The organism is Zoogloea sp., from assembly GCF_041914405.1.
GTDB lineage: Bacteria > Pseudomonadota > Gammaproteobacteria > Burkholderiales > Rhodocyclaceae > Zoogloea.
The window spans coordinates 1-56,032 of the sequence record NZ_JAYSDK010000035.1; the positions used below are offsets into that span (position 1 = coordinate 1).

At 67.6% G+C, this 56,032-nt stretch carries 44 protein-coding genes (1 of these 44 cut by a window edge); 20 read left to right on the forward strand and 24 right to left on the reverse strand.

What is annotated here, in order from left to right; all coding sequences use genetic code 11:
- Nucleotides 1-279: 279 nt before the first annotated feature.
- On the reverse strand, nt 280-2,097 hold the full coding sequence (gene ftsH / locus ACE3RX_RS18575) for an ATP-dependent zinc metalloprotease FtsH (protein ID WP_374486454.1): 1,818 nt from the start codon (nt 2,095-2,097) through the stop codon (nt 280-282).
- A 205-nt stretch (nt 2,098-2,302) separates the two neighbouring features.
- On the opposite strand from ftsH, the gene prsT reads away from it, so the two are divergent.
- Both prsT and xdp1 read left to right on the forward strand, forming a co-directional pair.
- Entirely contained in the window at nt 2,303-5,143 is a 2,841-nt protein-coding gene (gene prsT / locus ACE3RX_RS18580; protein ID WP_374486455.1) for an XrtA/PEP-CTERM system TPR-repeat protein PrsT, read from the forward strand.
- 137 nt (nt 5,144-5,280) lie between these two features.
- Complete coding sequence (xdp1, locus tag ACE3RX_RS18585; protein WP_374486456.1) at nt 5,281-6,147, forward strand: exosortase-dependent surface protein XDP1; 867 nt, start codon at nt 5,281-5,283, stop codon at nt 6,145-6,147.
- Between the two features lie 105 nt (nt 6,148-6,252).
- Here the strand turns inward: xdp1 and ACE3RX_RS18590 are convergent, their stop codons facing one another.
- From ACE3RX_RS18590 to ACE3RX_RS18600, 3 genes are all read right to left on the reverse strand, one after another.
- Nucleotides 6,253-8,094: a DEAD/DEAH box helicase gene (locus ACE3RX_RS18590; protein WP_374486457.1), complete on the reverse strand. Its 1,842-nt coding sequence runs from the start codon at nt 8,092-8,094 to the stop codon at nt 6,253-6,255.
- A gap of 245 nt (nt 8,095-8,339) precedes the next feature.
- Nucleotides 8,340-8,759, reverse strand: a complete 420-nt coding sequence (locus ACE3RX_RS18595; RefSeq protein WP_374486458.1) for a YbaN family protein — start codon at nt 8,757-8,759, stop codon at nt 8,340-8,342.
- Nucleotides 8,760-8,878: 119 nt separating this feature from the next.
- On the reverse strand, nt 8,879-9,286 hold the full coding sequence (locus ACE3RX_RS18600) for a hypothetical protein (protein ID WP_374486459.1): 408 nt from the start codon (nt 9,284-9,286) through the stop codon (nt 8,879-8,881).
- Between the two features lie 616 nt (nt 9,287-9,902).
- Here ACE3RX_RS18600 and ACE3RX_RS18605 point away from each other — a divergent pair.
- Genes ACE3RX_RS18605 through ACE3RX_RS18615 form a run of 3 tightly spaced genes read left to right on the forward strand, consistent with a single transcriptional unit; the run spans nt 9,903 to nt 14,624 of the window.
- Nucleotides 9,903-11,972 (forward strand): TonB-dependent receptor domain-containing protein, encoded by a 2,070-nt coding sequence (locus ACE3RX_RS18605; RefSeq protein ID WP_374486460.1) that lies wholly within the window; start codon nt 9,903-9,905, stop codon nt 11,970-11,972.
- Between the two features lie 10 nt (nt 11,973-11,982).
- Nucleotides 11,983-13,284 (forward strand): ABC transporter substrate-binding protein, encoded by a 1,302-nt coding sequence (locus ACE3RX_RS18610; RefSeq protein ID WP_374486461.1) that lies wholly within the window; start codon nt 11,983-11,985, stop codon nt 13,282-13,284.
- Complete coding sequence (locus ACE3RX_RS18615; protein ID WP_374486462.1) at nt 13,284-14,624, forward strand: di-heme oxidoredictase family protein; 1,341 nt, start codon at nt 13,284-13,286, stop codon at nt 14,622-14,624. The genes ACE3RX_RS18610 and ACE3RX_RS18615 overlap by 1 nt, the downstream gene beginning before the upstream one ends.
- Before the next feature lie 201 nt (nt 14,625-14,825).
- On the opposite strand, the gene ACE3RX_RS18620 is transcribed toward ACE3RX_RS18615, so the two are convergent.
- A complete protein-coding gene (locus tag ACE3RX_RS18620; RefSeq protein WP_374486463.1) occupies nt 14,826-15,254 on the reverse strand; it encodes a molybdopterin-binding protein in 429 nt (142 codons plus the stop codon).
- A gap of 153 nt (nt 15,255-15,407) precedes the next feature.
- Here ACE3RX_RS18620 and ACE3RX_RS18625 point away from each other — a divergent pair, with 153 nt between their 5' ends.
- The 4 genes from ACE3RX_RS18625 to modC are packed head-to-tail and all read left to right on the forward strand — an operon-like array spanning nt 15,408 to nt 18,799.
- Nucleotides 15,408-16,235, forward strand: coding sequence for a TOBE domain-containing protein (locus ACE3RX_RS18625; RefSeq protein WP_374486464.1), 828 nt, complete (start codon nt 15,408-15,410; stop codon nt 16,233-16,235).
- A 25-nt stretch (nt 16,236-16,260) separates the two neighbouring features.
- The gene (modA, locus tag ACE3RX_RS18630) at nt 16,261-17,016 is read left to right on the forward strand and encodes a molybdate ABC transporter substrate-binding protein (RefSeq protein WP_374486465.1); all 756 of its coding nucleotides are present in this window, start codon (nt 16,261-16,263) and stop codon (nt 17,014-17,016) included.
- Nucleotides 17,017-17,030: 14 nt separating this feature from the next.
- On the forward strand, nt 17,031-17,717 hold the full coding sequence (modB, locus tag ACE3RX_RS18635; protein ID WP_374486466.1) for a molybdate ABC transporter permease subunit: 687 nt from the start codon (nt 17,031-17,033) through the stop codon (nt 17,715-17,717).
- A complete protein-coding gene (gene modC / locus ACE3RX_RS18640) occupies nt 17,714-18,799 on the forward strand; it encodes a molybdenum ABC transporter ATP-binding protein (protein WP_374486467.1) in 1,086 nt (361 codons plus the stop codon). The genes modB and modC overlap by 4 nt, the downstream gene beginning before the upstream one ends.
- Nucleotides 18,800-18,825: 26 nt before the next feature.
- Here modC and ACE3RX_RS18645 read toward each other — a convergent pair whose 3' ends face one another.
- From ACE3RX_RS18645 to ACE3RX_RS18655, 3 genes are all read right to left on the reverse strand, one after another.
- Nucleotides 18,826-20,328 (reverse strand): aldehyde dehydrogenase family protein, encoded by a 1,503-nt coding sequence (locus ACE3RX_RS18645; protein ID WP_374486468.1) that lies wholly within the window; start codon nt 20,326-20,328, stop codon nt 18,826-18,828.
- A 31-nt stretch (nt 20,329-20,359) separates the two neighbouring features.
- The gene (locus ACE3RX_RS18650) at nt 20,360-21,223 is read right to left on the reverse strand and encodes a transporter (RefSeq protein ID WP_374486469.1); all 864 of its coding nucleotides are present in this window, start codon (nt 21,221-21,223) and stop codon (nt 20,360-20,362) included.
- A 130-nt stretch (nt 21,224-21,353) separates the two neighbouring features.
- Nucleotides 21,354-23,492 carry a PQQ-dependent dehydrogenase, methanol/ethanol family gene (locus ACE3RX_RS18655; RefSeq protein WP_374486470.1) on the reverse strand — a complete coding sequence of 713 codons (2,139 nt, stop codon included), beginning with the start codon at nt 23,490-23,492 and terminating at the stop codon, nt 21,354-21,356.
- 266 nt (nt 23,493-23,758) lie between these two features.
- Here ACE3RX_RS18655 and ACE3RX_RS18660 point away from each other — a divergent pair, with 266 nt between their 5' ends.
- Nucleotides 23,759-25,714 carry a sigma-54-dependent Fis family transcriptional regulator gene (locus ACE3RX_RS18660; RefSeq protein ID WP_374486471.1) on the forward strand — a complete coding sequence of 652 codons (1,956 nt, stop codon included), beginning with the start codon at nt 23,759-23,761 and terminating at the stop codon, nt 25,712-25,714.
- Here ACE3RX_RS18660 and ACE3RX_RS18665 read toward each other — a convergent pair.
- Entirely contained in the window at nt 25,711-27,321 is a 1,611-nt protein-coding gene (locus ACE3RX_RS18665; protein ID WP_374486472.1) for a methyl-accepting chemotaxis protein, read from the reverse strand. The two genes, ACE3RX_RS18660 and ACE3RX_RS18665, sit on opposite strands and share 4 nt — an antisense overlap.
- A 213-nt stretch (nt 27,322-27,534) precedes the next feature.
- On the opposite strand from ACE3RX_RS18665, the gene ACE3RX_RS18670 reads away from it, so the two are divergent.
- The gene (locus ACE3RX_RS18670; protein WP_374486473.1) at nt 27,535-28,395 is read left to right on the forward strand and encodes a fused MFS/spermidine synthase; all 861 of its coding nucleotides are present in this window, start codon (nt 27,535-27,537) and stop codon (nt 28,393-28,395) included.
- Between the two features lie 182 nt (nt 28,396-28,577).
- Here ACE3RX_RS18670 and fdhD read toward each other — a convergent pair whose 3' ends face one another.
- Entirely contained in the window at nt 28,578-29,420 is an 843-nt protein-coding gene (gene fdhD, locus ACE3RX_RS18675) for a formate dehydrogenase accessory sulfurtransferase FdhD (RefSeq protein WP_374486474.1), read from the reverse strand.
- Nucleotides 29,421-29,481: 61 nt separating this feature from the next.
- A complete protein-coding gene (locus tag ACE3RX_RS18680) occupies nt 29,482-31,329 on the reverse strand; it encodes a diguanylate cyclase domain-containing protein (protein ID WP_374486475.1) in 1,848 nt (615 codons plus the stop codon).
- 209 nt (nt 31,330-31,538) lie between these two features.
- On the opposite strand from ACE3RX_RS18680, the gene gluQRS reads away from it, so the two are divergent.
- The 3 genes from gluQRS to ACE3RX_RS18695 all read left to right on the forward strand — a co-directional run bounded on the left by gluQRS (nt 31,539) and on the right by ACE3RX_RS18695 (nt 34,110).
- Nucleotides 31,539-32,465, forward strand: a complete 927-nt coding sequence (gluQRS, locus tag ACE3RX_RS18685; protein WP_374486476.1) for a tRNA glutamyl-Q(34) synthetase GluQRS — start codon at nt 31,539-31,541, stop codon at nt 32,463-32,465.
- Between the two features lie 137 nt (nt 32,466-32,602).
- Nucleotides 32,603-33,199, forward strand: coding sequence for a glutathione peroxidase (locus ACE3RX_RS18690; protein ID WP_374486477.1), 597 nt, complete (start codon nt 32,603-32,605; stop codon nt 33,197-33,199).
- A 125-nt stretch (nt 33,200-33,324) separates the two neighbouring features.
- Nucleotides 33,325-34,110 (forward strand): SDR family NAD(P)-dependent oxidoreductase, encoded by a 786-nt coding sequence (locus ACE3RX_RS18695; protein ID WP_374486478.1) that lies wholly within the window; start codon nt 33,325-33,327, stop codon nt 34,108-34,110.
- A gap of 9 nt (nt 34,111-34,119) precedes the next feature.
- On the opposite strand, the gene ACE3RX_RS18700 is transcribed toward ACE3RX_RS18695, so the two are convergent.
- Complete coding sequence (locus tag ACE3RX_RS18700) at nt 34,120-35,991, reverse strand: potassium transporter Kup (protein WP_374486479.1); 1,872 nt, start codon at nt 35,989-35,991, stop codon at nt 34,120-34,122.
- Between the two features lie 295 nt (nt 35,992-36,286).
- Here ACE3RX_RS18700 and ACE3RX_RS18705 point away from each other — a divergent pair, with 295 nt between their 5' ends.
- The gene (locus ACE3RX_RS18705) at nt 36,287-37,633 is read left to right on the forward strand and encodes a citrate transporter (RefSeq protein ID WP_374486480.1); all 1,347 of its coding nucleotides are present in this window, start codon (nt 36,287-36,289) and stop codon (nt 37,631-37,633) included.
- 154 nt (nt 37,634-37,787) lie between these two features.
- On the opposite strand, the gene ACE3RX_RS18710 is transcribed toward ACE3RX_RS18705, so the two are convergent.
- Together ACE3RX_RS18710 and ACE3RX_RS18715 are read right to left on the reverse strand one after the other, a co-directional pair.
- The gene (locus tag ACE3RX_RS18710; RefSeq protein ID WP_374486481.1) at nt 37,788-38,552 is read right to left on the reverse strand and encodes a tetratricopeptide repeat protein; all 765 of its coding nucleotides are present in this window, start codon (nt 38,550-38,552) and stop codon (nt 37,788-37,790) included.
- On the reverse strand, nt 38,530-40,569 hold the full coding sequence (locus ACE3RX_RS18715; protein ID WP_374486482.1) for a bifunctional 2',3'-cyclic-nucleotide 2'-phosphodiesterase/3'-nucleotidase: 2,040 nt from the start codon (nt 40,567-40,569) through the stop codon (nt 38,530-38,532). The genes ACE3RX_RS18710 and ACE3RX_RS18715 overlap by 23 nt, the downstream gene beginning before the upstream one ends.
- Before the next feature lie 236 nt (nt 40,570-40,805).
- Between ACE3RX_RS18715 and ACE3RX_RS18720 the strand changes: the two genes are divergently transcribed.
- The 3 genes from ACE3RX_RS18720 to ACE3RX_RS18730 are packed head-to-tail and all read left to right on the forward strand — an operon-like array spanning nt 40,806 to nt 44,149.
- Nucleotides 40,806-41,678 (forward strand): DUF3365 domain-containing protein, encoded by an 873-nt coding sequence (locus tag ACE3RX_RS18720; protein WP_374486483.1) that lies wholly within the window; start codon nt 40,806-40,808, stop codon nt 41,676-41,678.
- A gap of 13 nt (nt 41,679-41,691) precedes the next feature.
- Entirely contained in the window at nt 41,692-43,713 is a 2,022-nt protein-coding gene (locus tag ACE3RX_RS18725; RefSeq protein ID WP_374486484.1) for a protein kinase, read from the forward strand.
- Nucleotides 43,714-43,738: 25 nt separating this feature from the next.
- Nucleotides 43,739-44,149 carry a PPC domain-containing DNA-binding protein gene (locus ACE3RX_RS18730; protein ID WP_374486485.1) on the forward strand — a complete coding sequence of 137 codons (411 nt, stop codon included), beginning with the start codon at nt 43,739-43,741 and terminating at the stop codon, nt 44,147-44,149.
- Here ACE3RX_RS18730 and ACE3RX_RS18735 read toward each other — a convergent pair.
- Nucleotides 44,135-45,010 carry a LysR family transcriptional regulator gene (locus tag ACE3RX_RS18735; RefSeq protein WP_374486486.1) on the reverse strand — a complete coding sequence of 292 codons (876 nt, stop codon included), beginning with the start codon at nt 45,008-45,010 and terminating at the stop codon, nt 44,135-44,137. The two genes, ACE3RX_RS18730 and ACE3RX_RS18735, sit on opposite strands and share 15 nt — an antisense overlap.
- Before the next feature lie 102 nt (nt 45,011-45,112).
- Here ACE3RX_RS18735 and ACE3RX_RS18740 point away from each other — a divergent pair, with 102 nt between their 5' ends.
- The gene (locus ACE3RX_RS18740; protein WP_374486487.1) at nt 45,113-46,327 is read left to right on the forward strand and encodes a YbfB/YjiJ family MFS transporter; all 1,215 of its coding nucleotides are present in this window, start codon (nt 45,113-45,115) and stop codon (nt 46,325-46,327) included.
- Between the two features lie 89 nt (nt 46,328-46,416).
- On the opposite strand, the gene ACE3RX_RS18745 is transcribed toward ACE3RX_RS18740, so the two are convergent.
- From ACE3RX_RS18745 to ACE3RX_RS18760, 4 genes are all read right to left on the reverse strand, one after another.
- Nucleotides 46,417-47,055, reverse strand: coding sequence for a BON domain-containing protein (locus ACE3RX_RS18745; RefSeq protein ID WP_374486488.1), 639 nt, complete (start codon nt 47,053-47,055; stop codon nt 46,417-46,419).
- Nucleotides 47,052-47,645 carry a phosphoheptose isomerase gene (locus ACE3RX_RS18750; RefSeq protein WP_079432773.1) on the reverse strand — a complete coding sequence of 198 codons (594 nt, stop codon included), beginning with the start codon at nt 47,643-47,645 and terminating at the stop codon, nt 47,052-47,054. Before ACE3RX_RS18750 ends, ACE3RX_RS18745 begins: the two co-directional genes overlap by 4 nt.
- Nucleotides 47,646-47,717: 72 nt before the next feature.
- Entirely contained in the window at nt 47,718-48,095 is a 378-nt protein-coding gene (locus tag ACE3RX_RS18755; RefSeq protein ID WP_374486489.1) for an HIRAN domain-containing protein, read from the reverse strand.
- Nucleotides 48,085-48,453, reverse strand: a complete 369-nt coding sequence (locus tag ACE3RX_RS18760; RefSeq protein ID WP_374486490.1) for a YraN family protein — start codon at nt 48,451-48,453, stop codon at nt 48,085-48,087. Before ACE3RX_RS18760 ends, ACE3RX_RS18755 begins: the two co-directional genes overlap by 11 nt.
- 56 nt (nt 48,454-48,509) lie before the next feature.
- Here ACE3RX_RS18760 and rsmI point away from each other — a divergent pair, with 56 nt between their 5' ends.
- A complete protein-coding gene (gene rsmI / locus ACE3RX_RS18765; RefSeq protein WP_374486491.1) occupies nt 48,510-49,388 on the forward strand; it encodes a 16S rRNA (cytidine(1402)-2'-O)-methyltransferase in 879 nt (292 codons plus the stop codon).
- A 15-nt stretch (nt 49,389-49,403) separates the two neighbouring features.
- Here the strand turns inward: rsmI and ACE3RX_RS18770 are convergent, their stop codons facing one another.
- The 5 genes from ACE3RX_RS18770 to ACE3RX_RS18790 form a co-directional block, all read right to left on the reverse strand.
- The gene (locus ACE3RX_RS18770; protein ID WP_374486492.1) at nt 49,404-50,555 is read right to left on the reverse strand and encodes an ABC transporter substrate-binding protein; all 1,152 of its coding nucleotides are present in this window, start codon (nt 50,553-50,555) and stop codon (nt 49,404-49,406) included.
- Between the two features lie 142 nt (nt 50,556-50,697).
- On the reverse strand, nt 50,698-51,693 hold the full coding sequence (locus ACE3RX_RS18775; RefSeq protein ID WP_374486493.1) for a transporter: 996 nt from the start codon (nt 51,691-51,693) through the stop codon (nt 50,698-50,700).
- A 114-nt stretch (nt 51,694-51,807) separates the two neighbouring features.
- On the reverse strand, nt 51,808-53,145 hold the full coding sequence (locus ACE3RX_RS18780) for a sigma-54-dependent transcriptional regulator (RefSeq protein ID WP_374486494.1): 1,338 nt from the start codon (nt 53,143-53,145) through the stop codon (nt 51,808-51,810).
- Entirely contained in the window at nt 53,142-55,043 is a 1,902-nt protein-coding gene (locus ACE3RX_RS18785) for an ATP-binding protein (protein WP_374486495.1), read from the reverse strand. The genes ACE3RX_RS18780 and ACE3RX_RS18785 overlap by 4 nt, the downstream gene beginning before the upstream one ends.
- 149 nt (nt 55,044-55,192) lie before the next feature.
- Nucleotides 55,193-56,032 carry the 3' portion of an asparaginase gene (locus tag ACE3RX_RS18790; RefSeq protein ID WP_374486496.1) on the reverse strand. Its footprint extends 240 nt past the window's final position, so the window shows 840 of its 1,080 coding nt (coding positions 241-1,080); its start codon lies off the right edge, out of view; the stop codon is at nt 55,193-55,195.

Consider the following 56,032-nt stretch of genomic DNA (forward strand, 5'->3'; position numbering starts at 1 on the left):
GGCCCAGGGAGATGGTGCCGCTGTCCTTGATCTTTTTCAGCGTCGGCGATTCCTGCGCAGCGGCGGGCAAGGCGGTGATGCCGGCGGTCAGGGCCAGGGCGGCGAGGGCGAACTTTGGGGTACAGGACATGAGCGGCTTCCTCCACGGAATGTCGAACGATCACGAATCGGGTTGCCCGCCCGTCGCCCAGCGGCGCAGCAAGGCGGGGCGCGCCTTGGCGCGCATTCCGGGCATTGTAGCCCTCCCTGTTGTGCCGCGGTGTTCCGGTGGCTGCTGGATCAGGCCGTGTCCAGGCGGGCGTGGATGGCCTTCAGGTCGGCTTCGTCGAGGGTTTCGCGGGTCAGCAGGTCGCGGGCGGTCTCTTCGAGGATTGCCCGGCGGGCCGTGAGGATTGCCAGGCTGCGTTCGAAGGCCGCGGCGACGATGCGGCGTACCGCGCAGTCGATCTCGCGTGCGGTTTCCTCGGAATAAGCGCGCTCCTGCGGCGGTGCCGCGTTCTGGCCGAGGAAGTTGGCCTTGTCGCTGTCGTAGGCCACGTTGCCGAGCTCCGCGTCCATGCCGAAGCGCATCACGATGGAGCGGGCAATCGACGTGACCTTCTGCAGGTCGTCGGCGGCACCGGTGGACACTTCCCCGAAGATGATCTGCTCGGCGGCACGGCCGCCCAGCAGCACCGCCATCTTGTTCTCCAGTTCGGCGCGGGTCATCAGGAAGCGGTCTTCGGTCGGGCGCTGGATGGTGTAGCCGAGGGCGCCGACGCCGCGCGGGATGATGCTGATCTTGTGCACCGGGTCGGTGCCGGGCAGGCCCATCGCGACCAGCGCGTGGCCCATCTCGTGGTAAGCGACGACGGTGCGCTCGTGCTCGTTGAGGACGCGGTTCTTCTTTTCGAGGCCGGCGACGATGCGCTCGACGGCTACCGTGAAGTCTTCGACGGTGACTGATTGGCCGTTGCGCCGGGTGGCGACCAGCGCTGCCTCGTTGCACAGGTTGGCCAGGTCGGCGCCGGAGAAGCCCGGCGTCAGCGCTGCGACTTTCTCGGCGTCGGTGTCCGGGGCGAGGGTGATCTTCTTCATGTGCACCGCCAGGATCGCGATGCGGCCCTTCTTGTCGGGGCGGTCGACGAGCACCTGGCGGTCGAAGCGGCCGGCGCGCAGCAGGGCCGGGTCGAGCACTTCGGGGCGGTTGGTGGCGGCCAGCAGGACCAGGCCGGAGGAGGAGTCGAAGCCGTCCAGTTCCACCAGCAGCTGGTTGAGGGTCTGCTCCTTCTCGTCATGGCCGCCCATCGCGAAGGCACCGCGGGCGCGGCCCATGGCATCCAGTTCGTCGATGAAAATGATCGCCGGGGCCTTGGCGCGGGCTTGCTCGAAGAGGTCGCGCACGCGGGCGGCACCGACGCCGACGAACATCTCGACGAACTCGGAGCCGGAAATCGAGAAGAAGGGCACGCCGGCCTCGCCGGCCACCGCCTTGGCGATCAGCGTCTTGCCGGTGCCCGGCGGGCCGACCAGCAGCACGCCCTTCGGCACGCGGCCGCCAAGGCGGCCGTAGCGCTGCGGGTCCTTCAGGAAGCCGACCACTTCCTTCAACTCGTCCTTGGCTTCATCCACGCCGGCCACGTCCTCGAAGCTGACGCCGGTGTTGGCCGCCACATAGACCTTGGCCTTGCTCTTGCCGAGGTTCATGAAGCCACCGCCGAGGCCCTGCTTGCCGGCGAACTTGCGCATCGCGAACATCCAGATGGCGACGAAGATGACGGCGGGCAACACCCAGCCGAGGATGTCGCGGAACAGGGTGTTCTCGACGACGCCGGTGAATTTGACGTCGTACTGGCTGAGGTCCTTGGCCAGCGCCGGATCGACGCGGGTGGTGACGAACTTCTGGCGGCCGTCCTGCAGGGGCTGCTTGAGGGTGCCCTGGATGGTGTTGTCGGCGATGGCGATCTCGGCCACCTCGCCGGCCTTCACCATGCGCTGGAACTCGCTGTAAGGCACCGGCTCGACGGTGCGCATCTGCACCCACAGGTCATGCAGGGTGAAGATCGCGAACAGCGCGAAGATGAAGTACCAGAGGCTGAACTGGGTTTTCTTTTCCATGGGTAAGGGCGGGGCGGCAATGCCTTTCATATGGAGTCGCGGCGGGGCATTTTCAAGCGGACGGCGCGGCCTGGAAGGATTTGCCCGACTGTGTGACAACTTTTCTGGAGACTCCGCGACCGATTGCGAGTTCCGTCACGGGTGGGGGCGGGCGCCGCCGAGACAATGGCGGTCGTGGAAAAACTCCCTGGCCTGCCTGAACTTCATGTCGTCCCTCACCCTGCGTTCCGCCCTGACTGTCCTCCGTGCTCCGGCCCTCGTCCTGTTGATGTGTTGCGGTCCTGTCAGCGCTGAGGCCTTCGCCGCCGTGCAGGCGGCGAATGGCCAGGCTGCCCGCTATTACCAGGATGCGAGTGGACGCTTTGCTCGCAAGGACTTTGCCGGCGCCATCATCCAGGCTCGCAATGCGATTCAGCAGGCGCCGCGCTTGCTGGCGGCCCACCTGCTGCTCGGCAAGGCCTTGCTGAAGGATGGTCAGGCCGCCGCCGCGGAAGCCGAGTTCGAGCGTGCCCTGGAACTCGGTGCGGGCATGGTCGAGATCGCCCAGCCGTATGGCACTGCGCTGATGATGTTCGGCAAGAGCGAGAAGCTGCTCCAGCGCATCCGGCCCGACGGCCTGCCTGCGGGTTCACGGGCCGAAGTTCTGGCCATGCGGGCTACCGCCCATGCCGACCTGGGGGAGATGCCTGAAGCCTTCCGTGCCATCGAGGCAGGACGTCAGGCCGACCCGAAATCCCTGGCGCCGCTGCGCGCCGAAGTCGATCTGGCCTTGCGCGACCGCAACGGAGCAAGGGCCCGCAAGGCCCTCGATACTGCGTTGGCGATGGCTCCGACCGACCCCCAGCTGCTCCATCTGAAGGGCACCCTCCTGCAGTCCGGGGGCGATGTGCGGGGAGCGCTGGATTACTTCGGAAAGGCCCTCGCGGCCGATCCCCGTCAGCTCGATGCGCTGATCGCCCGTGCATCCCTGCTGCTGGATCTGCAGCGGCCGGACGAGGCCATGCGCGACCTCGACCTGGCAGGCGGCATGGTTCAGCGCGAGCCCCGCGTGGCCTACCTTCGCAGCCTGGTCTACGCCGCGCGTGGCGACAGCAAGGCATCTCGCGCCCAGCTCGAGGAGGTGACTGCGCTGGTGGATATCCTGCCGGACGATTTCGTCGCGCGGCAACCGCCGCTCCTGATGCTGGGCGGGCTGGCGTCCTACGCGACGGGACGCGGTGAGCGCGCCCGGATGCTGCTCGAACGCTACGTGCAGCGCATGCCGAACGATCCGGCCGGCCGCAAGCTGCTTGCCAACATCTACCTGGAGGCGGGCGACAGCGCCCGCGTCGCTGATCTGCTTGAGCCGATGCTGCGCTCCGGCGACGTGGATCCCCAGGCCCTGACGACCCTGGCGGCGCTGCGCATGCAGCAGCGGCGTTACCGGGAGGCGGCAGAAGCGCTGGAGGCCGCCGCCCGCGTCTCCGGTGATCATCCGGGCATCATGGCCCAGCGGGGATTTGCGCTGCTCGGCAGCCAGCAGTCGGATCTGGGGCTGCAGGCATTGCGCCGTGCCTTCGACAAGGAGCCGCGCCAGATCAATGTGGCCTCGGCCCTGAGTACCCTCTATCTGCGCCGCGGGGATCATCGCGCGGCACTACAGGTCGCCGAGACTCTGGTGAAGGGGCTGCCCGGGGAAGGGCTGGCCTACAACCTGCTGGGGGCTGTGCAGGCCGCCAGGGGGCGGCCCGCCGAGGCGCGCCAAGCCTATCTCAAGGCGGTGACGCTGGCCCCAGGCCTGGTTCCGGCGCAGCTCAACCTTGCCCGCATGGACGTGGCGGAGGAACGGCTGGACGCTGCCCGCCAGCGCCTGACGGCGCTGCTGGCCCGGCAGCCCCAGCACGTTCAGGCCATGACCGAGTTGGCACGGGTGGAACAGCGGGCCGGTCGTATCGGGGCTGCCCAGACTTTGCTGGAGCAGGCCTGGGCGAAGGCGCCCGGAGACGTCCAGGTCGGGCTCGAGTTGTTGGCGGTGTATCGGCCCCTGAACAAGCCTGCCGCCGCGCTGGCGATCGCCCGTCAATTGACTGCCGCCCGTCCTGACGATCCGGTGGTGACTGGGGCGCTGGGGCGGGCCGCGCTGGCTACCGGCGACCTGGCGACTGCCAAGGCCGCGTTCTCGACGCTGGCCCGTCTGGTAGGCAAGGACGCCGAGCGCCTGGTGGAGGTCGGGCGCCTGCAACTTCAGGCCGGGGCGCCGATCGAGGCGGCGGCGAGCGCCGAAAAGGCTTTGGCGGCCCGAGCGGGCTTCGAACCGGCCCTGGTCCTGCAGGCCGAGGCGGAACTGGCGGCAGGCCACGTACCACGCGCCGAAGGCTTGCAGCAGGCGCTCGCCCGCCGTACTGCCAACGGCGCCGAAGCATTGCGCCTGGCGGGCGACATTGCGCTTGCTAGGCGCCAGCCGGCGGAGGCCCGACGCCTGTACCTGGCCGCGCTCGGCAAGAGCCCGTCGGCACTGCTGGTGCTGCAGGCCGTCAATGCGGCCTTCCGGGCCGGGGAGGGCGACAAGGGCGTCGCCCTGCTCGAAGACTGGTTGCGTGCCCACCCGGACGATGTTCCGGTGCATTCTGCGGCGGCCGAGGCCTATTTGCGCCTGAACCGGCTGGCCGAAGCCCGCAAGGCCTACGAATGGCTGATTGAGAGGGATCCGCAGAATGCGGAGGTGGCCAACAATCTGGCCCAGGTACTGTTGCGCCAGAACGACCGCGGCGCTGTGGCGATGGCTGAACGGGCGGCCCGCGCCGCGCCGCGCGATGCCAATGTGCTCGACACCCTCGGGTGGGTGCGGGTGCGCAACGGGGTGATGGATGGCGGTCTGCAAAACCTGCGGGATGCCAGCCAGCGGGCGCCCGATTCCCGCGACATCCGCTATCACCTAGCCTGGGCCTTGGACCGTATCGGCCGCAAGGATGAAGCCCGGGCCGAACTGGCCGCCGCACTGCGTGCTGGGGGGGATTTCGACAGTGCCCAGGAGGCGCAACAGTTGCGCAGGAGCCTGGGTTTGTGAGAGGCCTGATGCCGCCGGGCTTCCGCTCCAATACCTGATCTTTCAGATTTTTGTCAGCTTTGTGAAATCCATCCTGGGGTATCACCATTCACTCCGTTTATCGTGAGCGGCGAACAGATGACTAGATAAGGTTTGTGATGTCCAAGAGCGTAATCAGGTCTCTCGTCGTGCTCGGACTTGCCATGTCCGGTGTTCTCCAGGCGCATGCCGCGACCAGCTGGAGCTTCACTACCGGGGGAACGGAGTCCAGTGGCGGCAATTTTGGCAACACCCGCAGCTATACGTCCGGGACGGGCAGCAAGGTGGCCGTGTCGGCGTGGTCGGACACGAAGAATGCGTCAACAGGTGGCGCCAAGAACGCCTATATCGAGAGCGCCTACCTTGGATCGTGGGCGGGCGGTCTTGGTGTCACCAACCGCGATGGCGCCAATGGTGCCGGAGACAAGAACGAGGGGACGATTGCGGCCACTCAGGTGCCCGGCCACACGATGGACAACGACAGCCGCTACGACTCGATGCTTTTCGACTTCGGCGGGAAGGCCGCCAAGCTCAACAGCGTGACGGTTGGCTGGTGGACCGGAGACTCCGACATCACGGTGCTGGCCTACACGGGGAAAGGGACGCCCACCTTCATGTCCGCCGATCAGGGGTATGCCGCGTTGCTGAGCAGCGGGTGGAGCGTGGTAAAGAGCTCGGCGGGTAAGACCGGCACGGCGCACTATTCCAATGCCGCCGGTGGCGCTCCCACGGAGTCCACCAACGCGGCCAAGTATGTCCCGCTGGCGGTGAATGATCTGAACATCAGCGCTCGCTACTGGCTGGTCGGTGCGCTCAATACACTCGTGCAGTCGCTGCCGACCGGTACCTCGGTCAACAAGGGCGATGACTACGTCAAGATTGCCGGCGTGAGTGCCACCTTCGATACGCCCGAGCCCTCCAGCATGGTGCTCGCGAGTGGCGCCCTGGCTGGGGTTGTCCTGATGCGTCGGCGCCGGAAGGGCTGACGGGCCCTGGCGATGCCTGGATGAAAACAAGAACGGCACCTTCGAGGTGCCGTTCTTGTTTGGGCGCCTGATCAGCCCCGCGGGGGCGGGGCTGTGTGGCGTGACTTAGCGGTTGCCGTTGCCGTTGCGCGGCGAGAACAGGGCGGCCGGCTTGATGTCGCCCGCCTTGCGACCGGTAAGGGTGACCGCCGGGCGGTGGCTCTCCTCCAGCGCGGCCGGTGTGCCACGATTCGGGTTGCCGCCACCGAAACCGCTCTTGCCACCGCGTCCGCCCTGGCCGTTGCCCTGACGGTGGATGTTGAAGCTGGCTTCCGGGTCACGGTACTGCGGCTTGGCCTTGGACTTATAGTCGACGCGGTTGCCGAAATCGTCGTCCATGTCAGTTGTCTGGCGGGGGGCGCGTTGCTCGCGGTTGCCCGGTTCTCCGCCGCCCTGGGGCTTGCCGCCCCGGTTGCGGCCCTGGCGGTCCTGCGGCTGTCCCTGGCGAGCGGGCCGGCCCTGGCCCTGACCCTGCTGACCTTGTCCTTGCCCTTGGCCCTGCCTTTGAGGGCGGGACTGCTGGCCTTGGCCTTGGCTCTGTCCTTGAGCCTGTTCCTGGCCCTGACCCTTCGGCTTGCCCTGGCGCTGGCCTTGTTTCTGTCCCTGACCCTGCTTCTGGCCTTGGCCCTGAGATTGACCCTGGCCCTGCCCCTGGCGGCGGTCACGGCCGCCGTTGTGGGCGCCGCGGGGTTCGCGGGGCGGGCGCTCGTCGCTCTCGGCGGGCGCCGCGGAGGGCACGAAGTCGGGCACCTCGACCTTGTCGATGAGGCGCTTCATCAGGCGCTCGATGTCCTTCAGCAGCGGCAGCTCTTCCCGGTCCACCAGGGACACCGCGGCGCCGGATGAGCCGGCCCGGCCAGTGCGGCCGATGCGGTGTACGTAGTCTTCCGGCACATTGGGCAGGTCGAAGTTGACGACCTGCGGCAGCTGGTCGATGTCGAGGCCGCGGGCGGCGATGTCGGTGGCGACCAGCACCTGCAGCTTGGCGTCCTTGAAGTCGGCCAGCGCGCGGGTGCGTGCCGACTGGCTCTTGTTGCCATGGATGGCGGCGGACGGGATGCCGTGCTTGCCGAGGTATTCGGCCAGCTTGTTGGCGCCATGCTTGGTGCGGGTGAACACCAGCACCTGGAACCACTGGTGCTTGTTGATCAGGAAGGCCAGCAGTTCGCGCTTCTGCTTCTGCGGGCACAGGTGCACCGATTGCTGGACCAGCTCGGAGGCGGTGTTGCGGCGTGCCACCTCGACGTAGCCGGGGTTGTGCAGCAGGCCGTCGGCGAGGGCCTTGATCTCGTCGGAGAAGGTGGCCGAGAACAGCAGGTTCTGGCGCTTCTTGGGCAACAGCGCGAGGATCTTCTTGATGTCGCGGATGAAGCCCATGTCGAGCATGCGGTCGGCTTCGTCGAGGACGAGGATCTCCACGCCGGACAGGTCGATGGTGCCCTGGTTCTGGTGGTCGAGCAGGCGGCCAGGGGTGGCGACCAGGATGTCCACCTTCTTCTTGAGCTTGGTGATCTGCGGGTTGATCGCGACGCCACCGAACATGACCATCGAGGTCAGCGGCAGATGCTTGCCGTAGGTCTGCACGGATTCCTCGACCTGGGCCGCCAGTTCGCGGGTCGGGGTGAGGATCAGGCAGCGCGGCCGGCCGGCCTTCTGGTTGTGGGCGTGCGCTTCGGAGAGGATGTGCAGGATCGGCAGCGTGAAGCCGGCGGTCTTGCCTGTGCCGGTCTGCGCCGCGGCCATCAGGTCGCCGCCGGCGAGAACCTGCGGAATGGCCTGGGCCTGGATCGGGGTGGGGGCCGTGTAGCCGGTTTCGGCAATGGCCTGTTTGATGGGCTCGCTGAGGGCGAGATCGGCAAAAGTAATCGCAACCGGCGCCGGGGCGGCGGCCTGGACTTCTTGAGTCATTGGATGTCGGGCTCCTGCGACGGCCTGACCGCTCAAGGAAAGCGGCACCAATCGGGGCGGACGCAATGAGAGTTCGTGATCGCTGGGCGATCGGTCGAAACGGATGAAGGATTGACCTGTACGCCGATTGGCTTGCGTAAGGCCAGGGAATTGTACGGGTTTTGCGGGCTTTTTTGGGGCGTTTTTTGCCTTGTTTTCTGCCGGCCTGCCAGGCGTGCATCAGGCCGGCGCCGAAGGCTGATGTGTCAGCTTTCTGGTCGGGTCAGGATGTAGCCGCCTGCAGCGATCTGGGGCAGGCCGGCGACTGCCAGCAGTAGTGGCGCATCCTGCAGCGCGTAGGCGCACATGGCGAGCCCGAGGCTCAGCCCGCCGAGGGCGAAATGCTTGCCCCCCCGGCTGATCGTGCCGTCCTCCATCCAGGCGCGCACATGAGGGCCGGCTACAGGAAGCGTGTATAGCTTGTGCTGCAGGCGCGGACAGCTCTTGCTCCACGCCCAGGCCGCGATGATCCAGAACACGGTGGTTGGCAGCAAGGGAAGGAACAGGCCTACCGTGCCCACCGCAAAACAGGCCCAGCCGATCAGGAACAGGGTCTGGCGGCCGACGTGCTGGATCAGGCTGGGGGCCGGCGTGGCGATGGCATCCTGGCAGGTGTCGGGCGGCATGATCGTTTCCTTTCTTGTCATGGGGACGGTCGAGCAGGTGGAAAAACGTTCCGCTCCTGTGTAGTCAGCGTTTCCGTCCCGATGGTTCCATGCGCAGTGAAAGCGATGCGGGTCGGCCGTCAGCGTGGCATCGACTCGGCGAGGGAGAAGAAGCCGTGGGCCTTGTCGAGCTCGCCGTCGCGGACGACGACCCGGTGGATCAGCCAGCGTCCGTCGCGCAGCCGCCAGGCCCGCAGCGACTCGGCATAGGCCACGGTGCGGAGCGCGGCGGGGATCTCCGGCCCGCGGCTCTCCTCGAGCACATAGCTGTGGGCGCAGTAGCACGCGTTGTCGTCCTCGTCGCGGCCGAGGATGCGGGCGGCGGTGACCACGTAATCCATGTAGTGGTCGAAATAGAGTGGCGCGACGACCTGCTCCTGCCATTCGGCGGGCAGGCCCTCGTTCCAGCGGATTGCGGTTTCCGAGCGGCGGCTGTGGCCGGGGCGGATATCGAAATATTGATGGGTGTATAGCCTTGCGTGGGGCATGGTCGGGCCTCGTTCGTTGATGGCGGCGGCCTTGGGGCGGTCGTGCCGTTGTCGTTACCGTCCTTGTGCTGGCGCACGGTCAGGACACGTTTGATGCTGGCCGGCGCTCCCGTACGGAGTGGCCGGATCGGCAAGCCCCTGTGCGAGCCCGGCCGGGGCGGCGAGCAGTAGTACGGCCAGCAGGTCGAGCGGGCGGATTAGGGCGGGCGAGGCGGTCGGGCGACGACGCTGGGTGGGGCGGGTTCTCATGGCGGACGTGAGCGAGATTCGATGTGTTGTTTTTGATATAGCGCTATTAGCAGCTGGCGTGCCTGCTTGCTATGGCGCATTGGATCAAAGCTCGTCCAGAGTGCCCTACTGTGCCGGAGAAGGCGTTCGATTCATCCTGGCTAGCTAGCCGGACTATTCTGTATGGCACTGATTGAGCCTTCAATTTGTAGGGTTTAAGACATCGCTGTGTAGTAAGTTATACATCGAGTGAGTGTGGAGTCGGCGTTTGTGTGCGCCGCACAAGGTTTTCCCTGTAGGCACGCTCATTGCTCAGCATGGGATAGGGAAAGGTTCGTATTTCGATATATACAAACTTATATAGATGGTGTTCGTACCGGGGGTCTCGATGAAAAGGAAGCAGATGCAGGCGTGGGTGCTGGGCGGCGTATCGGCGGCGCTGGCAGGGTCGGCGGTGGCGGCGGAGGGGGTGTTCCAGCTCGGCACCGTGGATGTGGTGGCGAGTCCGATCGACGCGGCTGTGCCGGGGGAAGCCGTGATCAAGGGCGACGCCCTGGAGCAGTTCAATTGTGACACCCTCGGCAAGGCGGTGGCGCTGACGCCGGGGATCAGCCTGTCCCGCAACAGCCGCAACGAGGACATCGTCTATCTGCGCGGCTTCGACGTGCGCCAGGTGCCGCTGTTCATCGACGGCATTCCGGCCTACGTGCCCTATGACGGCTATGTGGACTTCGGCCGCTTCACGACCTTCGACTTGGCCGAGATCCGCGTCGCCAAGGGCGCGGCGTCGCTGCTCTACGGGCCCAACACGCTGGGCGGGGCGATCAACCTGGTCAGCCGCAAGCCGGTGAAGGCACTCGAAGGCGACTTGCGGGCGGGCTTTGGCGCCGGCGGCCTGCAGAAGTACGCCGCCAACGTGGGCAGTAATCAGGGCATGTGGTACATGCAGCTCGGCGCGTCCTACACCGACAGCAACTACCTCCCGCTGTCGAGCAACTACTCGCCGAAGTCCATTCCGACCAGCGCCAGCAACGCCACCCGCAACGTGCTGGAGGACGGCGGCCATCGGGAGAACTCCTACCGGACCGACTCCCGCCTGTCAGTGAAGCTGGGCCTGACCCCCAACGCCACCGACGAATACGCCATCGGCTACGTTCAGCAGAACGGCCGCAAGGGCAACCCGCCCTACGCCGGCAATGCGCCGGGGCAGTACCTGAGCATCGGCGGCGGCGCCAACAGCCGTTTCTGGCAGTGGCCGTACTGGAACCTGGAGAGCACCTATTTCATCGCCAACGTGGCGGTGGGGCAGGACCACGTCGTCAAGGCGCGGGTGTACCAGGACAACTACGACAACAAGATCCTCGCCTACAGCAACGGTAGCTATTCCTCGCTGATCGCCAACACCACCAACTTCCCGAGCTGGTACAAGGATTCGACCACCGGCGTGTCGGTCGAGCTGGACAGCTTCGCGTTCAGCGGCCATGAGCTGGCCATTGCCTACCACTACAAGGAAGACAAGCACCAGGACAACGGTCTGGCCCTCAGCAAGAACTACCGGGACGTGACCACCTCCATCGCGGTGGAGGACATGATCCGTGTGTCCGACCTGTGGCGCCTGCGCCTCGGCGCCAGCCACGACCAGCGCGACGCCAAGGAGGTGTACTACTGGCCGACCGGCTCCACGTCCGGCACCAACTGGTTGGCCGAGCTGACCCGCAAGCTCGGCGGCGGGGCTGAAGCATTTGTTAGCGTGGCCCACAAGACCCGCTTCCCGACCATCAAGGACCGCTACTCGGCGTCCCTCGGCAGTGGCCTGCCGAACCCGGACCTCAAGCCCGAGCGCGCCCTCAACGTCGATACCGGCCTGCGCGGCAGCCCATGGGGCGGCGCCCGCGGCCAGGCCAGCCTGTTCTACAGCCGCATCGAGAACCTGATGCAGCGCGTGAACATCATTCCGGTGTCCCTGTGCAACCAGCCGGGCGTCGGCGCGGCAACGTCCTGTGCGCAGTTGCAGAACATCGCCGAGGCGCGCCACGCCGGCGTCGAGCTGTCCTTGGAGCAAACCCTCGGCCATGGCTGGACGGTGGGCGGCAACTACACCTACCTCGGCCGTGAGAACCGGACCTCGACGACCCCGCTCACCGACACCCCGCTCACCGACACCCCGCGCAACCGCCTGTTCGCCTACGCCAGCTGGAAGCCGTCCGACCGCTGGGAATACCAGGCCTCGGTGGATGCCGAGAACGGCCGCATGGTGGCCTACGGCAGCGGCAACGCGGCGACCTACGTGAAGATGGGCGGCTTTGCGCTGGCCAACGTGAAGGCGGTGTACAAGCCGCTGCCGGCCTGGGCGCTGGAAGTGGGCGCGACCAACCTGTTCGATGCCAACTACGCGCTGGCTGATGGCTACCCGATGCCCGGCCGCATGTGGTTCGCCAACGGCGCCTACAAGTTCTGAGGAGGTCGTCATGGACAGCCTGCACAAGTCTTCCCGCCGCGCCTTCGTGCGTGCCGCCGGCGCCTTCGCGGCGCTGGGCGCGTCCGGCCGCCTTTGGGCGGCGCCGACGAAGGACGTGGTGGTGCTCACCGCCTACCCGGACGCGGTGGTGTCGCGCTTCGAGGCCGCCTTCGAGAAGGCCTGGCCCCAGTACCGCCTGCGTATCGTCTGGCGCATGCCCCACGACGCTTTGCCCTACCTCCGCCAGGCGGGGCAGGGCGGCGTGGACGTGTACTGGAGCGCGTCGCCCAAGACTTACGCTCAGCTCAAGGATGAGCACGCCTTCCGCAAGCTGCCGGTGAGCCTGGAGGGCCTGCCGGGGCGGGTCGGCGGCAGCGTCATCAACGATCCGGACGGCTTCTACGCGGCGTCCGAGGTGGCCGGCTACGGCTTTGCGGTGAATCCGGCTTATCTGCACAGCCACAAGCTGCCGCCGGTGGCGGACTGGAGCGACCTGGCCGATCCGGTCTATGCCGGTCACCTGGCGGTGCCGGACCCGGTGGAGGTGGGCTTCGCGCCGGTGCTGGTGGATATTCCGCTGCAGGCCTACGGTTGGGACATCGGCTGGGCTCTGTGGAGTGCCATCGCCGCCAATGCGGCTTTCACCGGGCGTGGCGGCACCTTCGTCAGCGATGAGATCGGTGGCGGGCGCAGGGGCATTGGGCTGTCCATCGATTTCTTCGTCGCCTCGGCGGTGGCCAATGGCGCACCGATCGAGTTCATCTACCCGCGCCACGGCGGCGTCAATCCGGCCCACATCGCGGTGACCGCCGGCAGCCCGAATCCGGAGGGCGGGAAGGCTTTCGTGGACTTCGTGCTGTCCGACGCCGGACAGAAGATCCTCGCCCACCCGGACATCCGCAAGCTGCCGGTGCGGCCGTCAGCCTACGTCGGCCTGCCGGCTGGCTACCATGATCCCTTCGCAGCGGCGGCGCGGGGCGGCTATCTCTATGACAACGCTCGTGGGCGCGGCCGCGCAGCGCCGATTGCGGCCGCCTTCGGGCAGGCCTTCGTGCGTCCCCATGCGCGTCTGGTCGAACTCTGGCGGTGCCTGCATGCGGCCGACGGGGCGGCCTGGAATACGGTCTGGCCCCTGCTGACGACCCCGCCGCTGAAGGAGGCGGAGGCCGACGATCCGGCGATCCAATGCGCCTTCTTCGCCCGCCGCGACGACCCGGCTGCCGAGGCGCTGGCCGCTGGCCTGGAAAAGACCTGGGCGAGCCGCGTCGATGCGCGCTATGCGAAGGCCGCCAGCCTGCTGGGGGTGGCCTGATGCGACGGCTGGGTTTCCTGTTATTGGTGTGCGGCGTTCTCGCAGCGGCGGGCGCCCGGGCGGCGGACTGGCAGGTGGCGGATGCAGACCGCGAGGCCTTCGCGCGGCCGCTGGATGGCCTGACCGATGCGGAGCGGGAGCGCTTCTTTCATGGCCGTTCCCTGTTCAACCAGAGCTGGGTGGTGGCGCCGGCCAAGGACGAGCAGGTGGACGGCCTCGGCCCGCTCTACAACCGGCTGGCCTGCATCTCCTGCCACGCCCGCAACGGCCGCGGCCTGCCGCCGGACGGTCCGGACGAGCGTATGCAGTCGATGCTGGTACGCCTGTCCGTGGCCGGGCGGGGCCCGCACGGCGGACCGCGACCCCATCCGGCCTATGGCGACCAGTTCAACGAGGAAGGCATTCCCGGCGTGCCCGGCGAGGGACGCGTACGTTTGGGCTGGATCGAGTCGAAGCGTCGGCTGGCGGATGGCGAAGTGGTGTCGCTGCGCCGTCCGACGCTGGCCTTCACCGAGCTGGGCTACGGGGCGATCGGCAAGGTGCTGACCTCGCCGCGGGTCGGCCAGCAAGTGGTGGGCATGGGGCTGCTCGATGCGGTGCCGGCGCAGACCTTGGCGGCGCTGGCCGCAGAGCGTAAGCCAGATGGCGTGAAAGGGCGCGTGAACCGGGTGTGGAGTCCGGAAACCGCTGCACTGGAGGCTGGACGCTTTGGCTACAAGGCCAACATGCCGGCGCTGCGTGCGCAGATTGCAGGCGCTTTCCTGGGCGACCTAGGGATCACGTCCGAGCTGCATCCGATCGAAAACTGTACTGCTGTGCAGTCCGCTTGCCGGCAGGCACCGAACGGCGGCACGCCGGAGCTGAGTGCCCGCCAGCTGGACGATGTGGAGTTCTATCTGGCCCACTTGGCCGTGCCGGCCCGCCGGAATACGGACAGTGAGGTCGTGCGGCGCGGCGAGGCGCTGTTCGCTGCTAGCGGCTGTGCGCAGTGCCACCGGCCGAGCCTCTCGACTGGGGCGTCGCCGCGTTTCCCGAGGCTCGCTGGGCAGACCATCGCGCCTTACACGGACTTGCTGATCCACGACATGGGGCCTGGCCTGGCCGATCGCAGGCCGGATTTCGCCGCGTCAGGGCGGGAGTGGCGAACGCCGCCGCTGTGGGGGATAGGGCTGACGCAGACGATCAGCGAGCAGCAACGCTATCTCCACGACGGCCGTGCGCGCAGCCTGGCCGAGGCGATCCTGTGGCATGGCGGCGAAGCGAAGGTTGCGCGCCGACGTTTCGAAGCCCTGCCGGCGTCACAGCGTCGGGCCTTGCTGGCCTTTCTCGAAAGCCTGTGAGGCGTCTTGTGTGAGGAGAGAGATGTAGGGGCGAATGAATTCGCCCCTACGGGGAAGAAAGATCATTGATCGTCAGATAAACCAGAAAAATGCACTATGGATGTGCATTCGCTATATCCAGGTGCATATAGTGATCCGCGGGGGCGTGTCGGGATGTCCCGCGACTCTCCGCGGAAGGGATGTGGCGTCGCCGCCGGTACTTCAGCCGGCGACGCCGAGGATTACCGACGGCGCCTTGAAAACGGCGATTGCCGGGGTGCCGACCTTCAGGCCGAGGGCAACCGAGGCTTCATGGGTGATCGTGGCGTGGACGGTCTGTCCATTGCCCAGGGCGATGGACACGTCGCTGCTGACCGGTCCTTCGGTGATCGAGGTGATGCTGCCGCCCAGGCGGTTGCGGGCCGACACTCTGACGTCGCCTGAGCCGGGAATGATTAATACGGATGAGGCTTTGACAAAGGCCTGGACGGGTTTCCCGGCGGCGAGGTTGAGTTCCCTCACCGCGTCATTGGTGACGGTCGCGACGATCTTCAGGTCTCCGGGCAGGGCCACTTCCACCTCGGAATTGATGGCGCCGAGCCTGACTGCGTCGATGTGGCCGTCGAATACGTTGCGCGCGCTGATCTTCATGTCTGCATTCTCCGAAAGCGATGCGCTTGGGGGGGCACGTCAGCTTACGCAAGAGCGTCATCCCCTATCAACCGTCAGGGCGGCGGATTGGTGGCCCGCTATTTGCTGGAGTACAGTACGCCTCGTTGTATAGCGACATATATAGGAACAAGAATGACAACCCGCCGCGCCATTCATCACAAGCTTGTCGGAAAACTGACAGTCGATACCGAGTTCGGCACTTTTCTCGGTGACACGCGCATCCGCCTGCTGGAGGCCATCGACCGTTACGGCTCGATCTCCCAGGCCGCCAAGGCCGTGCCGCTGTCCTATAAGGCTGCGTGGGACGCCGTGGACGCGATGAACAACCTGGCCGAGGCGCCGCTGGTGGAGCGTTCGGTGGGCGGCAAGCACGGCGGCGGCACCAGCCTTACCGACTACGGTCGCCGGGTCATCGCGATGTACCGGGCGGTGGAGCAGGAATACCAGGAGGCTATCGACCGCCTGTCGGCGCGTCTGGGTGATGGTGGCGAGTCCGGTGTACGCGAGTTCCAGACCCTGCTGCGCCGGATGTCGATGCGCACCAGTGCCCGCAACCAGTTCGTCGGCCGGATCAGCGGCCTGCGCGAGGGCGAGGTCAGCTTCGAGGTGCGTGTGCGCCTCGATGACGCCAGCGAAATCGTCGCCGTGATCACCCGCGAGAGCGCAGAGACGCTGGAGCTCGGCATTGGTCAGGACGTGCACGCCTTCGTCAAGGCTCCGTCGGTGCTGCTGATCACCGACCCGCAGGTGCGCACCACGGCGCGCAACCACCTGTGGGGCGAAGTCAGCCGCATTCATGAGGGGCCGGTGAGCTCGGAGGTGACGATCACGCTGCCCGGTGGGCGCACCGTCACCTCGGTGGTAACCCACGACAGCATCGACAACCTCGGTCTTGCCATCGGCACGCCGGCCTGTGCGGTCTTTCAGGCCACGTCGGTGATCCTCGCCGTCTTCGACTGAATTTCAACCTGACTGGAGTTCTTCAATGAAATCGCCGTTCCGTTCGCTTGCCCTCTTTGCCGTTCTCGCCGGGACTTCCCTGCTGGCTAAAGCCGACGAGGTGTCGGTGGCGGTGGCCGCCAACTTCACCGCGCCGATGCAGAAGATCGCCGCCGAGTTCGAAAAGGCCACCGGCCACAAGGCCCAGCTGGTGTTCGGCTCGACGGGCAAGTTCTACGCCCAGATCAAGTCTGGCGCCCCCTTCCAGCTGCTGCTCGCGGCCGACGACGAAACGCCGGCCAAGCTCGTCAAGGAAGGCGACGGCGTGGCGGGCAGCAGCTTCACCTACGCGATCGGCAAGCTGGTGCTGTGGTCGCCGAAGGCTGGCGTGGTGGACGACAAGGGCGACGTGCTGAGGACGGGCAAGTTCGAGCACCTGTCCGTTGCCAATCCGAAGCTGGCGCCTTACGGCCTGGCCGCGATGGAAACCCTCAAGGCCCTCGGTCTGGCCGACAGCCTGCAGCCGAAGATCGTCCTCGCCGAGAGCATCGGTCAGGCCCAGCAGTTCGTCGCCTCGGGTAGCGCAGAACTGGGCTTCATCGCTTATTCGCAGATCCATAAGGACGGCAAGCTGATCGATGGCTCCTACTGGCTGGTGCCGTCCAAGTACTACAGCCAGATCCGCCAGGACGCGGTGGTGCTGAACAAGGGCAAGGGCCAGGCGGCCGTCACTGCGCTGACCGCCTTCCTGAAGTCGCCGGCCGCGGCGGCGATCATCAAGTCCTACGGGTACGAACTTTGATCGATGGTTGAGCCATGGAATTGACACCGGAAGACTGGTCGGCCGTTCGCCTGACCCTTGAGCTGTCCACCCTCGTTACGGTGTTGTTGCTGATCATAGGGACTCCCATCGCCTGGTGGCTGGCCCGCACCCGGTCGCGCCTGCGCGGTGTGATCGGGGCGGTGGTGTCGCTGCCCATCGTGCTGCCGCCGACGGTGCTGGGTTTCTACCTGCTGGTGCTGATGGGGCCGCAGGGGGCGGTGGGGCGCTTCACCGAGGCCCTCGGCCTCGGGCGGCTGCCCTTCACCTTCACCGGCCTGGTGGTGGCCTCGATCATCTACTCGCTGCCCTTCGTGGTGCAGCCAATTCAAAACGCCTTCATGGCGATGGGCGACCGTCCGCTGGAGGTCGCGGCGACGCTGCGCGCCTCGCCGCTGGCCACCTTCTTCACGGTCACGTTGCCGCTGGCGCGGCCGGGCTTCATCACCGCGGCGATCCTCGGTTTCGCGCACACCGTCGGCGAGTTCGGCGTGGTGCTGATGATCGGCGGCAACATCCCGGACAAGACCCGGGTCATCTCGATGCAGATTTACAACCACGTGGAAGCCATGGAATACGGCCAGGCCCACGGCCTCGCCGCCGGCCTGCTGGCCTTCTCCTTCATCGTGCTGCTGGGGCTGTATGCCATTGGCGGGCGCAACGCGCTGGGGGGCTCGCGATGAGCGACGCCACCGGCATCCGCCTGCAATGCTGCCTGCCGCTGGCGGATTTCACTCTGGAAGCGGACCTGCAGTTGCCCGGCCGTGGCGTGACCGCGCTGTTCGGGCCGTCGGGCTCGGGCAAGACCTCCCTGCTGCGCTGCGTGGCCGGGCTGGCGCGGCCGGCCGGGCGTGTGGAGATCAATGGCGAATGCTGGCAGGACGACGCGCGGCGGGTTTTCCTGCCGACCCACAGGCGGCCCCTCGGCTACGTGTTCCAGGAGGCCAGCCTGTTTGCCCATCTGTCGGTACGCGCCAACCTGGAATTCGGCCTGAAGCGCATCCCAGTGGCGGAGCGCAAGGTCGGCTGGGAGGCGGCGGTGGAGCTGCTGGGCATCGGCCATCTGCTGGACCGCGGTACTGCCGCGCTGTCCGGCGGTGAGCGCCAGCGGGTGGCGATCGCCCGCTCGCTGCTGACCAGTCCGCAGCTGTTGCTGATGGACGAGCCGCTGGCGGCGCTGGATAGCCGGCGCAAGCAGGAAATCCTGCCCTATCTTGAGCGCCTGCACGACGAACTGGCGACGCCGATCCTGTACGTCAGCCATTCGCCGGACGAGGTGGCGCGCTTGGCCGATCACATGGTGCTGCTGGAGCAGGGCCGGGTGGTGGCCAACGGGCCGACCGCCGAGCTGCTGGCCCGCCTGGACTTGCCGCTGGCCCTCGATGAGGACGCGGCAGTGCTGGTGGACACCCAGGTCGTCGGCCACGACGAGGACTATCAATTGACCCGCCTCGGTTTTCCCGGCGGTGTCATTAAGGTGACCCGCAAGGCCCTCGACGTGGGCAAGCGGGCGCGCCTGAAAATCCAGGCCCGCGACGTCAGTATCGCGCTCACCGGCGAGAACCGCTCGAGCATCGTCAACCGCCTGCCGGCACGCATCGTCGGCTTCGGCGATGCGGCCCATCCGGCCCAGTGCCTGGTGCGCCTGGATGCGGGGGGGACGCCGCTGCTGGCGCGGATCACCCGCCTGTCGAAGGACCAGCTCGGCCTGCGCGAGGGCCTGCCGGTCGTCGCGCAGATCAAGTCGGTGGCGCTGCTGGCCTGAAGTCGGGCCGGCAGCGCCGCCGGTCTTTACAGCATCATGATCACCGACTTCGGCTCGGTGTACAGCTCCAGCGCCGAGCGGCCGGCCTCGCGGCCGATGCCGGACTGCTTGAAGCCACCGAAGGGCATCACGCTCTCGATGATGTTGTGGCAGTTCACCCACACGGTGCCGGCCTGGATCTTGGGGATCAGGCGGTGCACGCGTGCCAGGTCGTTGGACCAGATGCTGGCGGCGAGCCCGTAGGGCGTGTCGTTGGCGCGGCGGGCGATGTCGTCCAGGTCCTCGAAGGGCTGGGCGACGACCACCGGGCCGAAGATCTCCTCGCGTACCACCCGCATGTCCTCGCGCACGTCCACCAGCACGGTGGGCTTCACGAAGCAGCCCGGGCCGTCGCCGCCCGCCCCGCCGGCCGCTGCGCGGGCACCTTCCGACAGGCCGCTGCGCACGTAGTCGAGCACGCGGTGCTGCTGCACCTTGGAAACCAGCGGACCGATCTGCGTGCTGGGGTCGATGCCGGGGCCGATCTTCATGCTGTCGGCGATGCCGGCGAGCTGTTCCACCACCGCGTCGAAGCGGCTGCGATGCACGTACAGGCGCGAGCCGGCGGTGCACACCTGGCCCTGGTTGAAGAAGATGGCCTGGGCGGCACCGGCTGCGGCGACCGCCGGATCGACGTCGTCGAGGACGATCACAGGGCTCTTGCCGCCCAGCTCCAGCGACACGCGGGTCATGTTCTCCATCGCCGCCTTGCCGACCAGCTTGCCGACTTCCGTTGAGCCGGTGAAGGCCACCTTGTTGATGCCGGGGTGGGAGGCCAGCGCAGCGCCGGCGGTATGACCGAGGCCGGTGACCACGTTGAGCACGCCGGCCGGGTAGCCGGCTTCAACGGCCAGCTCGCCGAGGCGCAGGGCGGTCAGCGGGGTGTCCTCGGCGGGCTTGAGGATCATCGTGCAGCCCGCGGCCAGCGCCGGGGCGACTTTCCACACCGCCATCAGCAGCGGGAAGTTCCACGGGATGATCGCGCCGACCACGCCCACCGGCTCGCGGCGGGTGAAGCCGAAGAACTCCCGGTCGCGTACCAGCGGGGCCGACAGCTCCATCGTCGCGCCTTCGAGCTTGGTGGCCCAGCCGGCCATGTAGCGGATGAAATCCACCGACAGGGCCACGTCCACGTGGCGGGCCATCGTCACCGGCTTGCCGTTGTCGAGGGCTTCCAGCTCGGCGAACTCCTGGGCGTTGGCTTCCAGCAGGTCGGCCAGCCGGAGCAGCAGGCGCTCCCGGTCCACCGGGCGGTGGCGCGGCCATTCGCCGGACTCGAAGGCGCGGCGGGCGGCCTGCACGGCGCGCTCGATGTCGGCGGACTCGCCAGCCGGCACGTGGCAGAAGGCCTCGCCGCTGGCCGGGTCGATGACCGGTAGCGTGGCGCCGGACAGGGCGTCCACCCACTCGCCGCCAATCAACATCTGGCGCGGTGCGGCGAGGAAGGCGGCGGTGGCGGGGGTCAGTTCGATTCCATGGAAACGGTTCATGTCTCGTGTCTCCTGATGGTTGGCGGGGCGATCAATAGACGTACAGCACGCGAGCCTGGAGGGCGCTGGTCTTGGGGCCTTCCTCGACCTTCAGGTCTTGCGCGTACTGGAGCTGGACCTGCCACTGCTTGTCGATGAAGGACGCCCAGGTGAGCATCGCGGTGCCATTGTTCTTGGCGCCGGCCAGCTCGACGCCGTCGAGCTTCTCCTTGGCGCCCCAGGCGTGGCGGTAGGTGGCGGCGACGTAGGTGGCGTCACTGAGGTGATAGCGCAGGTGGCCGTGCGCCTGCAGCAGCGGATCCTTCTGGGCCTTGGTGTCACGCTGGTCCTGGTAGAACTCGGTCTCGCCGATCAGATCGAGGGTCCATTTGTCGGACAGCTTGCGGATGTAGCCGACCTGCAGGTCGGTGGCCCAGCGGTTGTTGCTGAGGGCGAAGCCCTGGTTCTTGTCGCCACCGGTGGGGGCGGTGAAGAAGACCGACCAGCCCAGGTGCTCGCCCTTGGCCAGGTCGGCGAGGGTCCATAGCGTGGCGCCGAAGATCACATCGCCGAGGCCGCTGGTCTTGCTGTCGGACAGGCCGATCTTCTGGCTGCCGAAGGGCACGATGATCTGCGGGTCGATGATGTAGTCGCCCAGCTTCATGTAGCGCACGTAACGCAGGATGCCGGCATTGACCGACAGGTCCAGGTTGTCGACGACCTTGTTGCCCTTGCTGTACACCTTGTCACCGCGGGGGAACTGGGCGTAGGCGAGCAGCAGGTTGGTGCCGGCGGGCAGGCCGGTGTAGTCGCCCGGATCGGGGCGCACATCGGCGAAGGCCGGGCTGGCCGACAGGCCGGCGGCGAGGAGGCTGGCGGCGCACAGGCGCAGGGCGAAGCGCTGGGAGGTGGTCATGGTCTTGTCTCCTGGTTGTTATGGTTTGGGTGCTGCGGAATAAAAGGGCCGCGGTCCGCCGGATAGGGGAGGGCTGAGACCGCGGCAAGAGGGAGCTGCTGCTCCGGAGGAGGCGGTATGCGGCGCTGTATCAGGGCTTGGGACGCACGGCGTCGGCGGTGCCCTGGATGAAGGCCTTGATCTTCTCCACATCGGCGGGGCTGAGCTTGCCGGTGAAGTCGGGCATGCCCTTCTTCACGAAGGGGCCGTTGAAGACGAAGTCGGACAGGTTCTCGATGTCCTTGGCCGGCACGTAGCCCAGGTTGGGGACGTTGCCGCCCTTGTCGACGCCGGGCACGCCATGGCAGAACACGCAGTTGCTGACGTAGAGCTTGGTGCCTTCGGGGATGTGGGCCGGGTCGTACTTGACGCCGGAGATCAGCTCGCCGAGGGCATAGGGTTGCGGCTGGGGCAGCGGTGCGCTGCCGCCGAGGGCGAAGGTGTAGACGCGGCCATGGTCCTGCTTGTCGGTGGCGCGCTGCATCAGCCCGAACACGCCGCCCCAGCCCACCGCGATGGACACGTACTGGCGGCCGTCCACCTCGTAGGTGACCGGCGGGGCGATGATGCCGGTGCCGATCGGGGCCTCCCACAGCTTGTCGCCCTTGTCGGCGCTATAGGCCGCGAAGCGCCCGTCGGCGGTGCCGGCGAAGACCAGGTTGCCGGCGGTGGTGAGGGTGCCGCCGTTCCATGGCGAGGCGTATTCCTGCCGCCACACTTCCTTCTGCTTGACCGGGTCCCAGGCGATCAGGCGGCCGAAGGCCTTGCTCTTCGGCGGCTGGGTGTTGATCAGCATGCCGGTGTTCCAGCCGGTACCGGCCTGGGGTTGGCCGGGCTGCTTGTTGTTGTGGGACCAGCTGTTGTCCTCGGCGAGGTTGATCGGCACGTTCTGCACCGGGAAGTAGGCCAGGCCGGTCTTCGGGTTGAAGGACATGGCGTGCCAGTTGTGGCCGCCGAAGGGGCCGGGGACGCTGTCGAAGGCCTCGCGGGAGCGGGCTTCCGGCGTTTCTATTGGACGACCGTTCTTGTCGTAACCGGTGGCCCAGTTCACCTCGGTGAAGGGCTTGGCGGAGATGAACTTGCCGTTGGTCCGGTCGATGACGAAGAAGAAGCCATTCTTCGGCGCGTGCAGGATCACCTTGCGCTTCTTGCCGTCGAGGACGAGGTCGGTGAGGATCATGTCCTGCACCGAGGTGTAGTCCCAGTTGTCGCCCGGCGTCTCCTGGTAATGCCAGACGTATTTGCCGGTGTCCGGGTCGAGGGCGACGATGGAGGCCAGGTAGAGGTTGTCGCCGCCGCCGGGGCTGCGCTTGCGGTGGTTCCACGGCGAGCCGTTGCCGGTGCCCACGTACATCAGGTTGAGTTCCGGGTCGTAGGTCATGCTGTTCCAGGCGGTGCCGCCGCCGCCGTTCAGCCACCACTTGCCGGCCGGGTCCCAGGTCTTGGCGGCCTTGGCCATGGCTTCGTTCTCGAAGGGCTTGGCCGGGTCGCCGGGCACGGTGTACCAGCGCCATTTCTGCTCGCCGGTCTCGGCGTCGTAGGCGGTGAGGTAGCCGCGCACGCCGTATTCGGCGCCGCCGTTGCCGATAATCACCTTGCCCTTGATGACCCGCGGTGCGCCGGTGACGGTGTAGGAGTGACTGCGGTCCTCGATGGTGTCCTTCTCCCACACCGGCTTGCCGGTGGCGGCATCGAGGGCGACCAAGCGGCCGTCGAAGGTGCCGACGAAGACCTTGCCCTTGTACAGCGCCACGCCGCGGTTCACCACGTCGCAGCAGCCCTTGAAGGCCATCTCGCGGGGCACCTTGGGGTCGTAGGTCCACAGCTTCTTGCCAGTGCGTACGTCCACCGCGTGCACCACGCTCCACGAGGCCGACACGTACATGATGCCGTCCACCACCAGTGGGGTAGCCTCGACGCCGCGGGTCGATTCCAGGTTGTAGCTCCACACCAGGCCGAGCTGCTTCACGTTGCTGGCGTTGATCTCGGTGAGCTTGCTGTGGCGGGTCTCGGCGTAGTCGAGGCCGTAGGTCGGCCAGTCGCGGCTCGTCGCCGTGTTGGCGCGGACGGTCTTTTCGTCCACCCGGGCGGTGGCGGCGGCGATGTGCTCGCGGGAGGTTCTGGCAGGCTCGGCGAAGCTGGTGCTGGCGGATAGGCTGAAGGTGGCCAGCAAGGCCAGCGCAAGTCGCTTTTCCAGCCGCCGGCGGGGGGCGTGAGCGTGAGGGTGCATCGTGTCTCCTGATTGACTTCGTTTGTTGAAGTTCTTTACTGTGGAACGCGCTTCCGCGGGATCGCGGAGCGGACTCCCGGTGGCGCACAGATCGGTTTGCAGCATCCGTGCCGACTCCGGAGAAAACGTAAAAATCACAATGAATCAGGCCTTTGCAGCCGCCAAGGGAGCGCCCGGCGAAAACGCCGGGAAGGGCGGTTGACTTGAAACGAGCCACCCCGGCGTTGCCGGTTGACTCGTTACTGGCCGCAACGAGGAGACACCCGATGGGAGAGCTGCTGGCAGCTTTCGAGGCGCGCGTGCAACGGGCCCGGCGCGATTTCTTCGACGAGGGACGGGTACCGACCGGGCTGGTTCCGGATGCGGTGATCCGCTCCTGGGAACGTTCGCGCGGACAGGGCTTGGCGGCCGCCGACCGGCGCGTGTTCAGCCCGATCTCCCGCCAGCAGGTGGCCTGGATCGAGGAACGCAACCGCCGCCTGGTGGAACACGCGCTGCCGGAGATGGAGAAGCTGCGCGCGGCGCTGTCCCGGGGCGGTTGGGGCATCGTGTGCACGGACGCTGACGGGGTGGTGGTAAAGGCCTTGTACGGCACCGGCAGTGCCTACCGGGACATGGACCGGATCTTCGAGCTGGGCCGGCCGATCGGCGAGGCGAGCATCGGCACCAGTGGCCCCGGCTGCGCGCTGGTGGACCGCCAGCCGGTGGTGGTGCGTGCGGCGGAGCATTTCCTGGACGAGATCCGTGGCTTCTCCTGCGCGTCGGTGCCGATTTTCGATCCGGCCGGCGAGCTGGCCGGCGTACTCGACGCCACCCGCTACTGCAACGGCGGGCCCGTGACGGTGCTGGAGCCGCTGGCGATCGCCGCGAGGGCGGTGGAGAACCGCATGCTGGCCGGGCTCGGTGCGGCGCTGACGATGGGTTTCCACTACCGTCCGGACCTGCTTGGCACGCCGCTGGAAGGCGTGATCGCCTTTGCTGAGACCGGGCAGGTCCTGGGCGCCAACGGGGCGGCCCGCCAGTTGCTGGAGCTGGCGGCGGAGGGGCAGGCCGGCATGGATTTCGAGCGCCTCTTCGACTGCCCGCCGGAGACTTTTGTCCAGGCCTTGTCGGGTCGCCTGACCCAGGGCGTGGTGTGGAGCGATGGCGGCCTGCGCTTCGAGGCTCGTTTCGAGGCGGCCCGCAAGGGCTCGTTGCTGGCTTGCCTGGGAGAGGCGGCGCGCACCGCGCAGCGGGCCGGGACTCCGCCCGCCATGCCCGCCGCTGCGCTGCCAGCGGCAGAGCCCAGCGAGGTGGACGGGGTTGCCGAGCGGGCCCTGCAGGTGGCCCGGCGGGCTTTCCAGCGGGACATCCCGGTGCTCATCAACGGCGAAACAGGGACCGGCAAGGAGGTGCTGGCGCGCCACCTGCACGAGGGCAGCGAGCGCGCGGGCGGGCCGTTCGTGGCGATCAACTGCTCATCCCTGCCGGCCGGCCTCATCGAATCGGAGTTTTTCGGCTACGAGGATGGCGCTTTCACCGGCGGCCGGCGGGGTGGCGCGCCCGGCAAGTTCGAGCTGGCGCGGGGCGGTACGCTGTTTCTCGACGAGATCGGCGACATGCCGCTGGAACTGCAGGGGCGTCTGCTGCGGGTGCTGCAGGAGCGCAGCTTCACGCGCCTGGGTGGGGCGAGGCTGATCGCCTTCGAGGCGCGCATCGTCGCCGCGACCCATCGCAGCCTGGATGAGCTGGTGGCGACGGGGCGCTTCCGGGAGGATCTGTATTACCGCATCAAGGGTGTGCGGGTCAGCCTGCCGGCCCTGCGTGAGCGCGCCGACCGGGAGGCCCTGCTGGAGCGCCTGCTGCGCCGCGAGGCTGGTGACGGACCCTGTCCGCCGCTAACGCCGGAAGCCCGCAAGCTGCTGCTGGCCTACCGCTGGCCGGGCAACATCCGCCAGCTTGGCCACGTGCTGCGCCTGGCTCTGACTCTGGCGGACGGCGAGGCGCAGATCGGCGTGCAGCATCTGCCCGAGGATGTCTTCGAAGACACCGGCCGGCCGCTTGTTGCCGCGGGTGGCTCCACCCAGGAGGGGGCGGGGTCCCTGCGCGACGTGGAACTGGATGCGGTGCGTGCGGCGATGGAGAAATGTGGCGGCAATGTGTCGGCCGCCGCCCGCTGCCTGGGTGTGGCGCGGGCGACCCTGTACCGCAAGCTGCGCCTGCTGGAGGCCTCGGGCGCTTAGACCCGGAAGCGGGCCACGCTGCTGCGCAGCTGGTCCGCGACATTGGTCAGGCGGCCCGCGGTGTCGGCGGAGGAGGCCGCTGCGGCGGCGTTCTCTTCGGACATCTGGGCGATGTGCTCGACGTTGCGGGCCAGCTCGGTGGAGGCGCCGCGCTGTTCGTTGAGGGCGTCGGAAATGCTCTCGATGGCGCCCTGCATGGTCTGCGTGGAGGCCTGGATCTCTCCCATCGACTCGCCGGCCGTGCGTGCGCTGACGACCACTTCGCTGACCAGCGTGCGGCTGGACTGCATGCTGCTCACCGCATCCACGGCGCCCTGCTGGATCGCCCCGACGACCTGGCTGATCTCCTGCACCGAGCTTGTCGTGCGTTCGGCCAGCTTGCGCACTTCGTCGGCCACCACCGCGAAGCCGCGCCCCTGCTCGCCGGCGCGGGCGGCCTCGATGGCGGCGTTGAGGGCCAGCAGGTTGGTCTGGTCGGCGACCTCGCGGATCACCACGGTGATGCGGTCGATCTGCTGGACTTGCTCGGACAGGGCCTGGATGCGTTCGGCGGTGGCGTCCACCTGGTTGGCCACCTGGCCGATGCGCTGGGCGGCATCCTCCACGCCGCGGGCACCGATGGCCGCCTTGTTGCCCGCGTCCTCGGCCTGGCGGCTGGCGTCGTCGGCGCTCGAGCCCACGTGGTCGATGCTCACCGTCAGCTCTTCCACCGCGGCGGCGGCGGCGGCCGTCGAGCTGGATTGCTGGTTCGAACTCTGGGAGACCTGCTGGGCGGTGCTGGACAGCTGGGCGGCGGAGCTCGCCACGCTCTCGGAGCTGGAGATGATCTCGCGGATCGTCTGGGCCAGATCCTGGCGCATGGATTGGAGTGCCTCCAGCAGCTTGCCGATCTCGTCCCGCGGGCCATGGCTGTCGTTGCCGGCGGTGAAGTCGCCGGCGGCGATGCGTCCGGCGATCCGGTTGGCGTCGGACAGGCGCTGCTTGAGGTAGCGGGTCGTCGTCACGCTGATGACACCCTGCAGGATGGCCGCGATGATGAGCACCGCGATGGCGGTGGTGCTCGCCCGCTCCTTGATCTGGCGGGCCTCTGCGGTGGCCTGTTCGCCGAGTTCCTTGTTGAACTTGAAGTGTTCGTCGAGCTGGCTCTCGAACTTGCGGGCCAGCGGCACGTGCTTGAGCAGGTGTTCCCGGGCTTCAGCCTTGCGTTGGCTGCGGGACAGGGCAAGGGTTTCGTCGAGCAGCTTGTCGAATTCGACGAGGCTGGCTCTTTCGGCCTCCAGGTATTGGCGATCCTGGGCATTGGCGATCAGACTTTCATAATCCTTGAGCGCCTTCTGCGTATTGGCCTGGGCCTCGCGGATCGTCTTTTCGGTGGCCTCCATCTGCCCCGGGTCGTCCTGCATCACGTGGCGGTCGGCGCGCAGCCGGGTGCGGCTGTACCACAGGCGTGCATCGCTGAGCTGGATGAGGCTCGGGATCACGTTGGCACTGGCCTGGCTGGTGGTCTCGAAGACCTTGTCCGTCTCGTGGTAGTTCACCGCGGTCAGCACGATCAGGCCGAGGATCGCGCACCCCACCAGTAATTGCAGGCGTTGAAGTATGGACATCGTGCGTCTCCCTCTGGTCTATCTGTTTGTGTGGTTTCCGCCGCGGCGAAAATCCTGTTGGAGTAAATACGGCGCCGCTGGAAATTACTTTAGGTGCATGAAGTCGTGCGTGAAGACTGGCTCTGCGCGCGTGCCGCGGCCATAGGTTGGCGGACGGTCGTACAATTCAGGGCCGTTTCACTGCGCTGCCGGCCCTGCCGGCGCCTTGCCCCGATGTCCCGTGCCTCGTCCGTACTCGTCCTGCCGAGTCCTTTCTTCTCCGATTCCGACACCATCCGCTTGCTCGAGCCGGCGGACTGCGACACCCAATGGGTGCTGCGCCAGGTGGTATCCGGCGCCTACGATAAGCCTTTCGTCATCGACGACGGTACCACGCGGACCCTGCACTTCTCCCTGTCGCTGATCCAGAGCACGATGAGCCTGAAGGACCCCTTCGCGCTGGAGTTGGACTACACCCAGGCGATGATGAGCTTTCTGCTGTTTCTGCCGCGCCCGCGCCAGATGCTGATGCTGGGTCTCGGCGGCGGTTCGCTGGCCAAGTTCTGCTACCGGCATGTCGGCTCGGCGAAGATTGCCGTGGTGGAGATCGACCCGTATGTGATCGCCTTCCGCGACCAGTTCGAGCTGCCGCCGGACGACGGGCGCCTGCAGGTCATCGAAGGGGATGGCGCCGACCACGTGCTGCGCAGCGCCGACTGGGAGGAGCGGCCGGACGTGATCATGATGGACGCCTTCGACCGTCATGGCCTCTCCGGTTCAGTGAGTTCGACGCAGTTCTACCAGAGCGTGCATGACGCGCTGGCCGGACGTGGCGTGATGGTGGCCAACCTGGCCGGCGACAAGGCCGACCGGGAGGACCACCTGGCGATGATCGCCGAGGTCTTTGACGACCGCTTGCTGACGATGGCGATCCCTGACGGCAACGACATCGTGCTGGCCTTCCGCGCACCGGGTTTTGCTCCCCGCTGGCGCGATATCGCCAACCAGGCCAAGGCCCTCCGCGCGCGAACCGGCCTCGATTTCCCGAAGTTCGCCGAACGCCTGGAGCGCAGCCGGCGCCTGCGCTACGTCTGAGTCTGCCGGCCTGCATCCGCAGGAGACGTAACCGTTGGTTAAGGCTGTGGGGGTAAAGCTGTGGGGGCGAATTCATTCGCCCCCACAGTATGACAAGCTTTACAGTGCCAAAGCCCAAAGCCCAAAGCCCAAAGCCCAAAGCCCAAAGCCCAAAGCCCAAAGCCCTGACCAAGGTGTGGTCGTTACAGCGTGATGCCTTCCGGGTGGCTGTAGACGACCAGGCGCTGGTCACGGGCGAAGCCGGTCAGCGTGACGCCGGTGTCGGTGGCGAGGCGGATGGCCAGTGCGGTGGGGGCCGATACGGCGACCAGGCTGCGGATGCCGAGGGCGGCGACTTTCTGCACCATTTCATAGCTGGCCCGGCTGGACACCAACACGAAGCCGTCTTCCACCGCCTGCTCCTGACGGGCCAGGTGGCCGAGCAGCTTGTCGAGGGCGTTGTGGCGGCCGACATCTTCCCGCAATGCCCGGATGTGGCCGTCCCTGTCGATCCAGGCCGCCGCATGGACGGCCCCGGTGGTGTGGCGCAGGCGCTGCCAGGTGGGGAGTTCGGCCAGGCCGTGGCCGATGGCCGCGGCGGAAATGGGCTGGCCGGCCGGTACTGGCGCAAGGGGCCGGGCGAGGGCATCGAGGCTTTCCAGTCCGCACAGGCCGCAGCCGGTGCGACCGGCCAGGTTGCGACGGCGCTCCTTGAGGGCCATGAAGCGCTGGGTGGCGATTTCCAGGCGCAGCTCAATGCCCCGCGGATGGGGGTGCTGTTCGCAGTCGTAGAGCTCGCCGCGGCTGGCGAGGATGCCCTCGCTGAGGCTGAAGCCGAGGGCCAGGTCGTCCAGGTCGGACGGTGTGGCGAGCAGCACTGCGTGGGAGATGCCGTTGAAGACCAGCGCGACCGGCACTTCCTCGATGACTTCGTCGACATCCGTCTGGGCCTGGTCGCCCGCCACGCGCAGGACCGTCGCCTGTCGGGTGGCGGGCCAGCTGTGTTCGCCGTCGGCGGCGGGGAGGGGGCAGGAGAATTGGTTCATCGGCAGGGCTGCAGGCGGGCTTGGCCCCATTGTAGCGGCCGGCGCGGTGGCAGGGCCTGTTTCAGCCATACGCGATGCGCGGGCCGCCCTGGCGGCGGGCCTGCAGGGCACGGGCGTCGGCCAGTTCCAGCAGGCCATCGGCGCCGTCGGCGTCGTGGGGAAAGATGGTGATGCCGATATGCGTACCGAGCAGGGTGTAGGGGGCCTCGTCGCCGAAGGGCCGGTCGAGGGCGGCCAGGACCTTGTTGGCGACTTGTTCCGCATCTGCCGGGCGTTCCAGTTCAGCGAGCAGGATCACGAAGTCGTTGTCGTCCAGGCGAGCCACGGTATCGCAGGCTCGTACGCAGGTGCGCAGGCGGCTGGCCGTATCGAGCAGTTGCCGGTCGCCGGCGGCCTGCCCGTCGAACTCGTTCGCCCCCTTGAAGTCGTTGAGATCCACCAGGATCACGCCCACCTGAGTGTGCTGGCGGCGGGCGCGGGCGATCGCCTGGTGGAGCCGGTCGGTGAGCAGGCGCCGGTTCGGCAGGCCGGTCAATGCGTCGTGGTAGGCCAGTTGGCGGACCCGCTCGTTGCCGCGCACCTGTTCGGTGACGTCCAGTGCGACGCCGTGGTGGCCGATGAAGGCGCCGTCTTCATTGACGCGGGGTACGCCGCAGATGTTGAGCCAGCGGGGCTGGCGTTCACCGTCCGGCACCTCGAGGAGCAGGTTGCGGAAGCCGTGGCGGCTCTCGAAGGCGCGCAGGGTGGCGGCCTGACCCGCTGGTACGCCGTCGGCCCGGTGGAAGTGCCACCAGTGGCGGCCGATGCTGTCGGCCAGGTGGTTGTCGTCGGCACCGTGACGGGTGATGCGGGTCAGGCGGTGCTGGGTGTCGGTCTGCCAGTACCAGTCGGCGCTGTGCCCCAGCAGGTCATGGAGTTGGGCGCTGGCCAGTTGCTGGCGGGCAGTGGCGCCGACCCGTTCGCTGATGTCGCTGACGACCCACACCACCTGCAGCGGTGCGAGGCCCGGATTGACGGCCTGGGCGGCGATGTCGGCCCAGAAGACGCTGCCGTCGCCGCGGCGCAGGCGCACGGATTCCCGGTAGGCCTGGCCGCGAAGGAAGGCATCTGCGGCGGCGCGGGCGTGGCGCCGCCATTCGCTGCAGTCGGCCAGCCAGGCGGCCAGGCGGCGGCCGGCGATGTTGCCGGGGCCGTCGTGGATGAGTTCGGCAAAGCGCTGGTTGCTGCGCAGGACACGGTTGCCGTGGGACAGCACGATCGCCTCACTGGCATGGTCGAGCATGGTCTGGTGCTGGCGCCAGGCGTCGCCGCCGTGCCCCGGGGCCGCCTGCAGGCGGCTGTTCAGCAGGTCGTTGATGGTGACGGCGAGCAAGGCCAGGACGCCCAGCCACAGGCCCGCCAGGGGCAGCGCCGGCGGCGGGCTGGCGAGGGTCTGGATGAACAGCGGAAGCAGCGTGCTAAAAGTGAACACCGCGTAGGTGCCGCGGCTGCCCGCCAGCACGCCGGCGCCGCCGACGACCACTCCGCCGAGGATCAGGAACAGGGTCAGCTGGGCGTGGGGGCTGGATTCGTAGGGGCCAAGCAGGGCCAGCGCGCCCCAGGCGGCGCCGGCCAGCAGGGTGCCGGCGCTGGCGAGGTAACCGCGCAGTGCGGTGTCGTCGGCCGTGGCTCGGGGGATCCTCCAGCGCAGGGGCTGGGTGGCCAGCATCAGCTGGATGCCGGCGGTGCCCAGCCACCAGGCGAGCAGGGGGTAGGGCTGGGACAGCTGCGGCCACAGGGCGGCGGCGCCCAGCAGGCAGGCCAGCTGGGCGATGAAATGGACGCGGAAGCGGGCTCCGTCGCGCCGGCTGTTGTCGGCCGGCGGCAGGACCAGGGCGGGATTGGGGGGAGTGAGGCAGCCTGACTTCATGCGCGGGACGAAAACGTGGCGGTTGCTCTGGAACCTTGGCCTGGCGCGGGCTTCAAGTACCCGCCGGGGGCTGCGACAATGGCGGCCGGTGCTGTCTGTGCCGCAGTCCGGATTATCCCGGCAGTGGACGGCCGGAGGAATATGTCTAAAGTCATAAAATATGCGTGTGGTCTTGAATTTCAGGGCGCTGCGGGCGCGTGGGAGCCAACATGAGCGCTGAGGGGAGGGCCGCGCCGGCTGCGGTGATCGGCCGCTTTGCCCCATCGCCGAGCGGGCCGCTGCATTTCGGCTCCCTGGTGGCGGCGCTCGGCAGCTGCCTGTCAGCACGCAGCCAGGGCGGGCAATGGTTGCTGCGCATCGAAGATGTGGACACGCCGCGCAGCGTGCCTGGTGCGGCGGAGGGCATCCTGCGCACGCTGGAGCGCTTTGGTTTCGAATGGGATGGGTCGGTGGTCTGGCAGAGCGCCCGCGCCGCTGCCTACCGGGATGCTTTGGCGCGCCTGCAGGCAGCCGGCCGGATCTTCGGCTGCGCGTGTACCCGCAAGGAGATGGCCGATTCGGCGCTGGCCCGGGACGGCACGCGGCGCTATCCCGGCACCTGCCGCGACGGTTTGCCGCCAGGTCGTGCGGCGCGGGCCTATCGCCTGCGGGTGGAGCCCGGCACGCTGAGTTTCGACGACCGCGTGCAGGGCACCATTGCCGAGGACGTCGCGGCCGATGTCGGAGACTTCGTATTGCTGCGCGCCGATGGCCTGTTCGCCTACCAGCTGGCGGTGGTGGTGGATGACGCGGAGGCGGGCGTCACCGAGGTCGTTCGCGGCGCCGACCTGCTCGATTCGACCTGCCGCCAGATCCTGCTGCAGCGCCTGCTCGGCTATCTGGTGCCGGCCTACGCCCATCTGCCTGTAGCCTGTAATGCCGTCGGTGAGAAGCTCTCCAAGCAGACCCTCGCCCGCGCGGTGGACGGGGCCGAGCCGGCCCGTCTGCTGACCGATGTGCTGGACTTCCTCGGCCAGCGCCCGCCGCCAGATCTGGCTGCGTCCGGACTGGCCGCCGTGTGGGCGTGGGCGCGGGAGAACTGGTCGATGGACCGCGTCCCGAGGCAACGCACCCAGCCCGCTCCCGGCTACGCGTAGGGGCCGCACCTTCCGGAATACGGCCCACAGGGGAAGGCGGCCGTGAAGTGGGCGAACTCCAGCCGGGGCCAACGGGTCCACCGGCAGATGGGTGGGAGCAGGTGGCTTCCACCATAACCAGCAGAGTGGAGTCCTGAATGAAGAAAGTTGCATCCTGCATCGTGTCGGCGGCCCTGCTGGGCCTGGCCTTACCCGCTGGGGCAGCGGCACCCACGGCAGCCGCCGCTCCGGGGGCCGCTGCGCAGGCCTGCCCGGCGTTGCTCAACTACACCTTCCCGCGCCTGCAGGACGAGGCACCCCAGTCTTTGTGCCAGTACCAGGGCAAGGTGGTGCTGGTGGTCAACACCGCCAGCTATTGCGGCTTTACCGGCCAGTACGACGGCCTCGAGAAGATGTACGCCAAGTACAGGGAGCAGGGCCTGGTGGTGCTGGGCTTCCCGTCCAACGACTTCGGCGGGCAGGAGCCCGGCAGCAACAAGGAGATCGCCGATTTCTGCCGGCTCACCTATGGGGTCAAGTTCCCGATGCTGGCCAAGTCGGACGTGCTGGGCAGCTCGGCAAATCCCCTCTACAAGCAGCTCGGTTCGCTGACCGGCGAGCGACCAAAGTGGAATTTCCATAAATACCTGATCGACCGCAGCGGCCAGAAGGTGCTCAGCTTTCCGAGCACCACCGCCCCCGACAACAAGACCTTCGTGAGTGCCGTCGAGCGGGCCCTGGCCGAACGCCCCTGAAGGACACGCTTCCCGGCAGCCTCGGCAGGCAAAGGCCGCGGCGATGCGCTACGCTGAGAATGGGCGGCAGCTGAACCGTATTCCGGCCGGTGGCGTGCCGGAGGCTGCGGAAGGCGGGAGGGGCGATGTTGTGGTTCGGTCCTACGAATACGCCAATTACCGACTGGCAGGGCCGGCGCGTCTGGATCGTCGGCGCCTCCAGCGGGATTGGTGCGGCGCTGGCCGTGGAACTGGACCGGCGCGGTGCCCGCCTGGCCCTGTCGGCGCGTAACGCGCCGCGCCTGCGCCAACTGGCCGCGGAGTTGCACGACGCGCTGGTCTTACCCCTTGATGTGACCGACGCCGGCGCCTTTACGCCGGCGATGTTGGACATCCTGGATATCTGGGGGGGCGTCGACGTCGTGATCCTCAGCGCCGGCACTTATGCGCCGCTGCGGGCCTGGGATCTGACCACCGATTCCGCGCGGCACACGGTGCATACCAATCTGCTGGGGGTGATGGACGGCGTCGCCGCGGTGGTGCCGCAGCTGATCCGCCAGCGGGCGGGCGCCATCGCCATCATCGGCGGGGTGGCCGGCTACCGGGGCCTGCCAAGGGCCCTTGCCTACGGGCCCAGCAAGGCGGCCCTGATCAATTTCGCCGAGATCCTGTACCTCGATCTGGCCCCCCGGGGCGTGTCGGTCTTCCTGATCAACCCGGGCTTCGTAGACACGCCGCTGACAGCCAGGAACGACTTCGAGATGCCGGCCCTGATCTCGGCCGACGACGCGGCGCGGCGGATCATCCGCGGTTTTGCCGGCGGTGCCTTCGAGATCCATTTCCCGCACCGTTTCACGCGCATCATGAAGGTCCTGCGCTGGCTGCCGGACCGGGTGTATTTCCAGCTGATCTCCCGGCGCGACCGCCAGTAAGCGGGCCGGTCAGATCACCAGCTGGGTGCCCAGTTCGACGACCCGGTTGTTGGGGATCCTGAAGAAGTCGGTGGCGCTGGTGGCGTTCTTCGACATGAAGGCGAACAGGCGCGCCCGCCACGGGTTGATGCGGCGGCCGAGTACGCTCGGGATGACGGTCTCGCGCGACACGTAGAAGGTCGTCTCCATCATGTCGAAGGATTCGCCGTAGCGCTTGCAGCATTGCAGCGCCTGCGGGACGTCCGGGTCTTCCATGAAGCCGTAGCGGATCACGATGCGCAGGAAGCCCTGGTTCATGCGGTGGAGGTAGATGCGCTCCATCTCGTTCACGTGGGGCGTGTCGGCGGTCTCGACGGTGACCAGGGCGACCCGCTCGTGCAGGATCTGGTTGTGCTTGAGGTTGTGCAGCAGCGCAGCCGGCACGCCTTCCTTGGAGCTGGTCATGAAGACCGCGGTGCCATTCACCCGGTGCACGTCGCACAGGGCGTTGAGAAAGGTCGCCATCGGAATGCCCTGCTTGGCAAGCTCCCGCCGCACCAGCCGGCGGCCGCGCCGCCAGGTCGTCAGCACGGTGAAGGAGACCAGCCCGGCAGCGATCGGGAACCAGCCGCCCTCGGGGATCTTGAGGGCGTTGGCGGCGAAGAAGGCGATGTCCACCGCCAGGAAGGCGCCAGCCACCAGCGCTACCACCAGCGGGTGCCAGCGCCATAGCAGGACCATCACGAAGGCCACCAGCACGGTGTCGATGAGCATCGTCCCGGTGACGGCGATGCCGTAGGCGGCGGCCAGGTTGGAGGAGCTCTTGAAGCCCAGCACCAGCGCCACCACCGCCAGATACAGCGTCCAGTTGGTGAAGGGCACGTAGATCTGGCCAGCCTCGGCACCCGAAGTGTGGACGATCAGCATGCGTGGCAGGAAACCCATCTGCACGGCTTGGCGGGCTACCGAGAAGGCGCCGGAGATCACCGCCTGGGAGGCGATCACCGTCGCCAGCGTGGCCAGGATGACCAGCGGAATCGTCGCCCAGTTGGGACCGAGGTGGAAGAAGGGGCTCTCGATGGCGGCCGGCTCGTTGAGCAGCAGGGCGCCCTGGCCGAAGTAGTTGAGCACCAGTGCCGGCAGCACGAAGCCGAACCAGGCCAGGCGGATCGGGAAGCGGCCAAAATGGCCCATGTCGGTGTACAAGGCCTCGCCGCCGGTCACCGACAGCACGACCGAGCCGAGGGCCAGGAAGGCCAGCGACGGGTGGTGGGTGATGAAGCCGACCGCGTAGGCCGGGTTGAGGGCGGTCAGCACGGCCGGATGGCGGGTGATCTCGAGGATGCCGAGCAGGCCGAGGACCGCGAACCAGCCGATCATCACTGGCCCGAAGAACATGCCGACGGTGCCGGTGCCGCGCTTCTGGATGAAGAACAGCACGGTCAGGATCACCAGGGTCAGCGGCAGAACAAAGCGGGTGAAGTCCGGCGAGACGATCTCCAGCCCTTCCACCGCCGACAGCACCGAGATGGCCGGGGTGATCATGCTGTCGCCGTAGAACAGCGCCGCCGCGAAGATGCCGAGCAGCGAGACGGCCCAAGTCACCACCCGGTTGCGGGAGTTCTCGGTGATCAGCGACAGCAGGGCCAGGGAGCCCCCTTCGCCGCGGTTGTCGGCACGCATGATCACGCTGACGTACTTGACGGTGACCAGCGCCATGATCGACCAGAAGACCAGGGACAGCACGCCGAGGATATTGTCCGGAGTGACCGGGATGGGGTGATGGCCGTTGAAGATTTCCTTCAGTGCATACAAGGGGCTGGTGCCGATGTCGCCGAAGACGACGCCAATGGCGCTGACGACGATGGGGGCGAGGGGCTTGCGGGAGTGTTCCGAGGACACGGCCGTGCTCTTTCTTTGTTGTTGGTCGGGGACCGCCTGGAGCGATCAGAGGCCTATTTTCCGGGTCCGGCGCACCATTTTATTGACCTGCGGCAAGCCTGCTGCGCTGCTCCGGGGGCGTCCGGCCGGCTAAGCCGGGGGGCGGACAGGCTAAACTGTGCGCCTTTCCGGGCCGGTTCGATGGTGTTCGCGTGGAATCGGTGGGAAAAACACGAAATTTTACGAGCCCAGCGTGACTATTGGGAGCGGCTGACCGCGACGGGGCCGGGCTCGCCTTTTGTCCGGGGAAATTTGCATGTTGTCGAATGTTGGAAGCCGCGCCCAGGTTGTGCTGCCGGCGCTGGGGGTGATGGCCTGGTCGGGCGAAGCCCTGGCCGCGATGGGTTCGGGCCCGGCGGTGGCTGGTGTGCCGGTGGATTTCATCCTGTTCGCGCTGACGCTGCTGGGCGTGGCCCTGTTCCACGACCATACGCTGAAGGTCGGGCTGGCGGGGCTGGCGACCATCTCGAGCTACAAGCTGCTGTTCACCGGCTTTGCCGCCGGCGCGGGGGTGGCCGGGTTGCTTGGGCACTTCGTTCACGAATGGGTCACCCTGGCCAATCTGTTCCTGCTGCTGATGGGCTTTGCGCTGCTGGCCCGCCATTTCGAGAAGACCCGCATCCCGGTGATCCTGCCGCGCTACCTGCCGGATGACTGGAAGGGCGGCTTCGTGCTGCTGGTGATGGTCTTCGTGATCTCCAGCTTCCTCGACAACATTGCCGCGGCGCTAATCGGCGGGGCGATGGCCCACTCCCTGTTCCGCGCCCGTGTGCATGTGGGCTACCTGGCGGCCATCGTCGCCGCGTCCAACGCCGGCGGTTCGGGCAGTGTGGTCGGCGACACCACCACCACGATGATGTGGATCGCCGGCGTGAGCCCGCTGGCGGTGCTGGAGGCCTTCGTCGGTGCAGGCCTGGCGCTGCTGCTGTTCGGCATCCCGGCGGCCCGCGTGCAGCAGAAGTATTCGCCGATCCTTCGCCACGTTCATGAGCACACCCACGCCGATTTGCCGCGGGTCGGCATTGTGGTGCTGATCCTGGCGGCGGCAGTGGCCGTCAATGTGGTGGTGAATCTGCATTTCACCGCCCATGCGAATGCCTTCCCCTTCCTCGGCGTGGCCGTGTGGGCGGCGATCCTGTTGAGCGCTGGCATTCGCCGGCCCGACTGGGAGGTCCTGCCGGAGACCCTGAAGGGCACGATCTTCCTGCTGTCACTGGTGAGCTGCGCGTCGATGATGCCGGTCGAGCAGCTGCCCCTGGCATCCTGGCAGACGGCCTTTGGGCTGGGCTTCGTGTCGGCGGTGTTCGACAACATCCCGCTGACCGCGCTGGCGCTCAAGCAGGGCGGTTACGATTGGGGCTTCCTGGCTTACGCGGTGGGCTTCGGTGGCTCGATGCTGTGGTTTGGCTCGTCGGCCGGCGTGGCCTTGTCCAGCATGTATCCGGAAGCCAGGTCGGTGGGCCGCTGGCTGAAGGAGGGCTGGTTCGTCGGGGTCGCTTACGTGGTGGGTTTCGCGGCGCTGCTGCTGCTGGTGGGCTGGCATCCGGAGAGGGCCACGGCGCCAGCGGCGGAAGTGCCGGCGGCCGAGGCTCCGGCTTACTGACTGCGGGCTGGCCTGGGGGCGCGGATCGGCGTCCAGGGGCGAATGAATTCGCCCCTACCCACGGTGAAAATGCCACCGCGTCGTTCGGGAAACCCGCTTGGGGAGCACAGCTCTGTGGGGGCGAATTCATTCGCCCGCCGCCGCTGACGGCGCCTCAGGGCCTGAGCGCCGGATGCTTGAGGGCGTGGGCGGCTTCCATCAGGTAGTGGCGGCCTTCTTCCTCGTCCCGCTCTAGGCCCAGTTCGCCGTTGAGGTAGGCCATCGCCAGCGTCTGGCAGGCTTCCGGGTGATCTTGCTCGGCGGCCGCGGCGTACAGCCGCAGCGCTTCGGCATCGTTGTGGGGAATGCCGTCGCCTTCCCGGTAGGCGTTGGCGAGCAGGAACTGGGCGGCGGCGATGCCGGCGTCGGCGGCCCGGCGCAGCCAGCGGGCCGCTTCGGCGCGATCCGTCTTCACCCCGTAGCCATCGCGCCAGGCAATCCCCAGATAGTAGGCGGCACCGGGGTGGCCGGTCTTGCCGGCTGCCGAGAACCATCCGAAGGCGCGCGCCGCGTCGGCGGAAACACCGGCACCACCGACCGAATACAGTTTCCCGAGCTGGAAAGCGGCATCTGCGTCGCCTTCTTGGGCTGCGCGGCGCAACCACTGCAGTCCTGTCCCGTCGTGGTCGCCGCGGCTCAGCAGGGCCAGGCCCAGCATGCGGCGGGCCTCAGCTGTTCCACCTTCGGCCAGGTTTGTCAGGCGGGCCAGTGCAGCGTCCTGCCGGCCGGGGCCGGCGAGGATCTGCAACTGCGCCAGCTCCGCGTCAGTCGGTGCGGGCGCGCGGCTGGCCCAAGCAATGCCGCCCAGGGCCGCCGCCCCGGCCAGCAGGGCGGCGGCGAGGCGCGGGTGGTGGGGCTTACTTCGAAAGGTCAATCGCATACAGGGCGAGGCTCTTGCCGCTGCCGTCGTCAGCTTGCAGCTGGGTGATGCCGGCCAGGCCGGCGGCCTGGGCGAGGGGCTGCTTGCCGGGCGCCGAGTGGAAGACCACCTGGCCGGCGGTCGTCACCGGCGTGAAGCGCCAGCTGCGGTCCGACCCGTTGGCGGCGCGGGTGATCGCCTTGGCCGTCTTGATGTACTGGATCAGCACGTCGCGGTTGGCGTCCGGCGAGGCGTAGAGGGTCTTGCTGCCGTCCAGTCCCGGGAAGCTGCCGCCGCCGCTGGCCCGGTAGTTGTTGGTGGCGACGATGAACTCCTTGGCCGGGTCGATGGCCACGCCCTTGTACTTGAGGTTGGCGATGCGGCTGCCGACCGGCTTGGTCACGTCGATCTCGTAGCGGATGTCCGGGCTGGTGAACATGTCGAAGTTGTAGCCCGGGAAGCTGCTGACGAGTTCCTGCTGGGTGGTCTTGGCGGGGTCGATCTGGTTGAAGCGCTTGGCCGCGGTTTCCAGCCAGTTCCTGATGTCGGCACCGGTGACCTTCACCGCGTAGAGGGTGTTGGGGTAGAGATAGAGGTCGGCGGCGTTGTTGATGGCCAGGTTGCCCTGCTGCACGTCGGTGTAGTCGGTGCCGCCGGCGAAGCCGCTCTTGAACGGTGCGCTGACCGACAGCACCGGCAGCGCGGCGTACTGGGGCAGGTTGGCGGCCACGTACTTGGCCACGTAGTCGGCCTGGGCCTGGTTCACCAGCTCGATGGCGCCGGGATCGCCGACGTCGGCGAAGTAGCTGGACATTTCGAAGTCGGTGCTGCCGATCGGCGTCTTCACGTAGTCGATGGTGGCCTGATGCTCGGTCGCGATGGCCGCGGCGACGGTCGGGTCGACAGCCACGTAGCTCTTGTCGGCGTTCTGCGTGGAGCGGGCCTGCACGACGGTCTTGGTCTTGTCGATGGTCCAGGTCTTGCCGTCGTAGGTGAGGTCGAACTTGATGACGCCGAGGTGCTTGCCCCAGTAGTTGGCCATCACGGTAGGTACGCCATTCACTGTGCCGGCCACCTTGTCCACGCCGGGCAGATTGAACTGGGACACGGTGCTGGTGGCGTTGGGAAAGATCTGGTGGGAGTGGCCGATCAGCATGGCGTCCACGCCGGCCACCTTGGATAGGTGGTAGCTGCCGTTCTCCATGGTCGGCGAGTAGCTGCTGTCGTCGAGGCCGCCGTGGGAGATCACCACCACCAGGTCGGCGCCCTTGGCGCGCATTTCCGGAATGTACTTCTCTGCGGCTTCCTTGACGCCGACGGTGTAGACCTTGCCGTCCAGCCAGCGCTTGTCCCAGCTCATGATGGTGGGCGGCGTGAAGCCGATGATGCCGACCTTGACGGTACCGCTGACCGGCTTGCCGTCCGGGCCGGTGGCGGTGACGGTCTTGTTGATGATGGCGTAGGGCTGGAAGAGCGGGGCGTTGGATTTGACGCTGTTCACGTTGGCCAGCACCTGCGGGAAGCTCGGGCCCTTGCAGGTCGGCTGGGCGGCCGGGTCGGCCAGGCCGTCTACATTGAAGCGGTTGCCGGTGACCTGGCTCAGGAAGGGCAGGCCGTAGTTGAACTCATGGTTGCCGATGCCACCGCCTTCGAAACCGGCGGCGTTCATCACCTTGTACATGGCCAGCGGCTGGCTACAGGACACCGGATTGACGATGGCCTGGTAGTCGGACAGCGCGGTGCCCTGGATGGTGTCGCCGTTGTCGAGCAGCAGGGTGTTGGGGAATTCCTGGCGGGCCTGGTTGATCAGCGTGGCGGTGCGCTCGAAGCCGAGGGACTTGTCCTCGGCGAGCTTGAAGTAGTCATAGCTGACCACGTTGGTGTGCAGGTCGGTGGTTTCCAGCAGGGCCAGCGTGGCCTTGGTGCCGGTGGGGATGTTCTGGCTGTTGTTATTGCTGCTGCCGCAGCCGTGCAGGACGAGGCTGGCCAGCAGGCAGCCGGCGGCCAGCTCGAGGCGGGAATAGGTCGTGGAAGGCATGGAACACCAGGCGGGCGAAGGAAAGCCAGGGAGGATCGCCGGCGTCGGTTGCGGTGGTATGACGATATTCTTGCGTCTGTATGCAGTGGGGCGTGAAATCAAGGGGAAGGCCACCGCTGGCGGCCGGACACGTCTCGTGTCGGCCGGGGTGTCATGCTGCTGGCCTGCAATATGACTTGGCAATGTGCAAAAATGATAGCCCTTTCGGCCCATGGGCCATTTTCCGGAGGATTCCCATGGGACTGCGACTCAAGTTCAACCTGGTGCTGCTGGCGGTGTTCCTGGCCGGCTTCGGCGTTGCCGGCTACATTTCCCACGACCTGCTGTACCGCCATGCCCGCGAGCAGGTGCTGGGCGAAGCCCGGTTGGTCATGGAGGCGGCGCTGGCGATTCGCGGCTACACCGTCGGACAGGTGAAGCCGCACCTCAACCCGCTGATGGACAAGCAGTTCCTGCCGCAGACGGTGCCGGCCTACGCGGCCACCGAGACCCTCAACGAGCTGCACAAGAAGTACCCCAACTACGCTTACAAGGAAGCCACCCTCAACCCGACCAACCCGCGCGACCGGGCGGCGGACTGGGAGGCCGATCTGGTGAATACCTTCCGCAACACGCCAGACAGCAAGGAGATCACCGGCCAGCGCGACACGCCCACCGGCCCGGCGCTGTACGTGGCGCACCCGATCCGCATCGAGACGGCGGCCTGTCTGCCTTGTCACAGCTCGCCCGAGGCGGCGCCGCCGAGCATGATCAAGGTGTATGGGAGTGCCAACGGCTTTGGTTGGAAGCTCAACGAGGTGGTCGGCGCCCAGGTGGTGTCGGTGCCGATGTCGGTGCCGCTCGACAACGCCGCCCACGCCTTCCGCACCTTCATGACCTCGCTGGCGGCGGTCTTCGTCGCGGTTTTCGCGGTGCTCAACCTGATGTTGTCGTGGCTGATCATCCGTCCGGTGTCGCGCATGTCGGAAGCCGCCGACAAGATCAGCACCGGTGACTTCAACCAGCCGGAGTTCCCGGAGGGCGGCAAGGACGAAGTGTCGGTGCTGGCCAGTTCCTTCAATCGCATGCGTCGCAGTCTCGAGAAGGCGATGCAGATGATCGACGCCTGATCCGTCCGCCACCGTGAGCGACGAAATCCTTCCGCCCGTCCCGGGCCAGGACGACCTGTTCGCCCTGCCGTCCGGCTACGTCATCAACGAGTACCGCATCGAGCGGGTGCTTGGCGGGGGCGGATTCGGCATCACCTACCTGGCCCGTGACACGCACCTGGACTGCCAGGTGGCCATCAAGGAATACCTGCCCAAGGATCTCGCCGTGCGCCGCGACGGCTTTGCCGTGCGGCCGCGCTCCAGCGAGGCAGCCAAGGGCTTCGAGTGGGGACTGCAGCGCTTCCTGCTCGAATCGCGGGCGCTGGCCAGCTTCCACCATCCGGGCATCGTGCGGGTACTGCGCTATTTCCGCGGCAACGACACCGCCTATATGGTGATGGAGTACGAGACCGGCCAGCCGCTGCAGCGCTGGCTGGTGGGGCGCCTGCCCCTCGACCGGGCGAGCCTGGTGCGCATCGTGAGGCCCTTGCTCGACGGGCTGGAGGCGATCCACGCGGCGGGTTTCCTGCATCGGGACATCAAGCCCGGCAACATCTACATCCGGGCCGACGGCTCGCCGGTGCTGCTCGATTTTGGCTCGGCCCGCCGGCTGGAGCTGGACGGCATCGACCAGACCCTTACCGCAGTGGTGACGCCGGGCTTCGCGCCGGCCGAGCAATACCACCGCCACGGCAAGCAGGGGCCGTGGACCGACCTCTACGCAATGGCCGGGGTGATGTACTGGATGGTCACCGGCAAGCTGCCGATGGAGGCCTTTGCCCGCCTGCGCGAGGACGCCATGCCTAAGGCGGCCGACATTGGCAATGCGGATGCCTTCGGCGCGGGCATGCTGAAGGCCATCGACTGGGCGCTGAACCCTGACGAGGACAAGCGTCCGCGCCAGGTGGCGGATTTCCGTCGGGCCTGTCTGGCGCCGCCGACCGGCGGCGAAGCGTCCGAACCGCCGGTGGAGGTGCCGTTGCCCCTTGGGCTGTCGGCGTCGGAGGCGCGCACCTTCATCGGCGCCGTGCTCTTCGCCGACGTGGCCGGGGTGGCCAGCGACGAGGTCGCCCAGCGTGAGGGGCGTTCGCGCCTGGTGCGCATGCTGACCCAGGCCATCGCGCCGGTGCCCCCCACCACCCGGCTGGCGGTCAATACCAAGGAAGGCTGCGCGGTCTGCTACGTCGGCGACCCGGAGGATGCGCTGCGTACGGCGGTACAACTCGGCGACGCCGCAGCGGGCGAGGGGCTCGGCGTGCATATGGGCATCAACCTCGGCCCGGTGCGGGTTGCACCGGACCCCAACGGGCGTTCGCGCATCCTCGGCGACGGTATCACCACCGCCTTCCGGGTGATGCGTTTCTCGAACCCGGGCCAGGTGCTGGTGGCGCGGGCCTACTATGAAGTCATCCACCAGCTCAAGAACAACGCAGGCGACTACTTCCGCCACATCGGGATGCGCCGTGATCCCCAGGCCCGTGACCACGAGCTGTACGCCTACAGTGGGGTTAGCCTGCTCGCCAGCGCACGGGTGGCCGACCCGTCGATCCGCCAGGCAGCGCTGGGCAGCGACCTGAGCCTGGCGGCCATCGAGGCGGCGGAGCGCATCCTGGCCCTGCACATCGGGCCGATGGCGAAGATCCTGGTCCGCCGGACCTTGCCGCGTGCCGAGAACCTGGCGGGCCTGCACGAACTGCTGGCGGCGCTGATCCCCGATCCGGCGCCGCGCAGCGCCTTCCTGTCCGGCGTGGTGGCGGCCTCCGGGGCGGTATCGGGGACCGCGTCCCCGCGCAGTATCGCTGCCGGCACCGCCGCGCGCAGTTCGGCCAGCGTGTCGTCGGCAGCCGCCGGGGTGGTCAGCGTGATCCCGGACGTCGAACTGGCGCGGGTCGAGCAGATCTTCGCCCGTTATATCGGACCGATGGCCAAGGTGCTGGTGCGGCGGGAGTCGCGCACCGCCAACAGCGTGGCGACCTTGTGCCGGGCCTTGGCCAGCCATATCGACAAGGACGCCGAGCGCCGGCGTTTCATGAGCGAAGCCGGGTTGGTGGAGTGATCCGCGGCCTGGCCAGGAGAAGAGCATGGACGTGCAACCGATACGCCTGACCCCCGGCCAGGACCTGCGCCGGGCACTGGAATGTGCGCTGTTCGCCGAGGGCGGTTCGGCAGCCTTCGTGCTGGCGGGCATAGGCAGCCTGAGTGGCGCACACCTGAGGCTGGCCGGGGCCGGCGAGCTGCGCGCGGTGGACGGGGATATCGAGCTGCTGAGCCTTAGCGGCAGCATCGCCGCCAACGGTTCGCATCTGCACGGTACTGTGGCGACGGCTTCCGGAGCGGTGATCGGCGGTCACCTGGGCTATGGCTGCGTGGTGCGGACTACCGCGGAGATCCTGCTGATGCGCCTGCCGGGTTGGGATTTCCAGCGCGAACCCGACCTTCAAACCGGTTATGCCGAACTGGTGGTACGCCAGCGTGCCTCAGGGCTGGACTGAGCTTTCGACGCTGCCGTTGGCCAGCGCGGCCACGGCGTCGGAGAGGGTCTTGATCGCCGCCATCGGCGGCGCAGCGCGCAGGTAGGCCACGCCGGTCTGCACGCGGCTGATCTGCGGCGGCACTTCGCGGATAGTCAGGTCGGCCCGGTGTTGCGACTGCTCCACCACCCGGCGCGGCAGCAGCGTCCAGCCGAGGCCGACCGACACGCAGCCGAGGATGCCTTCCAGCGTGCCGAACTCCATCGCGTCGGCCACCGCGTGGCCGCTGGCCCGTTGCCAGGCCAGCGCGCGGGTGCGGTAGGCGCAGCCCTCGCGAAACAGGATCACTGGCTGCAGCACCGGGTCGGCGCCGGCCGCGCAGACTTGCACCAGTTCCTCCATCACCAGCTCATCGAAGGCCAGGTCCGGATGGATCACCGGCCCGCCGATGAAGGCGCAGTCGAGCTTGTGGTCGAGCAGGCGTTCGATCAGCGCGGCGCTGGTGTCGGTGCTGACCCGCAGTTCGACGCGCGGATGGCGGGCTCGTACTGCTTTTAGGGCACGGGGCAGATGCACGGCGGCGAAGGTCTCCATCGCGCCGATGCGCAGCTCGCCGACGCTCTCGCCAACCTGGCGGACGGCGGCGCTGGTTTCCCGTTCGAGCAGCAGCATGCGGCGGGCGTAGTCGAGGAGTACGCGTCCCGACGGCGCCAGCTCCAGTCCGCGGCCCTTGCGGTGGAACAGCTCGGTGCCGAGCTCCTCCTCCAGGCGACGGATGCGGCCCGTCACGTTGGACTGGACGGTGTTCAGCTTACGGGAGGCGGCGAGGATGCCGCCTTCCTCGACCACCGCCTGGAAGGTGCGCAGCGCGACGAGTTCCATATTCATATCTCCATAAGAGAATTGAACGTTCTTAATAAATCATTTGATGAGATAGTTTAGCCTGTTTATCGTGTCTTCTCCAACAACAAGGAGACTGCTGCGATGAGCGAACACAGTTCTGCCGCCGAACGTTTCCGCGTGCTCGGCGCCGGCATCTTCAGCCTGGTGCTGGCGCTGGGCGTCGCCCGTTTCGCCTATACGCCGCTGCTGCCGCTGATGCAGCAGCAGGCCGGGCTCGGCGTGGCCGAAGGGGGGCTGCTGGCGGCGGTCAATTACGCCGGCTACCTGAGCGGTGCGCTGCTCGCGTCGCTGATCGGCGATCTCGTCGTGAAGGACCGCCTGTACCGCATGGGCATGGTGCTGGCGGTGGCGAGTACCGCGGTGATGGGCCTGAGCACCGATCCGCTGGTGTGGGCGCTGTCGCGCTTTGTGGCCGGCCTGGCCAGTGCGGCCGGCATGCTGTTCGGCACGGGGTTGATCCTCAACTGGCTGATCCGCCACAACCACCGCAGCGAGCTGGGCATCCATTTCGCGGGTATCGGCATCGGCATCACCGCCTGTGCGGCGGCGGTCGCGCTGATGAGCCAATGGCTGGACTGGCGCCAGCAATGGTTCGCGCTGACAGTCTTCGGCGCCGTACTGCTGGTGCCTGCGCTGCGCTGGCTGCCGTCGCCGGGACGCAACCCGGCCAGCCACAGTGCCGCGCAGATGCAAGACCGGCCGCCGACGGTGGGCTTCCTGCGCCTGTTCATGGCGGCCTATTTCTGCGCGGGCATCGGCTATGTGGTCAGCGCCACTTTCATCGTCGCCATCGTGGACCGTCTGCCGGGCCTGGCGGGCAAGGGCTCGCTGGTGTTTCTGGCGATCGGCGTGGCGGCCGCGCCGGCCTGCATCCTGTGGGACCTGGTAGCGCGCCGCACCGGCGAGCTGAACGCGCTGATTATCGCGGCGGTGCTGCAAATCGCCGGCATCGTGCTGCCAGTCACGGTGGGCGGGCTGGCCGCTGCGCTCGTCGGGGCACTGCTGTTCGGCGCTACCTTCATCGGCATGGTGAGCCTGGTGCTGACGATGGCCGGCCGCTACTACCCGACCCGCCCGGCCAAGATGATGGGCAAGATGACCCTCTCCTACGGCGCGGCGCAGATCCTCGGCCCGGCAGTCACCGGCTGGCTGGCCACGGCGGTCGGCAGCTATGCGGCAGGGTTGTACCTGGCGGCCGCAGTGATGATGGTGGGAACGCTGCTGCTGGTGCTGCTGCGCGGCCTGGAAAAGCGGGAGATGTCTGCCGCCGGCCTGGTGCCCTGCCCACAAGCTTGAGTGGCCGCGTCGGCAACGATAAGGCCGCGTCAAACACAAAGGCCCTGCCGGAGTCCGGCAGGGCCTTTGGCATGCATCGTAGCTTGGCTTTACTTGCCCGATTCGGCGTTGTTGCCGGTGGCGTTGTCGAGGCGCTTGGCCTCTTCCTCGCTGATGTACTCGAAGACCCGCACGACCTTCTGCACGCCGCTGGTGGTACGCGCGACCTCGGTGGCGGCGTTGCCTTCCCGCTGGGTGACGAGGCCCATCAGGTAGACGGTGGAGGCTTCGGTCACTACCTTGACCTGCTGCACGCGGAAATCCTTCTGGGGCACGAAGCGGGCCTTCACCTGGGAGCTGATGTAGCTGTCGTTGCTGCGTGCTGACAGGGGGCTGGTGGGCGCCACGCGCAGCTCGTTGACCACTTCCTTGACGTTCTCGACGGCGGCGGCGATGCGGCCGGCCTCTTCACGGCTGGCCTCGTTGAAGGCTTCGCCGGTCAGCAGCAGCTTGCGGTTGAAGGCGGTGGTATTCACATGGACCTTGTCGCCGAGGGCATCCTCGATGCGCTTGACGCTCTTCCACTCGATGCCCTCGTCTTCCACGTAGGCGCCGGAGCTGCGGCGGTCGGAAACCATGGCGACGGCCATGCCGGTGCCACCGACGATGACCGGGATGCAGCCCTGGGCGGCGGCCAGGGTGCCGAGGACCAGCGCGGTCCAGGCCAGGGACTTGCGGGCGAGGTTCATTCTTCCACTCCGAGGAAAAGGCAATCGATGCCGTCGCACAGGCAGTGCAGGGTCACCAGGTGGACTTCCTGGATGCGCGCGGTGCGATCGGCCGGGACGCACAGATGGATGTCGCCGGGACCGAGAAGTTCAGCCATCTGGCCGCCGCCCTTGCCGGTGAGGGCCACCACGAGCATTTCCCGTTCGTGGGCGGCGTGGATGGCCTCGATCACGTTGGGCGAGTTGCCGCTGGTGGAGATGGCCAGCAGCACGTCGCCGGGTTGGCCGAGGGCACGCACCTGCTTGGAGAAGATCTGGTTGTAGTCGTAGTCGTTGGCGATGGACGTGAGGGTCGAGCTGTCGGTGGTCAGCGCCAGGCCGGCCAGCGGCGGGCGTTCCATCTCGAAGCGGTTGAGCAGCTCTGCGGCGAAGTGCTGGGCGTCGGCGGCCGAACCGCCATTGCCGCAGGCCAGGATCTTGCCGTTGTTCATCAGGCTGTGGGTCATCGTTTCGATGGCCGCGGCGATGGGCTCGGCCATGAACTCGAGGGCGGCCAGCTTGGTCTGGGCGCTGTCGGTAAATTGCTGCGCGATACGGGCAACGAGATCCATCTTTGACTCCGGAAAATTTGGCCGCGATTCTAGCATTTGCACTGCTGGGCCTGCCGGAAGCGAGAAATCCGCTTACAAACCGACCAGCACGTCCACGCGCAGACGTTTCCAGGGATTGGGGTCTTTCGCCAGCTTGCCGATGCGGCCGCCGATGGCGCTGCCCCGGTCCATCTCCTCGGCCACCGCCCGGTTCTCGGCGCGGGGCAGGTAGCCGAGCTTCTGGCCGCGCCACTCGACGCGCACCGCATAGCGATCATGGGCGTTGTCGGGTTCGCGGACCAGCGTCAGCGCGTCGCCTTCGCGCATCTCGTCCCACAGGATCTTGCCGCCGTAGTACTGGAAGCCGGCCAGTGGGGAACTCTGCACGAGGATGCGGACCTGCTGCGCCGTGGCCGGAGGGAGCAGGCTGCAACCGAGCAGCAGCACCAGCAGGATGCGCTCAATATGCATCGAAGGCGCCCCGTATCCAGTCGATGCCGTCGCGGTCGAGGCGCTCGAGCAGCACCGCGTCGAAGCGGCAGGGCAGGTTGGCGTAGCGCCGGCCGGCACCGTTCAGCCAATAGCGCGCGGCGAGGATAACGCGCTGGCGCTTGGCCGCGGTGATGCTTGCCGCAGCGCCGCCGAAGCGACTGTTGCTGCGCAGGCGCACCTCGACGAAGACCAGGCTGCCCCGGTCGGAGGCGATCAGGTCCACCTCGCCGCCACGGCAGCGCACGTTGCGGGCCAGGATCGTCAGCCCGTTCTTTTCCAGGTGGGCGGCGGCAAGCGCCTCGGCCGCCGCGCCGCGGCGCAGGTGTTCGGCTTGCATCGGCGGGTTGGCGCGCCCACAATCTCCGTCCCCCGCCTCCTGTCCCCAGTCCTGCCATGCATCCTGCCCTTTCCGACGCATCGTCCACCTCTCCGCTGAATAAGACATCGTCATTGTATGTGGTGGCCACGCCCTTGGGTAACTTGCAGGACATGAGCCTGCGTGCGTTGGCCGTGCTGAAGGCGGTGGACGCCGTTGCCGCCGAGGACACCCGCCACAGCCAGCGCCTGCTCGATGCCTTCGACATCCGGACGCGACTGGTCGCGCTGCACGAGCACAACGAGCAGGAAGCCGCCGGGCTGGTGATCCGCATGCTGGAGGAAGGCAAGCAGGTGGCGCTGATCACCGACGCGGGCACGCCGGCGGTGTCCGACCCTGGCGCACGGGCGGTGGCGCGGGTGCAGGACGCCGGTTTCCCGGTGGTACCGGTGCCGGGCGCCTGCGCAGCCATCGCGGCCTTGTCGGCCTCCGGGCTGGCCGACGGGCATTTCCATTTCCACGGCTTCCTGCCGACCAAGTCGGCGGCCCGCAAGAGCGCGCTGGACGCCCTGCGCGGCGTGCCGGGCACGCTGGTGTTCTACGAGGCACCGCACCGCATCGCCGAGACGCTGGATGACCTGGCGGCGACGCTCGAGCCGACCCGCCAGATCGTCGTCGCCCGCGAACTGACCAAGATGTTCGAGCAGATCGTGCGCATGCCGCTGGCCGATGCACCGGCCTGGCTGGCTGCCGACGCCAACCGCGCCCGCGGCGAGTTCGTGCTGCTGGTGTCGGCGGCGCCCGCCAGTGAAGGCCTGTCGCCGGAGGCCGAGCGGGTGCTCGGCCTGCTCCTCGCCGAACTGCCGGTGAAGCAGGCCGCCAAGCTGGCCGCGGCGATCACCGGTGCATCGAAGAACGCGCTGTACGAGCGGGCGCTGGAGCTGCGCGACAGCTGACCCCCGGCGCGCCTGTCAGCGCAGGTGCTGACCGTCGCGACCGAGCAGGGTGACTTCGACGCGTTGGGAGCCGATGCGGTTGCCGTGGCCGAAGCGCACCTGGAAACCGCCCAGGTCCACGTCCAGGTTTTCGAGGGACTGCATCACCGTGGCCGGGGTCGGCGTGCCCTTGGTGCGGCGAATCGCCTCGATCAGCACGCGGGCGCCGACGTATTCCTCGAAACTGGTGTAGGACGGCTCCTCGCCCGGTGCGAAGCGCTGCAGCGCGGCGTTGTAGTCCCGCGCGATGCGCGTGACGCCGCTGAATGGCGAGGGCATGACCTGGGTGATGCCGACGCCGCGGGCCGCATCGCCGCCCGCCAGCTGGTGTAACTCGCGGCCATTCACCACCGAAATGCTGAACAGCTGGGTGCCGGGGCTGACTGGCTGGTAGGCCTTCACGAAGGCGGCGGTGGGCCTGACCACGCCGATCATGATCACCGCCTGGGGGGCGCCGGCGGCAATGTCGCGCACGGCGGCGGCGACGTCCTCTGTGTTCTTCTCGTAACTGCCTTTGCTGACGATCTTCAGCTTGTGCTTTTCCAGCGCTCGTTCGACGCCGGCCAGCCCGGCCTGGCCGAAGGGGTCGTTCTGGTAGAACACCGCGATGCGCTGCAGGCCGGAGGCGACGAACTGGCGCACCATGGCCTCGGTCTCGTCGCCGTAGCTGGCGCGGATATGGAAGATCCACGGGTTGTAAGGGGACCTCAGCGGCTCGCCGCCTGTGTAGGGGGCGATCAGCGCGATGTTGCCGTCGGCCAGCACGCCATGCTTGAGCAGTTCGGCGATATTGCCGGTGCCGGCATAGCCGATCAGCGCTACCGCCTTGTCGCGGCGGATCAGCTCATGGGTGAGGCGCACGGTCTCGGCGGTCTGGTAGCCGTCATCCTTGACCACGTGGGTCAGGGTGCGGCCGCCGACCCCGCCGGCAGCGTTGGCGGCATCGATCGCGAGCCGCACGCCCAGCGCCATCGCTTTGCCCGTGCTGGCCAGCACACCGCTGAGGGGTACGCTCTGGCCGATCACCAGCGCTTCGGCATGTGCCGGGCGGCTCCCCGAAAAACCCAAAATGAGCGCCAGCAGGCAGCTCCCGAGCAACCCTTGTCTCCATGTGTTCAGCATCTTCATGTCTTTCTTTTATGAAAATGGCGTGAGTATGGAGGGCCTGCGGAGGTCGTCTTATGACCTGCTGCGAGGTGGGGGAGTGACGAATTCCCCACAATGGGTGTGGGGAATTCAAGGCGCTAAGGTGGAAGGACGGAAGCCCGCCTCAGAAGCGCTGGCTGATCCCGACGGTAAAGCTGCGCGGCGCAGTGAGCTGGCCGCCCTGCGGATCCTGCGGGTCGGTCTTGGCATATTGGCTGACCGCCAGCTGCAGCAGCCCGTAGACCTGGGTGCGTGGTGCGATGGCGTAGCTGAGGCCGGGGCTGAGGTAGAAGGCGTGGCCGCCCGACGCCGGGTTGGCGGCGGCGCCGCCGTCCCGTGGGCGGTGCAGCGCATTGAGCTGCAGCAGGCCGGTGAGCCCGGGGGCCAGCGCGTAGTGGGTGCCCAGGTCGAGCTTGACCTCGGTGCCCGGGCGGTAGTCGCTGCGGGTGGCCAGGGCGGTCTGCAGCTGGGCGCTGGCGAACCAGCCCCAACCGCTGCCCGGCAGGGTCTGGAAGTAATAGGCGCCGAGGATGGCGTCGGTGCTGCCGCTGCCCGGCTGGGCGGAACGCTCCAGTGCGTAGGGCGTGCCCGGATCGGCCGGGTCGGGCGGGGTCATGGTCTTGTTGGTGGCGCCGGTCGGCAGCTTGAGGCCGAAGCGCAGGCCAAAGCCGGAGAACGGGTTGCCCGGATCGAGGCGGTAGCGGCCGACGACCCGCATGTCGCCGATCGCGTGGAAGCGGGTCGACTGGGTTAAGGGGCCGTCGGAGGACGAATCAAAGGTGTGGCGGTGGTCACGGATCACCATCGGCAGACTGAGCGTGGCGCTCCAGCGCGCATTGAAGGTGTATTCGGCGTCCAGGTTGAGGAGCCGGTTGAGGGTGCGCTGGTTCTCGATCTCCTCGTCGCTTCTGCTAGGTGTGGCCGCGGCGATGCGGGCGTGGCCGGCGCGCAGCGTGCTGGCATTGGCGTAGGAGTAGCGCGCGTCGAGGCGCAAGCCTTCAGCGCTGGCCAGGCCTTGGGTGTCCCAGTTGGTGTCCACGGTGCAGAAGGAGGAGCCGCAGGAGGCGTGGACGGCGGGGGCCAGTACGGCGGCCAGCAGGGTGCAAAGGTGTCTTTTCATCGGGCGCTCATGCTTGCCGCGGCCGGCGGGCCAGGCGGAACGCGGCAGAGCTTAGCCGAGGGTGCCGACCCGATGCTGCGACAAGATGTCGCAGGCCGGAACGGAGCTGTGGGTTCAGCTGTCGCCGCCCTGCAGGCCGTACTTGCGGATCTTGTCGTGCAGCGTGGTCTTGGGCACGCGCAGAGCCTCGGCGCTGCGTGCCAGGCTGCCGCCCTGGCGGCGCAGCTCGGCGGCGATCAGGCTGCGCTCGAAGCTCTCCACCGATTCGGCCAGCGAGGCCGGCGGCGCGTCGCCGGGGGCGGCGCCGAGGACGTCCTTGCCGACGCCGAGGACCACGCAATCGGCGACGTTGCGCAGCTCGCGCACGTTGCCGGGCCAGGTGTGGGCCATCAGGCGCCGCATCTGCTCGGGCGGCACGGTGGGCAGCGGGCGTTCATGGCGCTGGGCGGCCTGCAGGAGGAAGTGTTCGAGCAGCAGCGGGATGTCCTCGCGGCGCTCGCGCAGCGGCGGCAGGTCGATGGTGACCACGTTGAGGCGGTAGTAGAGGTCGGCGCGGAAGGTCTGGCGTTCGGCCCGTTCCTTGAGGTCGTCCTTGGTGGCGGCGACCACCCGGCAGTCCACCGGTTGCAGCTGGTTGGAGCCGAGGCGCTCCACGACGCGTTCCTGCAGCACGCGCAGCAGCTTGATCTGTACGCCCAGCGGCATGCTTTCCAGCTCATCGAGGAAGAGGGTGCCCTTGTTGGCGTACTCGATCTTGCCGATGCGGCGCTTCTGAGCGCCGGTGAAGGCGCCGGCCTCGTGGCCGAACAGCTCGCTGTCGAGCAGGTTGTCGGGCAGGCCGCCGCAGTTGAGGGCCACGAAGGGGCCGCTCTTGCGCGGTGACAGTTCGTGCAGGCACTGGGCGATGAGCTCCTTGCCGGTGCCGGTCTCGCCGCGCACCAGTACGTCCACGCTGGTGCCGGCCACGTCGCTGATCAGCTGGCGCACGCGGGCCATCTGCGGTGAGCGGCCGATCAGCTTGGCCTCGATGCCGTCGCGCTGTTCCAGGCGGCGGCGCAGGTCGAGCACTTCGAGGGTCAGTGCGCGCTTGTCGAGGGCGCGGCGCACCACGTCCACCAGCAATTCCGGCGAGAAGGGTTTCTGGATGAAGTCGTAGGCGCCGTTGCGCATGGCCTCGACGGCGAGGGTCACGTCGCCGTGGCCGGTGATGATGATCACTGGCAGGTCGGCGTCCATCGCCTGGCAGCGGCGCAGCACCTCCATGCCGTCGGCCCTGGGCAGGCGCATGTCGGTGACGACGATGCCGGGAAAGCCGGCGGACAGGCGGGCCAGGCCTTCCTCGGCGGAGCCGACGCCTTCCACCGGGATGTCGGCAAGCATCATGGCCTGCTCGCAGCCAAGGCGTACGTCGGGGTCGTCTTCGATGATGAGTACGCGAAGTTCAGGTGTCATGACGGTTCTTTCGGTGCGGCGGGGAGTTGCAGGATGAAGCGGGCACCGCCTTCCGGGCGGTTCTCGGCGCGCAGGTCGCCGCCGAACTCGCGGACGATGTCGCGGGAGATGGCCAGGCCGAGGCCGAGGCCCTCGCCGGCAGGCTTGGTGGTGAAGAAGGGTTCGAACAGCGTGCCGTCTTCGGGCAGGCCGCAGCCGCTGTCGGCGATGACGAGTTCCAGGTTGCCGTCGTCGCGGGAACTGGCTTCGATGAGGAGTTCCTTGCGTCCGCTGTCGGCCATTGCGTCGCCGGCGTTGCGGATCAGGTTGATGAGCACCTGCTCGAGCCGGTTCTGGTCGCACCAGGCGATGGCCTGGCCGGGCTCGCAGCGGTTGATGAGGGTGATGCCAGCCTTGGTGAGGCGCTGGTCGAGCAGGAACAGGGCAGCGCTGACCGCGTGGGCCAGGTCGGTGGCGGCGGGCACCGCCGGCGACTTGCGGGCGAAAGTCTTGAGCGGCGTGATGATGCGCCCCATCTGGTCGGCCAGACGGGCGATGATCGTCAGATTCTGCTCGACGGTCGGCAAGTTGCCGCGCTTCATGAACTCGATGGCATTGCCCGACAGGGTGCGCATGGCGCCCAGCGGCTGGGCCAGTTCGTGGGTGATGCCGGCGGCGAGTTGGCCAAGCACGGCCAGCTTGGCGGCTTGTACCAGCTCGTCCTGGGCGGCGCGCAGGGTCTGCTCGGCCTGCTGGCGTTCCGCCACTTCCTTGCGCAGGCGGGCGTTGGTATCGGTCAGCGCGCGGGTGCGGCGGGCGACCTTGCTTTCGAGCTGGGCGTTGGCCTGTTCGAGCAGTTCCTTCGCCTCCAGCTTCTGGCGCACGATGCGCCGGCGCTGGGCCAGTACCAGCAGGAGCAGCAGCACGAAGCCGGTGGCGACCGCCGCCAGCGCGCCGTGGCCGAGGGCCTGGGTGCGCACCGGGCGCAGGTCGGAAAAGATCAGCAGGCGCCAGCCCACGTCCTGCAGGCCGCGCCCATGTACCAGGTAGCTGCCGGCGAAGCCGGCGTGGGGGCGGACGGAGCTGTTGTGCAGGGCCATGTGCACGATCTGTCCGTCCGGGCCAGGATCGTCATCGATGGGCACCGGAAAGTCGCCGATTGGACCTTCGTTGTAGAGGCGGCTCATCTTGACCTCGACCCGGGTGTCGAGGGGCAGCGGCTTGAGGGCGGTGTAGCGCCACTCGGGCACCGAGGACAGGATCACCACGCCGTTGCCGTCGGCGATCAGCGCCGGCGCGCCGAGCAGGCTCCAGGCCTGGTCGAGCTGGTCGAGGCTGATCTTGATGACGGCTACGCCGACGACCCGCTCGCCGTCGCGGATCGGGGTGGATACGAAATAGCCTGGCTCGCCGCGGGTGGTGCCGATGGCGAAATGGCGGCCGACCCGGCCGGCGAGGCCGTCGACGAAATAGCTGCGGAAGGACAGATCCTCGCCGACGAAGTTTTCGCTTGGGTGGTTCCAGTTGCTGGAGGCGAGCACGATGCCGCGCTGGTTCATGACGAAGATCGCGACACTGCCGATGTGTTCGTTGAGTTGCTGCAGGAAACGGTTGGCGGCCTGTACGCTGGTGGCGCTGTGCGGGCTGCGCATCAGGTTGAGGACTTCCTCGTTGAGCTGGATGGTGGCCGGGATGTGCGCATAGCGGTTGACGATGCCGTCCACCGCCGCGGCGAAGAGGTCCAGGCGGTGGCCGGCGTCGGTGCGCAGGGTCTGCATGCCCTGGTATTCGCTGGCCCGGTAACCACCGATGCCGATCAGGCTGATCACCAGCAGGAGGGCGGCGACGATCAGCGGGTTCGGAGACACGGAGCGCGAGGGCGGCAGCTGCGGGGTCGGTGCCGGAGGGGTATCGGTCATCGCCTGTCGGTGTGTTTCCGTTGAGGGCTTGTTCTTCTGTGTGGGCGAATGCATCCGCCCACCGGGGATGTGCTGTCTATTCAAGGATACAACCCCCGCGCCGCCCTTGCCGGGTCGGCGCGGGAGGCGGTTCCCCCCGGCGCGCGGGTTCAGTACTCCATGAACATCCGCTGCAGTTCCTTGCTGTCCTGGGTCTTGGTCAGGGCCACGGCGGCGAGGATGCGGGCCTTCTGCGGGTTGAGGTCATGGGCGACGACCCAGTCGTACTTGTCGTCGGGCTGCTCGGCATTGCGCAGCACGAAGCCGCCGCCAACCACGCGGGACGAGCGGATGATCTGCACGCCCTTGCCGCGCAGGGCTTGCAGGGCTGGCACGACGGCGCTGCTGACCGAGCCGTTGCCGGTGCCGGCATGGATGACGGCGCGGGCGCCGCCTTCGGCGAAGGCTTTGTAGGCGGTGGGCGTGGCGTTGCCGTAGCCGTAGGCGATGTCCACCGGGGCCAGCTTGTCGAGCTTGTCGATGTCGAACTCGGTGCCAGTGGTGTGGCGCTTGGCGGGGGCGCGGAACCAGTAGGTCTTGCCCTCGACGATCATGCCCAGCGGACCCCACGGGCTCTTGAAGGCCTCGGTCTTGATGTTGACCGCCTTGCTCACGTCGCGGCCGGTGTGGATCTCGTCGTTCATGGTGACCAGCACGCCCTTGCCGGCGGCGTCCTTGGCTGCGGCGACGGCCACCGCGTTGTAGAGGTTGAGCATGCCGTCGGCGGACATGGCGGTGCCCGGCCGCATGGAGCCGACCACCACCACCGGCTTGTCGGTCTTCAGCACCAGGTTCAGGAAGTAGGCGGTTTCTTCCAGGGTGTCGGTGCCGTGGGTGATCACGATGCCGTCCACGTCCGGCTGGCGGGCGAGGGCGGCGACACGCTTGCCGAGGGTCAGCAGGTTGTCGTTGGTGAAACTCTCGGAGGCGATCTGGAAGACCTGCTCGCC

What these genes read in the sequence shown, in the direction of transcription:
- ftsH (WP_374486454.1), bottom strand. Translation starts at nt 2,097, where the DNA reads ATGGAAAAGAAAACCCAGTTCAGCCTCTGGTACTTCATCTTCGCGCTG.
- prsT (WP_374486455.1), top strand. Translation starts at nt 2,303, where the DNA reads ATGTCGTCCCTCACCCTGCGTTCCGCCCTGACTGTCCTCCGTGCTCCG.
- xdp1 (WP_374486456.1), top strand. Translation starts at nt 5,281, where the DNA reads ATGTCCAAGAGCGTAATCAGGTCTCTCGTCGTGCTCGGACTTGCCATG.
- ACE3RX_RS18590 (WP_374486457.1), bottom strand. Translation starts at nt 8,094, where the DNA reads ATGACTCAAGAAGTCCAGGCCGCCGCCCCGGCGCCGGTTGCGATTACT.
- ACE3RX_RS18595 (WP_374486458.1), bottom strand. Translation starts at nt 8,759, where the DNA reads ATGCCGCCCGACACCTGCCAGGATGCCATCGCCACGCCGGCCCCCAGC.
- ACE3RX_RS18600 (WP_374486459.1), bottom strand. Translation starts at nt 9,286, where the DNA reads ATGCCCCACGCAAGGCTATACACCCATCAATATTTCGATATCCGCCCC.
- ACE3RX_RS18605 (WP_374486460.1), top strand. Translation starts at nt 9,903, where the DNA reads ATGAAAAGGAAGCAGATGCAGGCGTGGGTGCTGGGCGGCGTATCGGCG.
- ACE3RX_RS18610 (WP_374486461.1), top strand. Translation starts at nt 11,983, where the DNA reads ATGGACAGCCTGCACAAGTCTTCCCGCCGCGCCTTCGTGCGTGCCGCC.
- ACE3RX_RS18615 (WP_374486462.1), top strand. Translation starts at nt 13,284, where the DNA reads ATGCGACGGCTGGGTTTCCTGTTATTGGTGTGCGGCGTTCTCGCAGCG.
- ACE3RX_RS18620 (WP_374486463.1), bottom strand. Translation starts at nt 15,254, where the DNA reads ATGAAGATCAGCGCGCGCAACGTATTCGACGGCCACATCGACGCAGTC.
- ACE3RX_RS18625 (WP_374486464.1), top strand. Translation starts at nt 15,408, where the DNA reads ATGACAACCCGCCGCGCCATTCATCACAAGCTTGTCGGAAAACTGACA.
- modA (WP_374486465.1), top strand. Translation starts at nt 16,261, where the DNA reads ATGAAATCGCCGTTCCGTTCGCTTGCCCTCTTTGCCGTTCTCGCCGGG.
- modB (WP_374486466.1), top strand. Translation starts at nt 17,031, where the DNA reads ATGGAATTGACACCGGAAGACTGGTCGGCCGTTCGCCTGACCCTTGAG.
- modC (WP_374486467.1), top strand. Translation starts at nt 17,714, where the DNA reads ATGAGCGACGCCACCGGCATCCGCCTGCAATGCTGCCTGCCGCTGGCG.
- ACE3RX_RS18645 (WP_374486468.1), bottom strand. Translation starts at nt 20,328, where the DNA reads ATGAACCGTTTCCATGGAATCGAACTGACCCCCGCCACCGCCGCCTTC.
- ACE3RX_RS18650 (WP_374486469.1), bottom strand. Translation starts at nt 21,223, where the DNA reads ATGACCACCTCCCAGCGCTTCGCCCTGCGCCTGTGCGCCGCCAGCCTC.
- ACE3RX_RS18655 (WP_374486470.1), bottom strand. Translation starts at nt 23,492, where the DNA reads ATGCACCCTCACGCTCACGCCCCCCGCCGGCGGCTGGAAAAGCGACTT.
- ACE3RX_RS18660 (WP_374486471.1), top strand. Translation starts at nt 23,759, where the DNA reads ATGGGAGAGCTGCTGGCAGCTTTCGAGGCGCGCGTGCAACGGGCCCGG.
- ACE3RX_RS18665 (WP_374486472.1), bottom strand. Translation starts at nt 27,321, where the DNA reads ATGTCCATACTTCAACGCCTGCAATTACTGGTGGGGTGCGCGATCCTC.
- ACE3RX_RS18670 (WP_374486473.1), top strand. Translation starts at nt 27,535, where the DNA reads ATGTCCCGTGCCTCGTCCGTACTCGTCCTGCCGAGTCCTTTCTTCTCC.
- fdhD (WP_374486474.1), bottom strand. Translation starts at nt 29,420, where the DNA reads ATGAACCAATTCTCCTGCCCCCTCCCCGCCGCCGACGGCGAACACAGC.
- ACE3RX_RS18680 (WP_374486475.1), bottom strand. Translation starts at nt 31,329, where the DNA reads ATGAAGTCAGGCTGCCTCACTCCCCCCAATCCCGCCCTGGTCCTGCCG.
- gluQRS (WP_374486476.1), top strand. Translation starts at nt 31,539, where the DNA reads ATGAGCGCTGAGGGGAGGGCCGCGCCGGCTGCGGTGATCGGCCGCTTT.
- ACE3RX_RS18690 (WP_374486477.1), top strand. Translation starts at nt 32,603, where the DNA reads ATGAAGAAAGTTGCATCCTGCATCGTGTCGGCGGCCCTGCTGGGCCTG.
- ACE3RX_RS18695 (WP_374486478.1), top strand. Translation starts at nt 33,325, where the DNA reads ATGTTGTGGTTCGGTCCTACGAATACGCCAATTACCGACTGGCAGGGC.
- ACE3RX_RS18705 (WP_374486480.1), top strand. Translation starts at nt 36,287, where the DNA reads ATGTTGTCGAATGTTGGAAGCCGCGCCCAGGTTGTGCTGCCGGCGCTG.
- ACE3RX_RS18710 (WP_374486481.1), bottom strand. Translation starts at nt 38,552, where the DNA reads ATGCGATTGACCTTTCGAAGTAAGCCCCACCACCCGCGCCTCGCCGCC.
- ACE3RX_RS18715 (WP_374486482.1), bottom strand. Translation starts at nt 40,569, where the DNA reads ATGCCTTCCACGACCTATTCCCGCCTCGAGCTGGCCGCCGGCTGCCTG.
- ACE3RX_RS18720 (WP_374486483.1), top strand. Translation starts at nt 40,806, where the DNA reads ATGGGACTGCGACTCAAGTTCAACCTGGTGCTGCTGGCGGTGTTCCTG.
- ACE3RX_RS18730 (WP_374486485.1), top strand. Translation starts at nt 43,739, where the DNA reads ATGGACGTGCAACCGATACGCCTGACCCCCGGCCAGGACCTGCGCCGG.
- ACE3RX_RS18735 (WP_374486486.1), bottom strand. Translation starts at nt 45,010, where the DNA reads ATGGAACTCGTCGCGCTGCGCACCTTCCAGGCGGTGGTCGAGGAAGGC.
- ACE3RX_RS18740 (WP_374486487.1), top strand. Translation starts at nt 45,113, where the DNA reads ATGAGCGAACACAGTTCTGCCGCCGAACGTTTCCGCGTGCTCGGCGCC.
- ACE3RX_RS18745 (WP_374486488.1), bottom strand. Translation starts at nt 47,055, where the DNA reads ATGAACCTCGCCCGCAAGTCCCTGGCCTGGACCGCGCTGGTCCTCGGC.
- ACE3RX_RS18750 (WP_079432773.1), bottom strand. Translation starts at nt 47,645, where the DNA reads ATGGATCTCGTTGCCCGTATCGCGCAGCAATTTACCGACAGCGCCCAG.
- ACE3RX_RS18755 (WP_374486489.1), bottom strand. Translation starts at nt 48,095, where the DNA reads ATGCATATTGAGCGCATCCTGCTGGTGCTGCTGCTCGGTTGCAGCCTG.
- ACE3RX_RS18760 (WP_374486490.1), bottom strand. Translation starts at nt 48,453, where the DNA reads ATGCAAGCCGAACACCTGCGCCGCGGCGCGGCGGCCGAGGCGCTTGCC.
- rsmI (WP_374486491.1), top strand. Translation starts at nt 48,510, where the DNA reads ATGCATCCTGCCCTTTCCGACGCATCGTCCACCTCTCCGCTGAATAAG.
- ACE3RX_RS18770 (WP_374486492.1), bottom strand. Translation starts at nt 50,555, where the DNA reads ATGAAGATGCTGAACACATGGAGACAAGGGTTGCTCGGGAGCTGCCTG.
- ACE3RX_RS18775 (WP_374486493.1), bottom strand. Translation starts at nt 51,693, where the DNA reads ATGAAAAGACACCTTTGCACCCTGCTGGCCGCCGTACTGGCCCCCGCC.
- ACE3RX_RS18780 (WP_374486494.1), bottom strand. Translation starts at nt 53,145, where the DNA reads ATGACACCTGAACTTCGCGTACTCATCATCGAAGACGACCCCGACGTA.
- ACE3RX_RS18785 (WP_374486495.1), bottom strand. Translation starts at nt 55,043, where the DNA reads ATGACCGATACCCCTCCGGCACCGACCCCGCAGCTGCCGCCCTCGCGC.